This is a genomic window from Burkholderia sp. Ac-20344, from assembly GCF_017104975.1.
Taxonomy (GTDB): Bacteria; Pseudomonadota; Gammaproteobacteria; order Burkholderiales; family Burkholderiaceae; genus Burkholderia.
This window is the reverse complement of sequence record NZ_JAAGPP010000017.1, coordinates 1-56022: the sequence shown is the minus strand read 5'-3', so window position 1 is coordinate 56022 and position 56022 is coordinate 1. Positions and strand designations below refer to the sequence as shown.

58 protein-coding genes and 7 pseudogenes (1 of these 65 only partly in view) are annotated in these 56022 nt (G+C 66.0%); 37 read left to right on the top strand and 28 right to left on the bottom strand.

All coding sequences use genetic code 11. The features are described from left to right. Positions 1-556: the 5' portion of a helix-turn-helix transcriptional regulator gene (locus G3N64_RS08560; protein WP_205783437.1), read on the bottom strand. The gene continues 359 nt to the left of window position 1, outside the view; the window shows 556 of its 915 coding nt (coding positions 1-556); the start codon lies at positions 554-556; its stop codon lies beyond the left edge, outside the window. Positions 557-914: 358 nt separating this feature from the next. Between G3N64_RS08560 and G3N64_RS08555 the strand changes: the two genes are divergently transcribed. The 6 genes from G3N64_RS08555 (at position 915) to G3N64_RS08530 (ending at position 7086) form a co-directional block, all read left to right on the top strand. Further along, the gene (locus G3N64_RS08555; protein WP_205783468.1) at positions 915-1970 is read left to right on the top strand and encodes a porin; all 1056 of its coding nucleotides are present in this window, start codon (positions 915-917) and stop codon (positions 1968-1970) included. A 91-nt stretch (positions 1971-2061) separates the two neighbouring features. Next, complete coding sequence (locus tag G3N64_RS08550) at positions 2062-2385, top strand: hypothetical protein (RefSeq protein WP_205783436.1); 324 nt, start codon at positions 2062-2064, stop codon at positions 2383-2385. Between the two features lie 168 nt (positions 2386-2553). Continuing rightward, the gene (locus G3N64_RS08545) at positions 2554-3801 is read left to right on the top strand and encodes an MFS transporter (RefSeq protein ID WP_205783435.1); all 1248 of its coding nucleotides are present in this window, start codon (positions 2554-2556) and stop codon (positions 3799-3801) included. Positions 3802-3870: 69 nt separating this feature from the next. Continuing rightward, positions 3871-4725 carry a dihydroorotate dehydrogenase electron transfer subunit gene (locus tag G3N64_RS08540; protein ID WP_205783434.1) on the top strand — a complete coding sequence of 285 codons (855 nt, stop codon included), beginning with the start codon at positions 3871-3873 and terminating at the stop codon, positions 4723-4725. Further along, positions 4718-5752: a dihydroorotate dehydrogenase gene (locus tag G3N64_RS08535; RefSeq protein WP_205783433.1), complete on the top strand. Its 1035-nt coding sequence runs from the start codon at positions 4718-4720 to the stop codon at positions 5750-5752. Before G3N64_RS08540 ends, G3N64_RS08535 begins: the two co-directional genes overlap by 8 nt. After that, a complete protein-coding gene (locus G3N64_RS08530; protein WP_205783432.1) occupies positions 5749-7086 on the top strand; it encodes a hydantoinase/carbamoylase family amidase in 1338 nt (445 codons plus the stop codon). The genes G3N64_RS08535 and G3N64_RS08530 overlap by 4 nt, the downstream gene beginning before the upstream one ends. A gap of 7 nt (positions 7087-7093) precedes the next feature. On the opposite strand, the gene G3N64_RS08525 is transcribed toward G3N64_RS08530, so the two are convergent. Further along, positions 7094-7624 (bottom strand): DNA-binding protein, encoded by a 531-nt coding sequence (locus G3N64_RS08525; protein ID WP_205783431.1) that lies wholly within the window; start codon positions 7622-7624, stop codon positions 7094-7096. 311 nt (positions 7625-7935) lie between these two features. On the opposite strand from G3N64_RS08525, the gene G3N64_RS08520 reads away from it, so the two are divergent. The 3 genes from G3N64_RS08520 to G3N64_RS08510 are packed head-to-tail and all read left to right on the top strand — an operon-like array spanning position 7936 to position 11591. Further along, on the top strand, positions 7936-9162 hold the full coding sequence (locus G3N64_RS08520; protein ID WP_205783430.1) for an aromatic ring-hydroxylating dioxygenase subunit alpha: 1227 nt from the start codon (positions 7936-7938) through the stop codon (positions 9160-9162). Between the two features lie 59 nt (positions 9163-9221). Continuing rightward, positions 9222-10577: an SLC13 family permease gene (locus G3N64_RS08515; RefSeq protein ID WP_205783429.1), complete on the top strand. Its 1356-nt coding sequence runs from the start codon at positions 9222-9224 to the stop codon at positions 10575-10577. Positions 10578-10619: 42 nt separating this feature from the next. After that, a complete protein-coding gene (locus G3N64_RS08510; protein WP_241020845.1) occupies positions 10620-11591 on the top strand; it encodes a PDR/VanB family oxidoreductase in 972 nt (323 codons plus the stop codon). A 291-nt stretch (positions 11592-11882) separates the two neighbouring features. Here G3N64_RS08510 and G3N64_RS08505 read toward each other — a convergent pair whose 3' ends face one another. After that, on the bottom strand, positions 11883-12341 hold the full coding sequence (locus G3N64_RS08505; protein ID WP_205783466.1) for an Lrp/AsnC family transcriptional regulator: 459 nt from the start codon (positions 12339-12341) through the stop codon (positions 11883-11885). 249 nt (positions 12342-12590) lie between these two features. Between G3N64_RS08505 and G3N64_RS08500 the strand changes: the two are divergent. Beyond that, positions 12591-12761 (top strand): annotated as a pseudogene (locus G3N64_RS08500) (transposase); the annotation flags it as partial. Between the two features lie 45 nt (positions 12762-12806). Here G3N64_RS08500 and G3N64_RS08495 read toward each other — a convergent pair. From G3N64_RS08495 to G3N64_RS08470, 6 genes are all read right to left on the bottom strand, one after another. Further along, positions 12807-13463 carry a hypothetical protein gene (locus tag G3N64_RS08495; RefSeq protein ID WP_205783428.1) on the bottom strand — a complete coding sequence of 219 codons (657 nt, stop codon included), beginning with the start codon at positions 13461-13463 and terminating at the stop codon, positions 12807-12809. A gap of 63 nt (positions 13464-13526) precedes the next feature. Beyond that, positions 13527-14357 (bottom strand): lysozyme inhibitor LprI family protein, encoded by an 831-nt coding sequence (locus G3N64_RS08490; RefSeq protein WP_205783427.1) that lies wholly within the window; start codon positions 14355-14357, stop codon positions 13527-13529. A gap of 115 nt (positions 14358-14472) precedes the next feature. Continuing rightward, positions 14473-15309, bottom strand: a complete 837-nt coding sequence (locus tag G3N64_RS08485; protein ID WP_205783426.1) for a hypothetical protein — start codon at positions 15307-15309, stop codon at positions 14473-14475. 33 nt (positions 15310-15342) lie between these two features. After that, on the bottom strand, positions 15343-17262 hold the full coding sequence (locus G3N64_RS08480; protein ID WP_205783425.1) for a hypothetical protein: 1920 nt from the start codon (positions 17260-17262) through the stop codon (positions 15343-15345). Between the two features lie 125 nt (positions 17263-17387). Next, positions 17388-18095, bottom strand: coding sequence for a hypothetical protein (locus G3N64_RS08475; RefSeq protein ID WP_205783424.1), 708 nt, complete (start codon positions 18093-18095; stop codon positions 17388-17390). A gap of 94 nt (positions 18096-18189) precedes the next feature. Further along, positions 18190-19089, bottom strand: a complete 900-nt coding sequence (locus G3N64_RS08470; RefSeq protein ID WP_205783423.1) for a hypothetical protein — start codon at positions 19087-19089, stop codon at positions 18190-18192. Between the two features lie 298 nt (positions 19090-19387). Here G3N64_RS08470 and G3N64_RS08465 point away from each other — a divergent pair, with 298 nt between their 5' ends. The 3 genes from G3N64_RS08465 (at position 19388) to G3N64_RS08455 (ending at position 21419) form a co-directional block, all read left to right on the top strand. Beyond that, positions 19388-19759: a hypothetical protein gene (locus tag G3N64_RS08465; protein ID WP_205783422.1), complete on the top strand. Its 372-nt coding sequence runs from the start codon at positions 19388-19390 to the stop codon at positions 19757-19759. Between the two features lie 92 nt (positions 19760-19851). Beyond that, positions 19852-20712, top strand: a complete 861-nt coding sequence (locus G3N64_RS08460) for a hypothetical protein (protein ID WP_205783421.1) — start codon at positions 19852-19854, stop codon at positions 20710-20712. A gap of 104 nt (positions 20713-20816) precedes the next feature. Further along, positions 20817-21419, top strand: a complete 603-nt coding sequence (locus tag G3N64_RS08455) for a TetR/AcrR family transcriptional regulator (RefSeq protein WP_205783420.1) — start codon at positions 20817-20819, stop codon at positions 21417-21419. A 180-nt stretch (positions 21420-21599) separates the two neighbouring features. Here the strand turns inward: G3N64_RS08455 and G3N64_RS08450 are convergent. Next, positions 21600-21965, bottom strand: a pseudogene (locus G3N64_RS08450) (response regulator); the annotation flags it as partial. Positions 21966-22389: 424 nt separating this feature from the next. Here G3N64_RS08450 and G3N64_RS08445 point away from each other — a divergent pair. The 10 genes and pseudogenes from G3N64_RS08445 to G3N64_RS08400 all read left to right on the top strand — a co-directional run bounded on the left by G3N64_RS08445 (position 22390) and on the right by G3N64_RS08400 (position 28415). Continuing rightward, positions 22390-22758 carry a chemotaxis protein gene (locus G3N64_RS08445; RefSeq protein WP_205783419.1) on the top strand — a complete coding sequence of 123 codons (369 nt, stop codon included), beginning with the start codon at positions 22390-22392 and terminating at the stop codon, positions 22756-22758. Positions 22759-22944: 186 nt separating this feature from the next. Continuing rightward, positions 22945-23820, top strand: a complete 876-nt coding sequence (locus G3N64_RS08440; protein ID WP_205783418.1) for a BON domain-containing protein — start codon at positions 22945-22947, stop codon at positions 23818-23820. Positions 23821-23944: 124 nt separating this feature from the next. After that, complete coding sequence (locus G3N64_RS08435; protein WP_205783470.1) at positions 23945-24100, top strand: hypothetical protein; 156 nt, start codon at positions 23945-23947, stop codon at positions 24098-24100. A gap of 260 nt (positions 24101-24360) precedes the next feature. Beyond that, positions 24361-24765: a BON domain-containing protein gene (locus G3N64_RS08430; RefSeq protein ID WP_205783417.1), complete on the top strand. Its 405-nt coding sequence runs from the start codon at positions 24361-24363 to the stop codon at positions 24763-24765. Positions 24766-24795: 30 nt separating this feature from the next. Next, entirely contained in the window at positions 24796-25824 is a 1029-nt protein-coding gene (locus tag G3N64_RS08425) for an SDR family oxidoreductase (protein WP_205783416.1), read from the top strand. A 27-nt stretch (positions 25825-25851) separates the two neighbouring features. Further along, entirely contained in the window at positions 25852-26151 is a 300-nt protein-coding gene (locus G3N64_RS08420; protein WP_205783415.1) for a DUF2795 domain-containing protein, read from the top strand. A 66-nt stretch (positions 26152-26217) separates the two neighbouring features. Beyond that, positions 26218-26787, top strand: a complete 570-nt coding sequence (locus G3N64_RS08415) for a hypothetical protein (RefSeq protein WP_205783414.1) — start codon at positions 26218-26220, stop codon at positions 26785-26787. A 106-nt stretch (positions 26788-26893) separates the two neighbouring features. Continuing rightward, a pseudogene (locus G3N64_RS08410) lies at positions 26894-27088 on the top strand (NAD(P)-dependent oxidoreductase); the annotation flags it as partial. Positions 27089-27143: 55 nt separating this feature from the next. Beyond that, on the top strand, positions 27144-27749 hold the full coding sequence (locus G3N64_RS08405) for a DUF4142 domain-containing protein (protein WP_205783413.1): 606 nt from the start codon (positions 27144-27146) through the stop codon (positions 27747-27749). A gap of 57 nt (positions 27750-27806) precedes the next feature. Then, positions 27807-28415, top strand: coding sequence for a DUF892 family protein (locus G3N64_RS08400; RefSeq protein WP_205783412.1), 609 nt, complete (start codon positions 27807-27809; stop codon positions 28413-28415). Positions 28416-28485: 70 nt separating this feature from the next. On the opposite strand, the pseudogene G3N64_RS39670 reads toward G3N64_RS08400, so the two are convergent. From G3N64_RS39670 to G3N64_RS08380, 4 genes and pseudogenes are all read right to left on the bottom strand, one after another. Continuing rightward, positions 28486-28729: pseudogene (locus tag G3N64_RS39670) on the bottom strand (divalent metal cation transporter); the annotation flags it as partial. Between the two features lie 86 nt (positions 28730-28815). After that, positions 28816-29298, bottom strand: coding sequence for a PRC-barrel domain-containing protein (locus tag G3N64_RS08390; protein WP_205783410.1), 483 nt, complete (start codon positions 29296-29298; stop codon positions 28816-28818). A 91-nt stretch (positions 29299-29389) separates the two neighbouring features. Beyond that, positions 29390-29821 carry a CBS domain-containing protein gene (locus G3N64_RS08385; RefSeq protein WP_205783409.1) on the bottom strand — a complete coding sequence of 144 codons (432 nt, stop codon included), beginning with the start codon at positions 29819-29821 and terminating at the stop codon, positions 29390-29392. A gap of 79 nt (positions 29822-29900) precedes the next feature. Then, the gene (locus G3N64_RS08380; protein WP_205783408.1) at positions 29901-30155 is read right to left on the bottom strand and encodes a hypothetical protein; all 255 of its coding nucleotides are present in this window, start codon (positions 30153-30155) and stop codon (positions 29901-29903) included. A 191-nt stretch (positions 30156-30346) separates the two neighbouring features. Between G3N64_RS08380 and G3N64_RS08375 the strand changes: the two genes are divergently transcribed. The 13 genes and pseudogenes from G3N64_RS08375 (at position 30347) to G3N64_RS08315 (ending at position 38826) form a co-directional block, all read left to right on the top strand. Then, the gene (locus tag G3N64_RS08375; protein WP_205783407.1) at positions 30347-30652 is read left to right on the top strand and encodes a hypothetical protein; all 306 of its coding nucleotides are present in this window, start codon (positions 30347-30349) and stop codon (positions 30650-30652) included. Between the two features lie 189 nt (positions 30653-30841). Continuing rightward, a complete protein-coding gene (locus G3N64_RS08370; protein WP_205783406.1) occupies positions 30842-31084 on the top strand; it encodes a hypothetical protein in 243 nt (80 codons plus the stop codon). Continuing rightward, positions 31081-31392 (top strand): hypothetical protein, encoded by a 312-nt coding sequence (locus G3N64_RS08365; RefSeq protein ID WP_205783405.1) that lies wholly within the window; start codon positions 31081-31083, stop codon positions 31390-31392. Before G3N64_RS08370 ends, G3N64_RS08365 begins: the two co-directional genes overlap by 4 nt. A gap of 25 nt (positions 31393-31417) precedes the next feature. Next, positions 31418-31732, top strand: a complete 315-nt coding sequence (locus G3N64_RS08360; RefSeq protein ID WP_205783404.1) for a hypothetical protein — start codon at positions 31418-31420, stop codon at positions 31730-31732. Positions 31733-31873: 141 nt separating this feature from the next. Continuing rightward, positions 31874-32293, top strand: a pseudogene (locus tag G3N64_RS08355) (DUF892 family protein); the annotation flags it as partial. Positions 32294-32566: 273 nt separating this feature from the next. Beyond that, positions 32567-32759, top strand: a pseudogene (locus G3N64_RS40390) (RNA polymerase factor sigma-54); the annotation flags it as partial. A 68-nt stretch (positions 32760-32827) separates the two neighbouring features. Further along, the gene (locus G3N64_RS08350) at positions 32828-33016 is read left to right on the top strand and encodes a DUF3008 family protein (protein WP_205783403.1); all 189 of its coding nucleotides are present in this window, start codon (positions 32828-32830) and stop codon (positions 33014-33016) included. 47 nt (positions 33017-33063) lie between these two features. Then, on the top strand, positions 33064-33225 hold the full coding sequence (locus G3N64_RS08345) for a DUF1328 family protein (RefSeq protein WP_006767422.1): 162 nt from the start codon (positions 33064-33066) through the stop codon (positions 33223-33225). Positions 33226-33494: 269 nt separating this feature from the next. After that, the gene (locus G3N64_RS08335) at positions 33495-34139 is read left to right on the top strand and encodes a catalase (protein ID WP_277399098.1); all 645 of its coding nucleotides are present in this window, start codon (positions 33495-33497) and stop codon (positions 34137-34139) included. 12 nt (positions 34140-34151) lie between these two features. Beyond that, a complete protein-coding gene (locus G3N64_RS08330; protein WP_205783402.1) occupies positions 34152-34655 on the top strand; it encodes a YetF domain-containing protein in 504 nt (167 codons plus the stop codon). Between the two features lie 39 nt (positions 34656-34694). Continuing rightward, positions 34695-35717: a Ku protein gene (locus tag G3N64_RS08325; protein ID WP_241020843.1), complete on the top strand. Its 1023-nt coding sequence runs from the start codon at positions 34695-34697 to the stop codon at positions 35715-35717. 4 nt (positions 35718-35721) lie between these two features. Then, positions 35722-38517, top strand: a complete 2796-nt coding sequence (gene ligD, locus G3N64_RS08320) for a DNA ligase D (protein ID WP_205783401.1) — start codon at positions 35722-35724, stop codon at positions 38515-38517. A 114-nt stretch (positions 38518-38631) separates the two neighbouring features. Continuing rightward, positions 38632-38826 (top strand): hypothetical protein, encoded by a 195-nt coding sequence (locus tag G3N64_RS08315; RefSeq protein ID WP_205783400.1) that lies wholly within the window; start codon positions 38632-38634, stop codon positions 38824-38826. 289 nt (positions 38827-39115) lie between these two features. On the opposite strand, the gene G3N64_RS08310 is transcribed toward G3N64_RS08315, so the two are convergent. The 4 genes and pseudogenes from G3N64_RS08310 to G3N64_RS08295 all read right to left on the bottom strand — a co-directional run bounded on the left by G3N64_RS08310 (position 39116) and on the right by G3N64_RS08295 (position 44355). Continuing rightward, positions 39116-39811, bottom strand: coding sequence for an MgtC/SapB family protein (locus G3N64_RS08310; RefSeq protein ID WP_205783399.1), 696 nt, complete (start codon positions 39809-39811; stop codon positions 39116-39118). Between the two features lie 362 nt (positions 39812-40173). Next, positions 40174-40490: pseudogene (locus G3N64_RS08305) on the bottom strand (hypothetical protein); the annotation flags it as partial. Positions 40491-40507: 17 nt separating this feature from the next. Beyond that, positions 40508-42565, bottom strand: coding sequence for a D-(-)-3-hydroxybutyrate oligomer hydrolase (locus tag G3N64_RS08300; protein ID WP_241020848.1), 2058 nt, complete (start codon positions 42563-42565; stop codon positions 40508-40510). A gap of 338 nt (positions 42566-42903) precedes the next feature. Beyond that, a complete protein-coding gene (locus G3N64_RS08295; protein ID WP_205783397.1) occupies positions 42904-44355 on the bottom strand; it encodes a sigma 54-interacting transcriptional regulator in 1452 nt (483 codons plus the stop codon). A 492-nt stretch (positions 44356-44847) separates the two neighbouring features. Here G3N64_RS08295 and G3N64_RS08290 point away from each other — a divergent pair, with 492 nt between their 5' ends. After that, positions 44848-46314, top strand: a complete 1467-nt coding sequence (locus G3N64_RS08290) for a PHB depolymerase family esterase (protein ID WP_205783396.1) — start codon at positions 44848-44850, stop codon at positions 46312-46314. Positions 46315-46490: 176 nt separating this feature from the next. Here the strand turns inward: G3N64_RS08290 and G3N64_RS08285 are convergent, their stop codons facing one another. From G3N64_RS08285 to G3N64_RS08240, 10 genes are all read right to left on the bottom strand, one after another. Continuing rightward, positions 46491-47387, bottom strand: a complete 897-nt coding sequence (locus tag G3N64_RS08285; RefSeq protein WP_205783395.1) for a LysR substrate-binding domain-containing protein — start codon at positions 47385-47387, stop codon at positions 46491-46493. 49 nt (positions 47388-47436) lie between these two features. Then, entirely contained in the window at positions 47437-48162 is a 726-nt protein-coding gene (locus G3N64_RS08280) for an amino acid ABC transporter ATP-binding protein (protein WP_205783394.1), read from the bottom strand. A 40-nt stretch (positions 48163-48202) separates the two neighbouring features. Beyond that, entirely contained in the window at positions 48203-48859 is a 657-nt protein-coding gene (locus tag G3N64_RS08275) for an amino acid ABC transporter permease (RefSeq protein ID WP_205783393.1), read from the bottom strand. Further along, positions 48856-49620 (bottom strand): amino acid ABC transporter permease, encoded by a 765-nt coding sequence (locus tag G3N64_RS08270; RefSeq protein WP_205783392.1) that lies wholly within the window; start codon positions 49618-49620, stop codon positions 48856-48858. The genes G3N64_RS08275 and G3N64_RS08270 overlap by 4 nt, the downstream gene beginning before the upstream one ends. A 43-nt stretch (positions 49621-49663) precedes the next feature. Continuing rightward, entirely contained in the window at positions 49664-50488 is an 825-nt protein-coding gene (locus tag G3N64_RS08265; protein WP_205783391.1) for a transporter substrate-binding domain-containing protein, read from the bottom strand. Positions 50489-50528: 40 nt separating this feature from the next. Further along, the gene (locus G3N64_RS08260) at positions 50529-51599 is read right to left on the bottom strand and encodes an ABC transporter ATP-binding protein (protein ID WP_205783390.1); all 1071 of its coding nucleotides are present in this window, start codon (positions 51597-51599) and stop codon (positions 50529-50531) included. Positions 51600-51640: 41 nt separating this feature from the next. Further along, complete coding sequence (locus G3N64_RS08255; protein WP_205783389.1) at positions 51641-52483, bottom strand: ABC transporter permease; 843 nt, start codon at positions 52481-52483, stop codon at positions 51641-51643. Further along, on the bottom strand, positions 52480-53403 hold the full coding sequence (locus tag G3N64_RS08250; protein ID WP_205783388.1) for an ABC transporter permease: 924 nt from the start codon (positions 53401-53403) through the stop codon (positions 52480-52482). Before G3N64_RS08250 ends, G3N64_RS08255 begins: the two co-directional genes overlap by 4 nt. A gap of 4 nt (positions 53404-53407) precedes the next feature. Further along, positions 53408-54505 carry an extracellular solute-binding protein gene (locus G3N64_RS08245; RefSeq protein ID WP_205783387.1) on the bottom strand — a complete coding sequence of 366 codons (1098 nt, stop codon included), beginning with the start codon at positions 54503-54505 and terminating at the stop codon, positions 53408-53410. A gap of 148 nt (positions 54506-54653) precedes the next feature. Then, the coding region (locus G3N64_RS08240; protein ID WP_205783386.1) for an aldehyde dehydrogenase family protein at positions 54654-56022 on the bottom strand (1369 nt) is incomplete at its 5' end.

Sequence of the window (56022 nt, the reverse complement as noted above, 5' to 3'; positions counted from 1 at the left end):
CCAGCCCGTGATGCAGGAACTGTTCGATCTGACGCAAGCCGATCAGACTCGTCACATTGGGACGTACCTGGTTGAACGCTGCCTTGCGTTCGGCGAGGATGGCTGTGACGCGAGTCAGCAACTGTTGCCACGCCCCGTCGTTCAGCGACGACGGGATGCTTTCATGGAGCATCTGCCTGAGCCAGCCGTCGTATTCGTCGGAAGTCAGCAGGAAAGAGAAAGGGTCGAAATGGGCGACGATGCGCGCTGAGCGGCTTTCCAGCTGACGCATGCGCTCGAAGTAGCTGACCGCCGAGTCGTGATATTCCACTTCCACGCCCAGCAGATTGGCAAGCGATACGCCGAACAACGCCGCGAGGCGCTCGAGTGTGTCAACCTTGACGATCTCGCCGCGTTCGAGCTTGTACACGGCGGCGCGCGAGATGTTCAGCCGGTCGGCGACATCTTCGCTGCGTAGCTCGGCCGCCATCCGGTAAGCGCGCAGACGTTCGCCGATGCTTTGATAATCGAAGCGTGCCCCGTGCGGGCGTTTTTTCCGTGTGCTGGAAGATGTCACTCTGAAGGCCTCTGACATTTGCGCAAGTCAACGCGGGTGGCCACGCGGCCCCGGCGTCCCGTCTATAGACAATTAATTATTTTGTCTATTTTTTTGGATTGTGTATTTTAGCTCAAACGGCATCGCGTAAGGAAGCGCGTCGCGGCGTTCGCGGCATCACGGCGTGCACTGCGTCCTTGGGATCGGGAATTGCGCACAGCCGGACGTCTAAATAAATAGACGGACGGCTGTACAGCGCTGCGCCTCGATGTCGTCGAACACGCCGGTCGCGCAGACGACGTATTGCCGTCGACTGCGCGACCGATCCATCGACACGGGGTATGACACCAGCCATCAACGGCCGGAAAAGAGCAAAGTGATGAATATCAAATGCAAGCATTGGGCGGCGCTGGCCGCTGCCGGTCTCACGGCCAATATGCCGGTGGCCCATGCGCAATCGAACGTGACGCTGTACGGTATGGCGGACGTGTTCGTGGGCTCCGTGAAAAACCCCGGTGGCCGGGCCGCCGTGGTCAATCAGGGCGGCGGAATGTCGACCTCGTTCTGGGGCCTGAGCGGCAAGGAAGATCTGGGCGGCGGCAATTCGGCATTCTTCGTGCTGGAGAGCTATTTTCAGCCTCAAAACGGCACTTACGGCCGCTATAGGGGCGACAGTTTCTTTTCCCGTAACGCATTCGTCGGCTTGTCGACGAAGTACGGCCAGTTGCGCGCCGGCCGCATTACGACGCCGTTGTATCTCGCCACGATCCAGTTCAACCCGTTGTTCAACTCATACACGTTCTCGCCGATGATTTTCCAGACTTTCAAAGGTCTGGGCACCGAAGGCGTGGTCGGAGACTCTGCATGGAACAACGCGGTGAGCTACACGAGCCCGACGTTAGGCGGCTTCAATGCGGGTCTGCTCTACGCGTTCGGCAATACGGCGGGCGAGAACGGCGCGAAGAAATGGAGCGTCAACGCCAACTTCGTGCGTGGCGCGTTCGCCGCCGCGGTGGTTTACCAGTACGTGAATTTCAGCGCGGCGCCCGGAGATCTCGGCACGACGCTCACCGGTGTGCCGGGACTCTACAGCCAGAGTACGGCTCAACTGAACGTTTCGTACGACTTCAGGTTCGTCAAGCTATACGCGCAGTACATGAATGTCGAAGACCGCTCGCGAACTGGCAATTTCCACGGCAACACCGGGCAGGCCGGCATGAGCGTACCGATCGGCGTCGGTGTGTTACTGGCCAGCTACGCCTATACCCGATCGAGCGGCGCCACCACCGACGGCCAGCATCGCAGCACCGGCGCACTCGGTTACGACTATTCGCTTTCGAAGCGCACCGACCTGTACGCCGCGATCAAGCTCGATCATTTCAGCAACGAGTCGACCGGCGTGACTTACGGCGCCGGCATGCGCACCCGTTTCTGATGCAACCGCGGATTCGTACCCATCGTTCAATCAATGCTTGCATTCTCTTATTTGCACTAGTAGTCTAAATATTTAGACGAGTAGCAATAAAATGAATCTTTCGATCGCCAACGCATGGCTCGCTCAGGATATGGTCGGTTTTTCGGACATCCACCGCTTTGCGGAACGTTGCAGGGACGCTTCGTCGTCCGGCGGGCATGAAGCGGCTGCCCTGGTTCTGCTCGCGCAGGCCGCGGCGACGTTCGCAGAGCGTCAGGAGGGTATCGCCGTCGAACAGGCGACGGTGCGGACGTTTCTGGTGAATCTACGCGCCGATGTGCAGCGTTTGAGCGACGCGAGCGGAGAATCCGACGCGGCGCTTCTGGCCGCGCTGAACCACTTCGCTGCAGGCATTTCGCAAGCACTCGTCGTGTGACGGTGCGGAGCTCACCGGATGGAACCGCCGCTGCAAGCGGCCTATCGGCGGTGGCCGATAAGGCTGCGCACGTCCTCGCTGTCCATAAAAAACGACAATGGACGGCACGCGGAGACCGAATCGCCAGTCGCGGCGTAGAAAGCTAACCAATCACGCATACGGATAATCATGGAAGCAAATCTTCAATCGTCGTCGGCGATCCCGGCGCCGCAGCCGCCGGAACGGGTGTCGCGTTACGCGTGGAAAGTGCTGGCCGGCTCGGCAATCGGCTACGCGATGGACGGCTTCGACCTGCTGATTCTCGGCTTCATGCTGCCGGCCATTTCGGCGGGGCTGCATCTCGGCGCCCAGCAGGCCGGCGCATTGGTGACGTGGACGCTGGTCGGCGCGGTGGCGGGCGGTGTGATCTTCGGTGCGTTGAGCGACCGCTTCGGCCGCGTTCGCGTGCTGACCTGGACGATTCTGCTGTTCGCGATCTTCACGGGCTTATGCGCGTTCGCCCAGGGTTTCTGGGACCTGCTGGCGTACCGCACGATTGCGGGCATTGGGCTGGGCGGCGAGTTCGGCATCGGCATGGCGCTCGCGGCTGAAGCCTGGCCCGCGAGCAAGCGGGCGCGCGTGTCGTCCTACGTGGCGCTGGGCTGGCAAAGCGGCGTGCTGCTCGCGGCGCTGCTGACGCCGCTTCTGCTTCAGCACGTCGGCTGGCGCGGCATGTTCGCGGTCGGCGTGCTGCCGGCGCTGGTAGCCTGGATTTTGCGCAACAAGCTGCATGAACCCGAAGTGTTCATGAACAGCAGCAAGCCGGCGCGCACGACCCAGCGCTTTCGTCTGCTGGTGGCCGACAGCCGCACCGCGCGCACGAGTCTCGGCATCGTCATCCTGTGTTCGGTGCAGAACTTCGGCTACTACGGAATCATGATCTGGATGCCGACCTTCCTGTCGAAGCAGATGGGCTTCTCGCTGACGAAGTCGGGTCTGTGGACGGCGGTGACGGTGATCGGAATGATGAGCGGCGTGTGGCTGTTCGGGCAATTGGCCGACCGGATCGGCCGCAAGCCGACCTTCCTGTTGTATCAGTTCGGCGCCGTGGTCATGGTGATCGCGTATTCGCGCCTGACCGATCCGGTCACGATGTTGTGGGCCGGCGCGCTGATGGGCATGTTCGTCAACGGCATGGTGGGGGGCTACGGCACGCTGATGTCCGAAGCCTATCCGACCAGCGTACGGGCCACCGCGCAAAACGTCCTGTGGAACGTGGGCCGCGCAATCGGTGGACTCGGGCCTTTGGTGGTCGGCGCGCTTGCGGCGCAGTACTCGTTTCAGATCGCAATTGCCCTGCTTGCCGCGCTATACGTGCTCGACATGGTGGCGACGCTCGTGCTGATTCCCGAATTGAAAGGCGCGCCGCTCGACTAAATCGTCCGGCGCAGTGAAATGGGCGACCGTTTTCGCGGCCGTTGTGCCAACAGCAAAAAGGAGGACGTCATGCGTGACGATCCGTGTTCCTGCGGCGATTCATGGGCCGCGAGCGTGAGCTCGCACGACTGTGAAATCGTCGAACATCGCGCAGTCAACAGCCGCTACCGCTATCTGCGGGTACGGGCGCAAGCACCGCTCGCCCACACGACGCAAGCCGGCCAGTTCTATCAGTTGACGTGTCCGGTGACCGCGCAGCATCAGCCGTTCCTGTTGCGGCCCATGAGCGTCTACGGCATGGGACCTGGCGCGGGAGACATCGAATTTCTCTACAACGTAACGGGCGTCGGCACGCGCGCGCTTGCGCAGTCCGCGAACGGCACGCGCATCTCGATCGTCGGTCCGCTTGGACAGCCGTTCCATCTTCCGCCCAAGGCGCGCCGGCTGTTGCTGGTGGCGCGTGGCGTGGGTCTCGCGACAATGGCGCCACTGGTGCAACGCGCGGCACGCGCCGGCATCGCCCTGACCGTTGTGATGTCGGCGCGCACACCCGGCGACTTGATGCGCGAGGCGTTTCTCCGCGGTGCAGCCGCCGAGGTCCACTGCGTATTCGACAGCGACGGCTCGTCGGACCCGCAACGATTGGAGCCTCTGCTGCGCGCGTTGCTTGCGCGTGAACGGCTGGATGCGGTCTACACCTGCGGCTCGCAGCGTGTGCTGGCGTTGCTGCAGCGCCTGCTTGTCGAGCATCCGCGGATTCACGGCGAAGTGGCCCTGGAGCAGCGCATGGCGTGCGGCATGGGCGTGTGCCTGTCCTGCGTGCGGATGTTCGATGACGGCGAAACGCGCGGCTTTCGGCGCGTCTGTCGCGAAGGTCCGGTATTTGCCATTCCCGACGTCGTAGCGGAGGCAGATTTTGCCTGATCTCTCAGTCAATCTCGGCGCGCTGCGTCTGCGCAATCCCGTGATGCCCGCGTCGGGCTGCTTCGCGATCGAGTACAACGAGGCGCTCGATCTCGCGCAGCTCGGCGCGCTGGTCGTGAAAAGCGTGTCGCCGGTGAGCCGTCCCGGCAACCCGACGCCGCGTGTGGCAGAAACCGTCCACGGCATGCTCAACTCGATCGGTATCCCGAGCCGCGGAATCGACTACTACCGCGATCACGTGCTGCCCGCATACACTCGCTACGGCACGCCCGTGGTGGTGTCGGTGTCGGCGGATACGGCCGACAGTTTCGCGCAAGCCTGTGAAGCACTCTCGCTGCCCGAGGTGGCCGCGATCGAGGCCAACATCTCGTGTCCCAATCTCGAGGCGGACGGCATGGCCTTCGGCATGGACGCGCAGACCACATGGCAGGTCGTCGACGCGGTCAGGCGGCGCACACGTCATCCGCTGTGGGTCAAGCTCACGCCGAATGCGGGCAACATCGCGAGGATCGCGCGCGCGGCCGAAGAGGCCGGCGCCGACGCAGTCGTCATGGGCAATACCGTACTGGGCATGTCGATCGACGTGCGCACGCGCAAGCCCTCGCTCGGCAACGTGATGGGCGGACTGTCGGGACCGTCGATCAAGCCAGTCGCGCTGCGGCTGGTGCACCAGTGCTATCGCGCGATTTCGATTCCCGTGATCGGCTGCGGCGGCATCCAGAACGCTGACGATGCCGTCGAGTTCATGCTCGCCGGCGCGAGCGCGGTGCAGGTCGGTACGGCGTCGTTCCGCGATCCTGGTGTGATGCAGAAAATCATCGACGGACTCGCGGCGTATTGCGTCGAGCAGCGTGTTGACGCCGTCGCGGAGTTGACCGGCGGCGTCGAACTCGACGTGCAGTCGAGCGAACGCTGGGCGCGATTCTGCGCGACGGCCCATGCACGGTGTCCTGCAGACGGAGCCGAGCCAGAGCTCGCAAGCGAGCACGACCATCGTCACGGCCGCAATTGGGTCGGCATGCCATGAATGCAAAAATTGAAGTCTTGAACCGCCTGCGCGAACCGGCGTATTCGCCCGAAGTGGAGCCTGCGCCGCCGACCCCACCGATCCTGCTTGAAGAACTGACGTCGCTCGCGACGCAGTGGTTCGACGAAACCCGTGCGCTGTCGTTCGACGGTGTCGGCATCACGCGTGAGAGCTACGGCGAGAGCGAGTCGGCCGCCGCGCGTCTGCTCACGCGGTACGCGGAGCAGGAGGGTTTGCGCGTCGTCGCCGACCGTGCGGCCAATGTGATCTTCAGCCTGCCGGACAGCGATGACCGCACACCTGCAATCTGGGTCGGCTCGCATCTCGACTCCGTGCCGCACGGCGGCAATTACGACGGCCTGGCCGGCATCGTCGCCGGTCTGCTCTGTCTGGTCGAGCAGCGGCGCAGCGGGCGTCCCTCGCGACATCCGTTGAAAGTGATCGCCTTGCGGGGCGAGGAAAGCGCCTGGTTCGGCAAAGCGTATATGGGCTCCAGCGCACTATTCGGCAAACTGAAGCCCGACGATCTGCTGATGAAGCATCGCAGCACGGGGCGCACGCTGGCCGACTGCATGGCGTCGGCGGGCGTCGATGTGGACGCCGTGAGGGCCCAGAAGCCCTGCTTCGACCTGCGCGGCGCGTATGCGTATCTGGAGTTGCATATCGAGCAGGGGCCGGTCATGGTTGCGCGCGATCTGCCGGTGGCGGTGGTGTCGGGGATTCGCGGCAATATCCGCCATAACTCGATCAGCTGCATCGGCGAGGCGGGTCATTCCGGTGCCGTGCCGCGCGGTTTGCGACACGACGCGATATTCGCGGTGGCCGAGCTTATTACGCGGCTCGACGGTCACTGGCGCTCGCTGCTGGAGAGCGATATCGATCTGGTGGTGACAACCGGAATTGTGTCGACCGATCACGAGGAGCATTCGATCTCGCGGATTCCCGGCCAGGTGCACTTCAGCTTCGAGGCGCGCAGCGAAAGCACCGACACGCTCAATGTCTTTCACGAATTGCTGATGGCCGAGTGCAATTCGATTGCGCGCGAGCGGGGCGTCCGATTCGAATTCGACCGCCGCTTGACGAGCGCGCCCGCGCGCATGGACCTAGGCTTGCGCGAGGCGCTGACGCAAGCGTGCAGCCGCCTCGCTATTCCCGTCGTGACCCTGGCGAGCGGCGCGGGCCACGACGCCGCGTTGTTCGCGAACGCCGGTGTGCCGAGCGGCATGCTGTTCGTGCGCAACGAGCACGGCTCGCACAATCCCCATGAAGCGATGGAGATCGCCGACTTCATGAAGGGCGTGGGCGTGCTGGCAGAAACGATCCGAAGCCTTTGAATGCGTGCTATTGCGCCGCTGCGGTACGGCAGCGGATAAACGCGAACACCTCGTCCAGTTCGGAGACGATACGCGTGCCGTCTGGCACGCCTTCAAACGCGCCCGTGGGGCCGATGCACATCAGCGGCTTGGCGAAGCGCGTGGCGAGGCGTATCTCGTCGAGCGTGCCCTTGCTGCCCGGCAACGCGATCACCACGTCGCTGGTCAGCACGTTCACGTCATTGCGGCTGAGCGCGGAATCCGGCGCGCCGGATTCCTTGCGCGGCAGCGGTGTGAGGATCGGCAGATCGACGAACGGGTTCGGATAACCGGCTATCGGAGTGAACCCGAATAGCGGATGCATCTCACTCGGCACGATGCCGATCGAGCGCCCTGCGCGTTCTCGCACGGTGGCGAATGCCCGCGCAGTGGAGAGCATCACGCCCCGCCCCGCGCCGGTCAGCAGGTCGAAGCCATGACAGGCGATCCACACACCGAGCGGTTCCGCCAGTTCCGGCCATTCGCTGCTGCCAGAGCCCATCACGCCAATAATTGCCATCTTCCCTTCCTGTTCCCTAGGCAAATCCGCAAGTCGTTAGCATACCTGTCCATCTTTTTAATTATACACAAGATGTCATGTCGATCGAATTGGCCGCCTAAACATTGCAAAAATTGCGAATGTTTGTGCTTGCCTTTCTTGGTGAGTTTGTTTAGTCTAAAAAAATAGATTTCAGTCGACCGAAGGCGGTGGCCGTCGCCTTCGGCATAAAGGCGGTGGCCGTCGCCTTCGGCATAAAGGCGGTGGCCGTCGCCTTCGGCATAGAGACGTTCCGGGTTTAAACGCCCGCTTTTATCTCAGAGAGGAGAACCATGCTTGACCACGCAACCAACGAATTGCTCACGCGCGTCGGACCCAATACACCGTGCGGCGATCTGCTGCGGCGCTACTGGCATCCGGTGGGATATTCGTCGGAACTGGTCGAGCCCGGCCAGACGAAGCAGGTGCGGGTTCTCGGCGAGAATCTCGTGCTGGCGCGCACCGAGGGCGGCGACGTGCTGCTGGTGCAGGAACGTTGTCCGCATCGCGGTGCCTCGTTGCTGTACGGCTTCGTGGAAGGTGAAAAGATTCGTTGCGCCTATCACGGCTGGCTCTACAACGCGGCCGGAGAATGCGTCGAGCGTCCGTTCGAATCGGCAAAAGCCAGCCGCGTCTGCAAGAAGATGATCGACAGCTACGCGACTCACGAATGCGGCGGCCTGATCTTCGCATACATGGGACCGGCCGAGCACCAGCCCGCGTTTCCGAACTGGGACATCCTGGTGAGAAATGACGGCATCCGTCATTTCGAAGTGCAGGACGACTTGGCCTGCAACTGGTTCCAGGTGCAGGAAAATGCCGTCGACGTCACGCATACGTTCTACACGCACTCGAAGTATTTCGAACATCTCGGTATGACCGACCGTTCCGGCTTCGGCAAGCCGTTCAAGCGCTTCGGCTTCCAGCGTTTCGACTGGGGCATCGTGAAGAGTTGGGAGTACGCGTCGGCGGGACGTGGCTGGGGCAATTTGATGGTGTTCCCGAACATGCTGCGCATCATGACCGAAATGCATTGGCGCGTGCCGGTCGACGACACGACCACGCGCATCGTCTGGGTCTCGTTTACGCCTTCTGCCGACGGCACCGCCGTGACCTCCGGCGAAGCGCCGAAAATCGTACAACAACCGAAGCGCACCGACGTCGCCGGCCGTTATCTGATGAACACGTTCATGAGCCAGGATGCCATGGCGGTCGAAACACAGGGCCCGATTCTGGACCGATCGCGCGAGAATCTCGGTGCCTCCGATCGCGGCATTGTGATGTTCCGGCAGATGCTGCAGGAGCAGATCGAAGCCGTGGCGCGCGGCGAGCGGCCGGTGGCGAACGTCTACGGCACTACGCCTGAAATGACCGATCTGCGTCAGTGGATGGGCGGCTATCTGCCGATGAGTTGCGAGCCCGATCCCACCTTCCGGCAAAGCCGCGAATTCTCCGACATTTTCGACGACTCGCACCTTGAGTATGAAATTCCGGCGACCTCACCCGTGATGAGCCGTTGAGCGAGTCCGCTCCCGGTCATTCATCACGCGAATCACGCGAATCACGCGAGGCAAAACGCTTGAACACGAGAAACAGGATTGCGCCGGCGCTGCTGGCGTTGGGGCTGGCGGCCATCGTGCTGCTGGGTTGGCGGGGGCTGCTGTCAGCGCAGGATACCCGGATCGTCGCCATCGTCTTCACGTGTATCGTGTTGTGGGCGACGTCGATGATCGGCGGTCTGCTGGTGTCGCTGCTGTTCTTCTTTCTTGCCGCGACGCTGACCTCGGTACCGACTCAGGAGATCTTCTCCGGCTTTGCGTCGAGTGCATTCTGGCTGGTGTTCAGCGGTTCCGCGATCGGCTTCGCGCTGAAGGAAAGCGGTTTGAGCGAGCGCATCGGCATGGCGCTCGCGCGCCGCATCGGCGGCTCGTATCTGAAAGCCCTGTTCGCCTTCGCAGTGCTGAGCTTTCTGCTGTCGCTGGTGATGCCGTCCACGTTCGGCCGCGTCGCGATCCTGATTCCGATCGCCATGGGCTATTGCGACGTGGTGCGCCTGGGCGAATCTTCCAAAGGACGGTGCGGCATTCTGCTGCTCGTGATCGTCGGCTCGTATGAACTGGCTGCGGCAGTGCTGCCGGCAAATCTGCCGAATGTGATCATGGCGGGGATTCTCGAACAGACGCACGGCATGCATCTGCGTTTCTCGGAGTATCTGCTGTACTTCTTTCCGGCCGGCGTGCTTGTGCGCGGCGCGATTCTCGTGTACGCGTCGCACTGGCTGTTCGCGGACAAAGTCGACGAAGTGGCGGTGCCGGCGGCGAGCGTGCGGATGAGCGTGCGCGAACTGCATGCGATCGTGCTGCTTACGATCACGCTGCTATTTTGGTTCACCGATTCGATTCACCACATTGCGCCGGGCTGGGTCGGACTCGGCTTCACGCTCGCGTACTTCCTGACCTCGCCTGCGGAGCAGCTCACGCGCTTCACCGCCACGGTCAAGATGGATCTGTTGTGGTTTATCGCCGCGATCATCGGCTTGACCGCGCTCGTCAATCATCTCGGCGTGCGCATTCCGGACGATCTCGCGCTGGCCTCGTTGCGCGAGAGCCCGTTCGGCGCGTATCTGGTGCTGAGCGCGATGTCGATCGTGCTGTGCTTCGCGGTGACCTCCAACGCCGAGCCCGCGCTGTTCGTGCCGGTCGTCTCGCGGATGCTCGCGCAGGCAGCGTATCTGAAGGCGGGACTGCTGTCGCAGGTGATGGGCTATGGCACCACGTTCCTGCCGTATCAGTCGCCGCCGATCGTCTTCGGCAACGAACTGGCGAGGCTCGACCGGCGCGCGGCCACCAAGTATTGCCTGGTGACGGCCGTGCTCGGCCTGCTGCTGGTGATCCCGGTCAATGCGTTGTGGTGGCGCCTCATCGGGCTGCTGTAACCGCAGTAATGCAATAACTGCAAACTCATTCGATACTCAATCATGGAACACGATCTGATCGCTGTGCGCGTGGCCGCGCGCGAGCGCGCCGCTTCCGATGTGATCTCGCTTCGGCTGGTGAGCGACGACGCCGACGTGCCGCTGCCTTCGTTCGCGGCGGGCGCCCATATCGACCTGCATCTGCGCGATGGGTTGACCCGCAAGTATTCGCTGTGCAATGCGCCCACCGAGCGCGGCTTCTATGAAATCGCCGTGAAACGTGAAGCCGCCTCGCGAGGCGGCTCGGCGCATGTGCATGACGTGCTCCGGGTCGGCGACGTGCTGCGCGTCGGCGTGCCGCTCAACTATTTTCCGTTGGCCGCCGACGACGGTCCGAGCGTGCTGCTGGCCGCCGGCATCGGCATTACGCCATTGCTGGCGATGATGCACGAGCTGACGCGCGCGAAGCGGCCGTTTGCGTTGCATTACTTTATTCGCTCGGCCGACAGCGCAGCTTACGTGGAGACCGTGGAACGGCAATTCGCCAGTGTGTCGAATCTCCACATCGGACTGACGCCTTCGGCGACGACCGCGCAAATCAGCGAGATCGTCGACGAGATAGACGTGCGGGCGCATCTCTACTTTTGCGGGCCTGCGCCGTTCATGGACGCGGTGAACGCAATCGCAGCTTCACGCCTGCCTGCCGCTAACGTCCACTACGAACATTTCTCCGCGCCGGTTTGCACGGATGCGGCCGAAGGGGGAGAGCGGGAATTCGCCATCGAGCTGGTGCGCTCGAAGCGCGTGCTTTCCATCCCAGCCGACAAATCTATCACTGATGTGCTCTATGAACACGGGATCGAGGTCGAGACTTCGTGCGAGGCAGGTATTTGCGGCGCGTGCCGTACCGCGGTTCTCGGCGGTACGCCCGATCATAGGGACGCGTTTTTGAGTCCAGCGGACAAGGCGCGCAACGATTGCATGATGCCGTGCGTGTCGCGCTGCCGAGGTGAGCATCTTGTGCTCGATATCTGAACTTACCTCCAATGAGGTTGCATTCTTGCAAAAACTTAAATCGTTCTGACCCTGGCCCAAGAAATAGCCCGGTTCAGGTCAGGAGAAGTTGCATCGGCCGAGCGGCTCAACGAACGCCCGCGAAAGACACCAGACTTCGATACACCGGCTGAGCGCTTTCATCAATTCGTTGCCTCGACGGATTGAATTCCCACCATATTGCTTGTTTTCTTGATTCGAATCGCCGGGCACCGGAGCAACGCTGCCGGTCGCCGACGTTTCGTATGGGGTGCTCAGCAGCGGAGTGTGCGATCAAAGCGGAAGCACCGAAGTCTGCTTGATCTTCTGCATTGGAATATCGGTCTTGACGCTCTGCACGCCGTCGATCCGAGTCAGGTGGTCGATCTGGAATTTCCGGTACGCGTCGATGTTGGCCGTCACGACGCGCAGCAGGCAATCGCAATCGCCCGCCATCAAGTGGCACTCGACAACCTGTGGAAGACTTTGAACCGCCTCCGCAAAACGGTCGACGGTTTTCGCGTCTTGGCTGGTCAGCCAGATGCGGACGAAGACAGTCAGCCCGGCGCCGATCTTCGATGCGTCGAGCAGCGCCGCATAGCGCTCGATGACACCAGCCCCTTCCAACATCCTGACTCGACGCAGGCACGGCGACGCGGACAGACCCACTTTCTGTGCTAATTCCACATTTTGGATTCGCCCATCTTCTTGGAGCAATCTGAGAATGCGACGATCCATTTCGTCCAGTTCGATGCGAGTCGATGCTGCCGCGAGCGGCGGGCCCGGAGCGATTGCGACATCCATCGATCATTGGTTACCGGAGCATCGGGAACTGGCTGGCCTGGACGCGAAGCTGGCTGAACTCAACCGGGTATTTGAACAGCAGGGGCTATTTGGAAAAATACGGAGGGAAGATGGCAGCGCTGTAATCGCGGCACGTTGACGGGTAACTTCGAGAGGCGAAAGGAACGACGGCGTTCCAGAAAGGCGAATTGATTGCGACTGTCGAAGAGGGACGCGAAGTTCTCGGCGATGTACGAAGTCGATGTGAAGGAGGCCGGCCGAGTATCGCGCCTGAGAAGCTGATGCGGGCGATGCTGTTGCAGGGTGCGGTACAGCATCCGCAGTGAGCAGCAACTGGTCGAGCAGATCTCGTACAACCTGCTGTTCCGGCGTGTACTCATAAGTTCACTGCCGGCGCGAAGCAGGCGGTTTGCCCTATTGCACCAATACCGCCTTTACGCAGACCGGACCCAGTGGCTCGCCGTTATCGGAGAACGCCCTGTGAGGGAATACCTCGACATGCATGCGTTGCCGCTCGAAAGAATCGAAGATCCACCGATCGTGTTCACCATAATGGGTGTGGCGACTGAACCCGATCGATTCCAGTGCCTCCGTGAATTGAGCGAAAGTGGGTTCACACGTCGTCAACGGGGACGCTTGCGCACCGGGAATCGGATCAAACATCAGATCCACACGCGGGCCGATATCACCGATCGTCAGCCTCTGGAGACTGAATGCCCAGTTGCCCGGCAAGCGTTGACCATAGCCGAACTGATCTTTTCCAATCACTTTGGTCTGCACGCCAAAGATGCGGTGTACCGTTTCGGGCGTGATGTCGGTCACCTGGCTGCTTGCCTGAATCAGCGCCAGCATGCGTTGTAGCGCTTGCGTCGTGCTCAGGTTCGCCGGCGCTTGGGATTCGATAGGCGATTTGCCTGCGCGGCCTGCCGTGGCCGCGTTCGCAGGTTGTCCGTGCACGCTGCCAAACGGCATGCATAAACTCAATGCCGCGACGACAATCCCCGGCGTGAGGAATAGGCTGCCAGTGCGCCTGACTGCAAATGCGAGATTTCCGCTTCGTGTCTGCATCATGCCGAATCCTTGCCATGGTTTTCGTTTCCCAATGCCGACGGACGCGCTCGATGCGCGCGATGCTCAGCGTGCCGCGCGAGGGTAGCGGCTGTCGGTCAGGCAGGCGCGTAGCCAGCCCGTGTCTTCCGTGCCAAGTTCGGCTTCGGCATCCAGCTTGGGCAGCGCCGTTGGCGCCAGGGCCGGGCGGCCGGGATGGAGATTCCAGCCGGCGGCCGACTTGCGCGGCTCATCCGCATCCGGACACGGGCTGCCGCCTTCGGAGCCGTCGCCGCATGTTGCAACGGTTTCCAGCCTGCCCCGGACGACGTTGCCGACCAGGCGCGTCTCGTAATAGCCGCCGCTCGCCCAATCGTCTTGCAGGGTGCAGATCCGGTCCTGGTTCTGATAGCGGCGTTCGCTGAAGCATCCGTAGCTCAGTTGACCATCGTGGGGCAGGAAGTCGCATCGGGTCTCGAACCCGGCGAACGGGCCGCCCGTGAATTGCGTCAGAAATTTGCGCTGCGCAAGGGCCGTTTCAAGCAGGCGCGGGGCGGCCTTGCCGCGTTCACCCAATGTCTCGGTGCGCTGGCGGATCGCCTGGAGCAGGCTCGCACGCAGGGCCTTGGTATTCGGTGCGCCGGGAAAATCGACTGGATCGGCGAAACGCTTGTCACGCGCCGCGAGCCAGCGTTTCTGACTGCGCACCAGCATCGCGCGCAATTCGCTATCGTTGCCCGCTTGCTGCATGATGGCCGTATAGGTTTTGCCCATTTCCGCATCGGCGGCCTTGAGTTTTTCATCGGCACAGATCGTGTGCTCGACGCGGCTACTGGCCTTCTTGCAGTCGATTGCATGTGCAGAGGCTGCGGTGAAGAGCAGGGCGACACAGGCGATGTGCTGGATGGTGGGTTTCATGCGGGTTTCCGTGCTGATTCGGTTGTTCAAGGCCTCGGTGACGCAGCGTCGGACGGCCAGCATCATCGTGCCAATCAAACGGCCGGAGCGACGACGGCGAGCTTGCCAGGCCGGGTCATTCCAGCGGCCTGAGGAGTGCCTTGGGTACGTCGTATCGCGTGCCGTCATAGACCAGCCGATGCGTGGACGTTTCCGACTTGGTCGGGCGCAGTGCGCACATGCCGTCCTTGCCCTTCGTCATGCGACGCGACAGCCGCTTCTCCGTGACGACGATGTCCGCGAAACCGCTGCGCGGCGACGGAACCACGGCCAGCGTGCGTTTCCCCCCGACAGAGGTATCCGAGCACTGCTCACCCATGACGGTGGTGTCCGCCTGGACGACCAGGCCGTCGACGACGGGGCTGACTTGATTGCCATCGAACGCATAGAGCCACAACGCGTCTTCCGAGAAGTTCTTCGGGTCGACGTGGCGCCCGCGCATCACCAGCAGGCCCACGGCGTTTTGCCGTGGCGCGAGCGGGTAGCGGGCACTGTCGAACCGGACTGAACGGAGTCCGGGCTCGCCGCCTGCCGTCCTGGTGTTCAGGCGCAACCGCTGCCGGATGGTCAGTCCTGGCTTGTCGAGCACGAGCAGATCGAGACGGCCTTCCGATTCGCCGAGCGTCGGATCCTTGACGAAGGGCACTGCGGCGAGCATCAACTCGGGGTGGTCGGGCCAGATGCGGCACACGATGTGTGCCGTTTCGCCGTCGGGGTCGCCTGCGGGCGTCACGATGGTCAGGCCGTCGAGCGTAAAGTTGCCGTTGCTGGGCCTGGCGTTGGGATACGCGTTGCGCACGATGGCAGCGGCGCGATTGCCGCACGTATCGCTGTCGGCACGCGCAGCCTGTGCATTGAGCAGCAGCGCGGCCATCAGGAGCAGGCTGCGTGCAATGGACGGTTTGGCGGTCATGGCAATTTCCGGAGCGATGGTCGGGGCATGCGCTCAACGCACGCCGAGCGAATAGTCCTGACCGTACACCGAGCGAAGTTCGCCCGGCTTGCCCAGGAGCTTGAGCGGGCGATACTTCGCGTTGGACAGAATGCGCGTGGCGCGCGGGTAGAACCCCGGGTCGGATGCCAGCCCCTGTACGTGCGCCATGTCGGCCGGGATGCGAGTGAGGGTATAGCGTGTCAGGTCGCACTGGATCTGGCCGCTGACGATCTCGCAGGCTTGCTTGTCGTAGTCCGCATTGGGCGGCGTAGGGTACAGCCCGTCGATCACGATGGCTTCGCCCGGCCCGACGCTGAACGAAGCAAACTCGCGCTTGAGCCTGGTCGAGACCGCCAGCCCGTCGACGGACTTCTCCCGGGTGACGGTCTTCCATCCCGCAGGCTCGGTCATCTCCGATACCGTTCTCTTCTCCGTCGCCCAGAATGCGCAGCCGCCGCCCTGGACGAAGATCGACGAGCAGTACGTATCCGTGACTTCGCGGTCACGATACTGCGCGTTGAACCATTCCTGCGACTCGATGAAGTCGGTGTTCTTCTTGGGCAGCAACGAGATCTGCCCCAGCGGTGAACGCCCCGGCTTCTGCTGGGTGCCGAGCTGCGACATCGCGTCGGAGGTCGTCTCGTAGGTGTTGCCGGCGACGGTGTAGGTACCCGGGTTGACGATGTAGACGAAGTACTGGGCGTTGCCTGCCACGAAGGTCGATACATAGCCGTGCAGCCCCACTTCGTTGAAGGGTTCGTCCGGCCCCACGCGTATCACGTCATGGGCGTTGGCCTTGCTTTGCCAGATGGTGGTGGCGGTCACGTCGGTGCGGAACGCCCATTTCTTCTGGCTGATGGCTTCGTCGCCGGTGTACTTTCTGTCGAGGTTGATGGCGGGCACGATCACGAGGGACTTGCCGGCCACCACGGCGCGGTTGATCAGCCAGTCGATGCCGGCGTGCCAGCTTGCCAGCTTGCGCTCGCGGGGCAGCGCCGGAGGCTCTTTCGATTCGCCCGGTGGTGCCGCGGTGGCGGCTGCGACGAGCGAGCAGATTTCCTTGCGCAGCGTTTCGTCGTCCATCTCCTGCTTCGGGTTGAGTCGGGCGACCACGGAGATGACGCCCAGCGACTCCTCCAGCATGAAGCGGATCGGGAACGAGCGCTTTTCCCCCTGTTCCGGGAGCGGCTGGACGATCGTGACTTCGGTCAGCGTGCCGTGTCGTTCGTTCGACGTCACGCTCAGCTTTGCCGTCGTGGCAGCCTGTGTCAGCCGCGAGGCCGCGTCGGCCGGATTCAGTGCCTTGATCGGCAACCAGGTGGTGTAGTGGCGGCCGGTGACGCCATCCAGCGCAGGGCGGAAATTGTAGGTGCAGGTGGTAAAGGCGGGCGCCCCCGGAAAGGCGTCGTTGGGCGACGCGGGCGTCGTGGCAGCCACGCCGGTGCTCACAGCGGTGCGGCTCATGTCGACGCGGCCGAGCATGCCGCACATGCCGCCCCGGATGGCTTCGGGGGCTGCCTGCATGCCCGGGGGCAACGTCGTCGCCACGGAAATGGTCTTCGTGTCCTGATTGGCCGTCAGCGTAATGGCGAATCCGCGGGCGCGGTCACTTTGCTTTTGCTGGATCGTCAGCTGGCCGGCCGAACCGGCGTAGTTTTCGTCACCGATCAGGAAGCCGTCGCCCGTGGCAATCTGCTTGAGTTGCGCGATGGCGTTGCGTGCATCCAGGCCCGGCACCGTGGCGAACGTCGAGAAGCGGGTGCCGGCACCGGTGTCGGCTTCACGCTTGAAATTGGCCTCGCAGCCGGCCGCTGACGCGGCGTGGTGCCAGCCGAGGCCCAGCATAAGCGCAAGAAAGGTCAGGCGCAGGCGTGTGGAATTCATGATGCTGCTTCCCCCGTGTAGTGATGGCGTCAAGTCGATGTCTTCCATTCGATCAGCAGTCCAGATGGGCGGTGGAGCGCCCGAAACTTCGCTGCTTCGGCCGCCTTTGCGGCGGCAAGCAGGCCCCGGTATGCACGGCTCGTGCGGGCGTCCTGATGCCGAAGCGCACCTGCTCAGGCGCCGGCGCCCTTGCACTGCATGCTCGCGATACGTTGGTCCGGCCTGGTGCGGTAGAACACGAAGTTCGTCGCCCCCGGCCCCTGATTGCCGCCATCTTCATCGACGTAGGTTTCCGCGAACACCGGCACGGCAGCGTTGGCGATGCTGACCCGGTAGAACACATTCCTTTGTGTGTTCGGTGCAGTGGTGCCGTAGTCGAGCGCGCATCTGCCGGCGATGCGCTTGACCGCGGCATGGCTGCCGAACTGGCGCAGCAGAATGTCCTGCGTATCGTCGCTCGGGTAGAACTTCCGCAATGCAATCGACAGGACGGCGGCCGCATTGCCGTTGAGTACGACGCCGACGTGGCCTTCGTTGTCCTTCTTGACGCCGGCTTCCGCACCGACCTTGCCGTCCGGCACATCCACGTCGCCGAAGCCGGAGAGCAGCATGCTGCCGCCACGGTAGCGCGTGGCCTCGGGGGAAGGGCTGTCGGGATTGCCCAGCGGCTTCGCGTCGCTCCAGTGCACGCCGGGCACGTTGTCGAACGCTGGCCAGGTTGCCGGCTTCGCACCTCCGAATACGCCCAACAGCGTTTGCAGCGGCGATGCCGCCGCCGTTTCCGGCACATGGGAGGCCGGCAAAGACGCAGCGGACGCAGGTGCCGCCGTCGGGCTGGCGGGCGGTGTGGGACGCTTGCACGCGTTCAGGCCGATCAGCACGACGCCGGCGGATAGCGCACGCAAGACGTGGGTCGCGGTTCGCATGGGCAGACGTTGCATGAGGCGCTCCTGGTATTCGCGGCGGCCTGGGCGATCAGCGGCACTTGACGTCGTAATCCGTGACGGACGGGAGGTCGCCGTCGCCTGCGGTGGTCAACGTCAGCTTGCCGGCAGGGCCTGCGTACCCGAAGTCGCAAAAGCCGAGGCCGGTGCCCGCGCAGGATCCGGTCTCGACAATGCCGCGCTTGACCAGAGCGGAATGCCGCGGCTCGCCGCTGGCGCTGCTTCGCACCGGATTCCATCCGTTGGCGACCAGCACCTTGCGGGCCTTGTCGATCGGCATGTTGTAGACGTTGGGCACCTTGGCGCGGCCTTTGCATACGGAGTCTTCGTCGGCCACCCTGGACAGGCGCAGCGTGCCGTCGGCGTCAATGCGCAGGTCGCCGGCGGGCGAGGGGGCGATGTCGCCATCCCAAATGCGTACGGCGCCGCCTTCGAGCGGGGCCAGTCTGCCGATGGCGGCATCTTCCGCCGATTTGCCATAGACCAATGCGATCAGCTTGCCGTTCTCGAACACGGCCACGTTGCCTTGCGTGATGCTGCAGGTGCCGCTGGTTGCGGGCTCCATCTGGCCTGCGAAGCTGACCGCGCGGTAGGGCCCCAGCGGCACATCCGACATGACGGCCCAACCTTGCGCTACGACCAGTTTGGCTGCCGCCGACTTCGGCTGGATGACTCGTTGCGAGCAGCTTTCGCGATCGACGGGGCTCGCTGCCCTGGGCAGATTCGCGAGCGCCTTCATGCGGATGTCCTTCAACTCGGACACCACGCGTGGCGCGGGTGCATTCGTTTGTGCGGCGGCGGTGAGCGCAACGCCAAGCACCAGGCAGGCGCCGTACAGGCCCTTCGATGCGAAAGATGCGGCGAGAAGCGACAGAAAAGCGGCGCGCGGCATAGCGGAAGATCCGGAGAGGTCGGTGGAAGCGGGCTTCAAGGTACGGCGCACATGTGTTTGCCTGTCGCTGGCATCGCGAGTATGTATTAACCGCCGAGCAGCACTTTTGTGAAACGTTTTCATTTCCCAAATATTAGGAACGGAAAATATGTCGCAAAGTAAAAACACGGCGATCGTCGTGCCTGCGCCGATTGCTCCAATCTCACTGATCGCAATTCTATTCAAACTAGATCGACTAGTATACATTCATCATATCGTTCTTCTCGCTTCGCAAAGATGTGGATCTGATGCCACGCGGCGCCGGGGCGTCGGGTGTGGTTTGGGCAGGAATTTCACAATGACACTGGCAGCCAGTATCGATGAGATCGCCCGTAGCCTGGACGGATTGGATCCGCCCTGGTTGCCCGCTTACGACATGCGGGCCTATGCGGCAAAGGTGGATTCGGAATGCGGATATGGTTCCGACATGATGGTTTCCATCGAGATCAATACGAGAATGTTCGAGGAAGTCGTTGCGTTCGTACATTTGTGCGGCGCGTTCGCATCGCTGCATCCATCCACTGCGCGGCAGTACGCGTGCGTGCGCAACGACAGGGCAGAAATCGACGATGTGCTTGCACACAATGCGACCGCGGCATGTCCGACTTACACGGGGTTGCTGACGTCATTCGTCGATCGGGGCATCCTCGCGCGATGTGCGCCGGATTGACGTTCAGCCTCTTTGAGGGCTTTGTGCCGATTTCCTTTCTCTTTCTACTGCGACGCATCGCATTCACAATCGCGATCAGGACCTAGCTAAAAATGACCAAGCCTTCCAGGCGCTGTGCCACGCAGACAAGCGCAATCAAGAAACCCCCTGTTTTGTTCGCCTTGGTCAACCAGGCGATCGCCGATATGTCGCGTCACTGCCCGTCGGCTGTGCGCGCGACAGCCGGGCTATTGCTTGTCGCCAGCGTGCTTTCGGGGTGTGCGCCCTTGTCGGCGTCTGCGCCGACGGATCCTCAACAACAGTTTGCCGCAGAGCAGCGGAATGCGAATGCGTTGTATAGCCGGAAGGTGTTGGCATATAAGCCGATGTTCGAGAATCCTGGCGGCTATGGTCGAACGCAGATACTGGAAGCGTACGAGGCGGTGCTGCAGCAGTACTCCGTCGCGGCCATCGCTTATGCCCGCACCATCTACCCCGACGCTCGACAGGCGCTTCCTCCTTCCCTGCAGCCATTGCCGGCGCCGTCGGGGCCGGTCACGCTGGCGGTCGTCAATCGCGACTACGAACATGTGCTCGGAATGGACGCTGCCTTGTGGGAGATGGATATGGCGGCGAACTTTGGCCGGCCATCCAGGTTGCCGATACCGAAATACACCGGCCCTGTGCTCATCATGCCGCCTGCGCCACCGTTTCCGCCCCTGCAGGATGTTCGCGATCCAAAGTTCGCACGGCTTGTGGCCATGACGAAGAAACTGGACGATGCGCAGAAGGCAGATCTGGCTCGAGAGCACGCCGCGATCGAGCAACAGTATGCCGAGCAGGCCGCGTGGAGGGCTCGACACCCCACGGGCCAGTATGATCACCTCGATCCGAGGACCGGACTGCCGTATGCGCCCCCGCAACAGGAGACGCAGCGATGGTGCATGATGGGCGGCGGCCGGGTGCCTTGCTGAAACCGCTGCGCGCAGCGGCGATTGGCGACACTTGCCCTACAGGCTGAAAGGAGCCGTGCGGGCGGCGGTGCTAAGATGCCGCCCAGTCGTCAGGAGATGCATGAATGCGCGCGAGCAAACGCCAGCAGGTGGTCGACAAGGCAGGTGAGTTGTTTTCCCGCCATGGGTTTCATCCGGTCGGCATCGACTGGATCATCGCCGAAGCGGACGTTGCCCGCATGACGCTCTACCATCACTTCGCGGGCAAGGACGATCTCATCAAGGCCGTGCTGGAACAGCGCTACACCTTCATCATGGAGAGCATCGCTGCCAAGCTCGGCCCCATGCCGCACGCCGCTGCGCGCCTGAAGGGGATTTTCGACTGGTACGGCACCTGGTTCAGTAGCCCGGAGTTCGCGGGCTGCCTGTTCGAGCGTGCGCTGGCCGAGTTTGGTGCGACCTGCCCCAAGGTGACCGACGTGGCGGTGCGCTATCGGGATGACTTGCTGGCCCTCATGGAGCACCTGCTATCCGAGATCGTTCCGCGTCGCCGGGCACGTCAGCTTGCAGGCGTGTACGTGATGTTACTGAGCGGGGCGACCGCGGATGCGCGGGCGATCGGCGATCCGCGTGCTGCCGCACGGGCATGGCAGGCGGCGCAGATGCTGCTGAACGAGTCCAAGGTCGCAGCTGAAAGCATGCGTAAAGCCCGTAGCCGTCGCGCTTGATCGTTTGTGGACCCTGGCTTTGGCCCTGGTGCAGCGTCGGCCGTAGCGGGTACGAACACTGGCTATAGATGTCTTTCGGTACCGGCGATGGTACGGCGTCGCGTGACCCATTGCCGCCACTGTGCGCTCGCGTGCGAAGCGTGCGCGGCGATGTGTCGCGCAGTGGCCTGAGCACAGAGGCTACGGTGTGTCGCGAACCCGGCGCGCAACGCGCTGCAGCAGCGCGTCGAGCACGGCCATTTCGACAGGCTTCACGAGGTGCTCGTCGAAGCCTGCGCGTTCGGTGCGTGCGAGGTCGGCCGCGCTGGCATGACCGGACAGCGCAACGCAGCTCGCGTCGCGTAGCGCGTCGATCGCGCGCAGTTCCTGCAGCAACGCGAAGCCGTCGACGTCGGGCATCGTCAGGTCGAGGATCATCAACTGCGGTGCGTAGTCGCGGGCGAGCGCCAGCGCGTCTTGTGCGTTGTATGCGACGCGCGGCGCGTGTCCTTTCAACTTCAGCAGCACGGCGAGCGTGTCGGCAGAGTCGCGATTGTCGTCGACGATGCGGATCGAGCATGAACACCGCGTAGTCGGTGATCGACTCGACCACCGTCTGGAACCGGAACTCGGCGAAGCGGTGCAACAGGTCGCGCGCGTCGGATGGTCCGAGCAGCGGTGGATGCGAGCGAGGATCGGTGTCGTCTTTCTTCATCGGAACGGCGGGTCGAAGACGGGCGGGCAAGCGCCGCCCGGCCGTCGTCGGGCGTGCCGGCGGCGGCAGTACGAATCGGATTGGCACCCCGAAAGCATAAGGGAACTCAATTCGGCTGATCAATGGGCGCGCATCGGTTGTGCCGACCGTCGTGCCGGCACCGAGCAGTCGGTTCCGGCGCGCGATGCGGCATGCCGATTGCACGCGCTTCCGGTCCGCAAGCCGTGCCGCGGCTGCCTGGCCGCACACGGCCGCAAGCGTCGCAAGGAGAACGACATGAACAGCACGCTGAACCCCGACAACGAACCGGCCGGCCCGGACGACGACAACGCCAGTCGCGGCCGCGACGGTCGCGCACTGGGGCCGAGCGACTCGTCCGACAGCGGCAGCGACACGGCCGGCGCGCGGCGTCATCCGTTCGACGTCGATTCGCCGCTCGACGATCACGCGCTCGAACGCGGCGATGCATCGCTCGACAGCGATACGGACCGTGCGGGCACCGGCGAGCGCGCGTCGGCGGACGGCGATTCGACGCTCGACGAAGGCGCGGACATCAAGCCGGATCGCACCGAGCGACTGAGCGAGCCCGGTCGCACGACGGAATCGAATGATCGGGACGAACCGGGCGATGACGGCACGACGTGACGCCCGGCACGCAAAAACTGCAATCGCATTGCAGATTCGCGCGTCGGCTGCAGATCGACGACGCGATATGCGTCTGTCGTGCATCGACAACGACATCGGCATGCGACTTGCGCTCGACCCGACCGACGCGCGTCGTGACGCGGCATGGGGCCGTGTGCGGCGCAGGCGCGATCGAGGAGGGACACGATGCAACGACGATATCCCGGACGGTACGGCGAACGCGGTGGCCCGTCCGACTGGCAGGCGCGCAACGAACGCGCGTACCGCGGCGCAGGCGAGCGCGGCATCCCGGACGACCCGGCGCGATGGCCGGAAGAGGGGGATGAGTCGACATACCGCCGCTTCGCGAGCGAGGACGTCGGTCCGGAAGACTGGGGCAGTGAATGGAGCGAACGCGCGGCGCGGCCGGTCGGTCAGCGGCGCGGCGCGGCCGATGCGGGCTGGCAGCGCGACTTCGCACGCCAGCCGGCGCGCGAACCCGAACCCGGCTACGGCGAACGCGACCGTCGCGCGCAGGGCCGCGACTGGCGGGAAAGCCAGTACCGCGATGTTCCCCCGGAGTTTCGCGGGCATCACCGGATGGGCTGGTACGACAGCGACCGCGCCTATGGTGATCCGCGTGACGATCCGCGCTACGGCGGTCACGCCCCCGACCTGTCGCGTTTCGGTAGTGAGGCCGAACGCGACGCGCTACGCCAGCGTCGCGGGCCGAAAGGTTATACGCGCTCGGACGAGCGGATCCGCGAAGACGTTTGCGAGCGGCTTGCGCATGCACTCGACATCGACGTGAGCGATGTCACGGTGCAGGTACAAGACGGTCGCGTCGAACTGGACGGCACGGTGCCGGCGCGGTGGATGAAGCATGACATCGAGGATCTGGCCGACGGCTGCTTGTGTGTGCGCGACGTCGAGAATCGCGTGCGCGTTCGTCGCGACGGCGAGCACGAGTCGGGCAGGGTGCTGCATCCCGACCAGCGGACCGTGACGCCGACGCAGCCTGCCGTACGCGATCCCGAGCCGGGCACCGTCGGTCGCGACCGCGAGCGCAAACCTCACCACTGAGCGGTCGTGCACGTCTCGCGATGCCCGACAGTGACGGCTTTGGGCTGCTCGACGCGCGCTGGCGCGGTGGTGGAGCGCTGCTGGCGACGGCAACGGTGGTGACGGTGGCACTCGAAACGTATGCGTGCTCGCCGTCACCGCACACGCGGGCCTGGCGGACGGGCGCCGCGCACTCGAGGCCGCGCTCGGCCAGCTGTCTCGCGACCCTCGCGACATGGATGTTCTGCTCGCGTGCATCGACGCCGCCAATCCCCCCCAAGCGGTGACGCGTGCTCACTGACCAACGCGATTCGTTGCATGGTGTTGTTCCCGGTATCGGAGCCGCGCGGATGGGCCGCCGTTGTCTGCCGCTCGGCAAGCGGCATACCTCGCACGTTGCCCGGGAAGTCGCCCGCCGGTAGGCCGAAAAATTACAACGGGCTCGATGAAGGGACGTCCGATCGGGATGACGTGCGACCGCACGGCACCGGCGCCGCGGCATGCGATTTGCGCTGTGCTGGTTACCCGCCGGCCATGCCGGCTCGACGAAAGGAGGTCACGATGAAGGCATTTCCGCTGCAAGACCGTTCCCTGAGGGGCCGTCGTCGCAACGCGATGCGCGCCGGCATGGCGATCGCGATCGCCGCTACCACGGCGTGCGCGGTGATCGCGCCGAACGCAGTCGCCGCCGGCGACGACAGTGCTACATCGACGTCAGCGTCGTCGTCGCGTTCGACGACCGGCACGAAGATCCGCGACGCCACGATCACGACCAAGGCGAAGGCCGAGCTCGTCGGTACGAACGGCCTGTCGTCCGGCGACATCCACGTGAAGACGCAGCGCGGCGTCGTGACGCTCACCGGCAGCGTGCCGGAGGAGCAGCAGCGTACGCAGGCCGTCAGCGTCGTAAAGCAGGTCGACGGCGTGCAGGACGTGCGCGACCAGTTGACGATCCGGGCCAAGTGACCGCGGCGGCGCCGCACAAGGAGTCCAGTCATGAACTGCATGCTCAAACCGGTCGGCGAGCAGACGATCGTGATCACCGGCGCGACGAGCGGGATCGGCCTCGTCACCGCGCGCAAGGCCGCGCGCCGCGGCGCGAAGCTGGTGCTGTTCGCGCGTAACGAGGCAGCGCTCAATACGTTGTGCGAAGAGATTCGCCAGCATGGCGACCTCGCCGTGGCGGTCGCGGGCGACGTGGGCATTCTCGAGGACCTGCAGCGCGCGGCCGCGCAGGCGGTCGAGACCTACGGCGGCTTCGATACATGGATCAACAACGCAGGCGTGTCGATCTTCGGCCCGGCATCCGCGGTGCCGCTCGACGACCAGCGCAAGCTGTTCGACACCAACTACTGGGGTGTCGTGCACGGGTCGCTCGTCGCGGCCGACCACTTTCGGCGCAAGAACGACTTTCACGGCGGCGCGATCATCAACATGGGCAGCGAGGCGTCCGACGCGCCGGTGCCGTTGCAGAGCGCGTATGCGGCATCCAAGCATGCAGTGAAGGGCTTTACCGATTCGCTGCGGCTCGAAATGGAGGGCGACCATCTGCCGGTGTCCGTCACGTTGATCAAGCCGGCTGCGATCGACACGATGTTCGTGATGCACGCAAAAAACTACATGAACGTCGAGGCGAAGCTGCCGCCGCCGATCTACGACCCGGAGCTGGTGGCCGACGCGATCATGTTCGCGGCCGCGCACCCGCGCCGCACGCTGTTCGTGGGCGGCGCGGCCAAATTCACGTCGGCAAGCGCGTACCACGTGCCGCGGCTGTTCGATCGCGTCGCGGCCCGGCTCTTCTGGCGCAGCCAGCGTACGGATCGCCCCGCCCGCCCGCGCGACGACAACGCACTCTACGAGCCGCGCCATGCGTTACACGAGCGCGAAGGCATGGACGGGCCCGTGTTGCGCGGTTGCGCATACAACACGGTGGTTCAGCGGCCGAAGGTGGCGGGTGCGGTCGCACTCGGCGCGGCGGCGCTGGTCGCCGCCGCGCTGGCGCGTTCGCGCCGTGCGTCGTCGTGATTTCGTTCATCTTCCAAGGAGATTTCCATGTCGTCCCGACAACATACGGGCCACGAATACAGCCACGCACGCGCGCACGAAGGCGAGCGCGTGCAGCAGGACCATGACAAGGGCGGCCATCAGGGCGGGCATGGCAAGGCGCCAAGCCCGATCGACGTGCAGAAGGCCCTGAAGGGCATGGACTACCCGGCCAGCAAGTCGGCGGTCGTCGAGTGTGCGGAGCGCTCGCATGCAGCCCCCGACATGATCGACATGCTCCGTCGCATTCCCGATCGCGAGTACGGCACGCCGGCGTCGGTGTCGAAGGAACTCGGGCGGTTGATGTAAGCGCCGCCCTCGTCCGCGCCGCGGGCGGTCGCGCGCGGCGCAACTACCGTCACGAGGAGCACGACCATGGCGATGATCGTCGCAGGCCGCTTCACGACGTTCGGCGAAGCGGAAGGTGGGGCGCGTCACCTTTACGAGCGCGCGTTCGGCTCGGACGACGTATCGATCTTCTTCCTGAATCCGGGCGGGCAGCATGCGCGCTTTCCGATCGGCGGCGACGTCTATGCCGATACGGCGGCGAAGCCGGGCGGCCGTGGCGCAATGATCGGTGCGATCCGCGGGTTGCTGATCGGCATCGTCGTGGGGCTGCTCGTCTACGCGATCGGTGCGCGCTACTGGGTCGTGCCGGCCGCCGGCGCGCTGGCCGGCGCGTATCTCGGCGCATTCGGCGGTGCGCTCGGCCGGATGCGCGGCGAGCCGGCCGAAGGCAAGGGCGCACTTGCGCAAAGCGAAACCGGTGTGATCCTCGCCGTGCGCGTCGCGCCCGGTACCGCGACTACCGCCGAGGACGTGCTGCGCGCGACCGGCGCGACGTCGATCGAGCGCGTCGAGGGCGACTGGCAGGACGGTGAGTGGAGCGACTTCGATCCGGTGCGCCGGCCCGACGAGGCTGCGTCGGGCGGCAATCGACGCTGAATTTTTCACGCCCGGTTGCAGCGTTGCACGCGCAACGAGGCAACTGCCGTGCGCGGCACGCCGCTTGCGTCGTATCGACGACACCCCTCAGGGAGGAATCGAATCCATGACTACCGCACCGACCCCGCCGCGTCGGAAGCGGGACCACCCGCCGGGCACCGAGCGCGACATGTATCCGCAGCCACGCGACGATGCGGCCGGTGACGTCGGCAGCGGCAAGCTCGCCGGCAAGGTCGCGCTCGTGACGGGCGGCGACAGCGGGATCGGCCGTGCGGTCGCAATCGGATTCGCGAAGGGGGGCGGGCGGCTCGTCGGCGGTTGACGGCCGTCTCGCGCCCCATGCAAGGAGGAAGCAGATGAAACGACCCAACTGGACGATCGCGGCGCTCGCCGCGGGCGTGCTCGCCGCTGCGGGGCTTGCACACGCGCAGATGCCGAGCGAGCCGCCCGCATCGAATGGCCATGTGCCGGGCGGCGTGATCAATCCGTCGTCGGGCGCGGGCGACGCAATGATTGCGAAAGCGCCGCAAGGCGGCGACGCGGAATTCGTCGACAAGGCCGCGATGGCCGGCAAGGCCGAGATGCAGGCAAGCCAGCTCGCGCTGAGGCAGGCGCAGTCGCCGGATGTGCGCGCGTTCGCGCAGCGGATGGTGGCCGATCACGGCAAGGCGAACGCGCGATTGAACGAGATCGCCGCGCGCCAGGGCATGAAGCCGCAGGTCGAACAGATCCAGGATCCCGATGTCGAGGCGCTGCGCGGCAAGCACGGACGCGACTTCGACGTCGCGTACGTCGCGGCGGTCGGCCCGGATGCGCACCGCAAGGCCGTCGCGCTGTTCGAAGGCGAGGCGCGCAACGGAAGGGATCCGCAATTGCGCGCGTTCGCGAGCGCCATGCTGCCGACGTTGCGGCATCACCTGAGCCTGGCGCAGGCGCTCGAACGCAAGGTGGGCGCGCGCTGATGCGTGCCCGTTCAACCCCGGGCCGCGCGTGCGGCCCGTCTTTATGGAGAGTCTGTCATGGCCCATCGGCAACCGAAGCACGAAGGCATTCGCGAATTGCTCTGCCAGGCGTACGAAACCGAGCTTGGCGGCGCGAAGATCTACGAAGCCGCGCTGCAATGCGCGACCGACGAGGATCTGCACAAGGAATGGGAGAAGTACCATCGCGAGACGCTGCATCACCAGGAGGTGCTGCGCAAGGTGTTCGAGACGTTCGGCATGGACGCCGACGCGCAGACGCCCGGCCGCAGCGCGGTGGCGGCCATCGGGAAGGCGCTTGTGCACACGATCGAGCAGGCGCAGAAGCAGACCGACCCGGCCGCCGCACAGATCGTCGCGGCCGAGTGCGTGGTGCTCGCCGAGACCAAGGATCACCTGAACTGGGAACTGATCGGCTATGCGGCCGACCAGTTGTCGGGCGACGCCGCGAAGACGCTGAAGGACGCGCACGACGAAGTCGAGGCCGACGAAGATCATCACCTGTATCACACACGCGGCTGGGCGCGCGAGATGTGGATCGGGTCGATGGGCTTCAAGGCGGTGCTGCCGCCGCCGGAAGAAGTGAAGAAGGTCGAATCGGCGGCCGACGCAGCACGCGCCGAACGTTCGCGCGGCAAGATGATGTGAGGCCGGTGGGCCGGGCGCAGCCGCGACGCGGTCGGCCCGGCCCGACGGAAGTCGTGTGCGCCACGAGCGTTCAGGTCAGCAGGCCGACGGCCATCGTCACGACCGATGCCGCCATCAGCGCGACCGCAAGCCAGCCGAATGCTTTCGACACGGTGCCGCTGCCGGGTTGCCCGGCCGCCTCGCGCCGTTGCGGGAATCGCGAGCAGCCCGCAGCCGACGATGCCGAACGCGAACACGAGAAGCGCGGCTTCGCCGGCGATCGGCCGCAGTGCGTCGACGGCTTGTGCGGTGGTACCGACGTCGTGGCGGCCGTGTCGACGTGGCCGGCAGAAAAACGCCCCGCGCGGGCGGGGCGTTCGAAGCGGCTGCGCCGGGGAACCGGCGCGGCGACATCGGGCGCTCAGTGACGGTCGCGCGCACGCGGATCGTTCAGTTCCTCGGTCGGGTCGGTCAGCCCGACCTCGTCGCCTGCGCTCCAGTACGGCGCGCTGCCGTAGAACTCGTGCAGCGGCTCGGCCCATTGTGGGTCAGCCATCGCCGGCCAGTGGTCCTTGTCGAACCCCGGTGCGTTGCGGATCCGCTCGGACGATACCGACAGCAGGAAGCATTTGCGCTCGGTGTCGAGCGTGAGCGCGCTCCACGGAATCGCGTGGAGCTTGTCGCCGATGCCGAGGATGCCGCCGCTCGACAGTACCGCGTAGGCGACGCGGCCGGAGCGCACGTCGAGCATGATGTCCGTGATCTTGCCGACATCGTCGCCGTCGGTCGTATAGACCTTGTCGCCTTCCAGCGTATCGGCCGCCATCACGTCGGGGCCGGGGCCGGCCGCCGTTGCGGCGCCCTTGCCGATGATGCGGGTCTGACCTTGATCGGAAGTCTGCATGGTTTCCTCCAGGCTGCATGGGGCGCGACGGTGCCCGGGGCGGGCCCTGCGGGTCGCGCGGGGTGGTCGGGACGGCGCGAGGATCGCGCCTTCACGTCTGCTTCGGTTGCGACACGCCTTCGAGCGTGTTCGCGACGTCGTCCCGCTCGGGGCCGGCCATGCGTGTCGCGATGTCCGCGAGCGACAGCATGCCGACCAGCCGCTTGTCGTGATCGACGACGGGCAGGCGGCGCAACTGCGCGTCAGCCATGTAATGCTGGATCTCGTCCAGCGAATCGTCGTCGAAACACCATTCGATCGGGCCCGACGCAACTTCGTGGATTCGCGTCTCCGGCGGCTTGCCGGCCGAGATCGCGCGCACCGCGAGGTCACGATCCGTCACCATCCCGACCAGCCGGTTGTTGTCGCACACGGGCAGCGCGCCGATGTCGTAGCGCTCCATCAGTTGCGCGGCATGACGGATCGAGTCGGTTGGCGCAATGCGCACGACGTCCTGCGACATGATTTCGTTGACGCGATGCATGAAATTCTCCTTGCGGGTTGAGTAGGGCAATGGATCGGCACGTGCGGGACGGATTCAGCAAGCCGCGTGCCGTGGGCCGTCACGTATCGTCACGTTCGCGCTTGTCCTGCCACGGCCCTTCGTCGTGCGTGCCGGGCGGCGTGTCCGGCTCGATGCGCGTGACGCCGCCGGTCGCGGGCGGGTCGCTCGCGGGAAACGTGTCCTCGAGCTGCTTGTCGATATGACGTTCCGAATGGCGCGTATGCGTGCGGTCGCGGTGCTTGAGCGGCGGCGACGGATCGGGTTGCCGTTCGTGTGCCGGCGCGTCGTGGCCGGACCGGGTCGAATCCTTCATCGCGAGCCTCCGTGTCGATGGCGATGGCGTGTCCCATCCGCAACGGTCGTGCCCGGGGCGCGACGGGTTCGCCCGGAACCAAGCGGCACGCGTCTTGCCGCGATGACGATGACGATGACGATGACGATGACGATGACGGCGGCGCGTGGCGCGACAGGGGCCAGCCCCGCCCACTGCGAGCGGGAGACACGATGACGATTCCGAAACGACGACCGGGCGTGCGCTACGAGGTCAATGTATGTGGCGGCGGATTCGATTCGCTGAAGAGCCATTTCAACGAATGGAAGCATGAACCGCTGATCTACCGGCCCGAGCGCCGGATGTTCGAAGGCAAGGCCGACGTGCGGCCGCTCGGCGACGAGACGTTCGGCTCGACCGAGCCCGCGCGGTTCGCACTGCAGCGTGCGTGCGAGCCAGCGGACCCGTACGCGCTCGCCGCGCATGTGCACGATGACGGCCGCGAACTGTGGCTCGTGATGGCTGCTTACGACGCGTAGCCACGCGCTTGCAAGATTTGCAGCGGACGGTGTAGCGAAGACACGGCACGTCGCGTTGCGCCGTCCGCATGGGCATGACGGCGGACATGCGGGCGACGTGCGCGGACGGCATGCGGCTTGCGGGCTGCTACTGGTATGCGGCCGGCGCGCGTGCTATCGCTGCGCAGGCCGTGCAACGATGGAGTACCGATGACACACGACACTGCGCAGGCGGGGCAGCGCCCCGAACCGCCGTTACCCGACGTCGAGCCGGATCCCGAGCCGCCTGTTCCCGACGACGTGCCGCCCGGCACGCCCGAGCCGTATCGGCAACCCGAGGGTGATCCGCCGGGGCATGCACCGCCCGAGCGCGAACCGCCCGGTCGCGAGCCGCCCGTGCATGCGCCGCCGGTGGGCACGGTAGCGCCAATGTGCAAGGAGGCGCTGCCATGAGCATCCGGTTGAAACCCGGCCTGTTGCGCGACATCGCCGAGACCGTCGGCCGCCATTTCGAGGCGCGCGCGATACCGTTTCATGTCGAGGAAGAGCCGGCCGGTGCGTTGCATATCGGCTTTCGCGTCGACGGTCATCCGGCCTCGCTGACCGTGACGTTCGACGCCGGCGCGTTTGCCGCGCTCGAGCAGGCCGGTATCGAAGCGCAGCGCCGCACGCTCACGCGCGTCGCCGTGGAATTCGGCGAGATGATGGCGCGCCGCGCACCGACCGCATATGCGGGCGATTTCCATTTCAACCGGCTATGAGCCGTCGATTGGAGGGAGGATTTCGATGAAACCGATTCGGACGATACGCGTGGGCATCTATGCGTTCGCCGCTGCGTGCGCGCTGGGTGCGTGCACGCAACCGACGAATGGTCCCTATGGCACCCGCGCGGCGGCGCCCGCGCCACCCGACGGCCGCGGGGCACAGTCGATCACGACGATGCCCGACGCGAATACGCGCTACGACACGCGTCCATCGCCAGGCACCGTGATGCCGCAGGGCGCGGCCGGCGGCGAACCGACCGACGGATCGCCACCGGTTTCGAACGATGCGCAGGGCGACCGGCCGTTGCCGGGCACGCCGCCGCCCATGCAGTACTGACCTGACGCCGGGCTCGTCACCCACGGCCTGCGCGCGGAATCGCGTGCGCCGTGCAGCGCGCCGTCCATTGCGGCGCACGGCGTGCCGCGCCGCGATGCGTATGCGATGGAGCGGCAGGCCGAGACGCTGTTCGCCACGTAACTGAAACGGCTCGATCACTATCCGCAACTGCAGGACCGGCTGCGCCTGCATCTCGACGACACGCTCGGCCAGCAGGCGCTCGTCGAAGCATGCCTGATGCGGCTGGGCACGACGCCGTCCGCGATCAAGGACCTGGCTGCGCGGGTCGCCGCGTATGGCCAGATCGCGAGCGGCATGCTGGCTGCCGACGAAGCGGTGAAGGGCGCGCTGGCCGGCTATGCATTCGCGCAGGTCGAGATCGCCGCGTCTACCGCGCTCGTCGCGGCCGCGCAGGCGACCGGCGAAGCGGAGATCCGCGCGTGCTGCGAACGGATCCTGCAGCAGGAGCGCAGCATGGCCGCGTGGCTGCAGCGTCACCTGCCGACGCTGACGACTGCCTTTTTCGACCGTTCGGCCGTCGATCGCATCGATGCGAAGCGATGGCGGCTGACGTCCGGGGCCCGCTTCGCGGCACACGGATGCGTGCCCCAAACTTGCCGCCGGCTTGTAAATAAGCGGCCCCGTCCTGGCGTGATACGAGGCGAAAATCCGCAACAGCCGCAACGGGCGCGCTTCGTCGAGTTGGCACGATAGCTGCATGACTTCTGCCGACGGCCTTGCCGTGAACCGAACGGACGGGAAGCTTTCGATGCCGCTTTGGCTTTCGCTGCAGATCCAGCGGCATTCGGCATGTGCGCAGAGATTTCGGCGGTCGCTGCGGCCGCGTAGGTGCTGGCCCGCGACATGCACGTGGCCGAGCCGCATGCGGATCCGTTGTCCGACGCCGCGCTGGCGGAGCGCCTCCGGGGGTTGGGGCATTCTTCTTGCGCGTTGCATGGCGACGAAGTATCGCCACGCGATGACGGTTGCGGCGGCAGACGTGTGCCGAACGACGCCGCGTGACGCGCCGATTGATTCAACTGCGCGCGTGCCGCCGCTCGCGTCGATGCGCGCGCCAACGAGAGGAGTACGACCATGCCAGCAAAATCCCAGGCCCAGCAACGCGCCGCGGGGGCCGCCCTGTCGGCCAAGCGCGGTGAGATGAAAATGAAGGACCTCAAACCACCCGCGAAGTCGATGGCCAAATCGATGAGCGAGAAGGAGCTCGAGAAAATGGCCTCCACGCCGACTCACGGCAAACCGAAACACAAGCACGACGCCTGATCGACGCCGACGTGTGCTCGGCGACCGCCGTCACCCAGGAGGGTTCCATGCTTCGATACGCCATCATCTTCTTCATCATCGCGATCATCGCGGCCGTATTCGGCTTCGGCGGCATCGCGGCCGGCGCGGCGGAGATCGCGAAGATCCTGTTCTACATCTTCGTCGTGATCTTCCTCGTCACGCTGCTGCTGGGCGTCGTGCGACGATGAGCGTCGCGCCCGATCGGCTGCGCGTGCGCATGCGTCCGTGCGGCAGCGCGCGGCGCGCGGCGCGCGGTAGTCCATCACCAGCCGCGCGTCGAGGATGCGGCGGTCGAATGCAACGTGGCGCTCGACGCGACACGCGCGCCGAGGCCGCGGCCGTCCGGCGGGCGCCGTCACGCCGGACGCGCCGGCTTCGCCTGCTGTCCGCACGCGCGCGCCGCAGCGACGCGACACGCGTGGCGGCTGCCCACCCGAACGCCACGAGGACCTGATCGATGACCCATTCCCCATCATCCGGCAAGACGTCGCCCGCGCAACCGCACGACAGCACGAAGTCGCGCCAGCTCGACGAGAACCGTTCGCGTCCCGACCGCGAGGCATTGCGCACCAACCAGGGCGTGCGGATGGCCGACAACCAGAACACGTTGCGTGGCGGCATGCGCGGCCCGTCGCTGCTCGAAGACTTCATCATGCGCGAGAAGATCACGCATTTCGATCACGAGCGCATTCCGGAGCGCGTGGTGCACGCGCGCGGCTCGGCCGCGCACGCGGTGCCGACGATCGTCGCGCCGACGCTGGCGCCGATCGGCAGCATCGTGCCGCAGGCGACGCTGGCCGGCATGCCGTCGGTGATGTTCGATGCGGTGTTCGTGTGCGGCGGCGACGGCGATGGCCGCGACCTCGCGCATGGCGCCGACGCGCGGCATTTCGTGCGTGAAGCGTTCAAGCACCTGAAGCCGGTCGCGGCCGTCGGGGCGGGGCGGCAATTGCTGAGTGCCGCCCACCTGCCGGATCCGGCCGAAGGTGTGTGCGTCGGGCAGGCCGTCGATTTCGACGCAGTCCTGAATGAACTGTCCGACCACGTCGGCCGGCATCGCGTTTGGGCGCGCGAGCAGCAGGCCGCCGAGTGGCCGGCGTAGCGCAGCGCGATCATGGACGTCGTCGTCGCGCTGTTCGGACAGGGCCGGATGCTCGGCCCCGGGCAGATGGCGCTGCGGGCGATCGTCGTGTCCGTGGTCGCGCTGGTGCTGATCCGCATCGCCGGGCGGCGCGCGTTCGGCCAGCGTTCGCCGTTCGACTACGTGGTCGGCATCCTGCTCGGCGCGATCCTGAGCCGCGCGGTGGTCGGTGCGTCGCCGTTCGTGGCGACGGTGGCCGCGTCGTTCGCGATCGCGCTGCTGCATCGCGTGATCGGCTGGGCCTGCGTGCGTTCGAGCCGGCTCGAGCGGCTGCTGGTCGGCGCGGAGCGCGAGGTGTATCGCAACGGCCGATTCGACGACGCGCAGATGCGCGCGGCCCTGATCACGCCGACGGACATACGCGAAAGCGTGCGTCAGGCACTCGGCGCGGACGACCTGTCGGACGTCGACGCGGCGATCCTGGAGCGCAACGGTCACGTCAGCATCGTGCGGCGCAGCCGTTGCCGGAGGCCCTGACGGTCGCATACGGCGACGGGTGCCGCAAGGAGGACATCGATGGCACGAATGATCTGGAAAGGCGCGATCAGCTTCGGGCTCGTTCACGTGCCCGTGCAGCTGTTCCCGGCCACGCGTACCGTGAAGCCGTCGTTCCGGCTGCTCGACAAGCGCTCGATGGACCCGGTCGGCTACCGGCAGATCAACAAGCGTACCGGCAAGGAAGTCACGCGCGAGGACATCGTGCGCGGCTACGAGTACGAGAAGGAGCGCTATGTCGTGCTGACCGACGACGAGATCCGCGCGGCGAACCCCGAATCGACGCAGACCGTCGACATCGTCACGTTCGTCGACGAGGACGCCGTGTCGTTCCTGTATCTCGACACGCCGTACTACCTCGTGCCGGACCGCAAGGGCGAGAAGGTCTATGCGCTGCTGCGCGACGCGCTGAAAGACAGCGGCAAGATCGGCATCGCGCACGTCGTGTTGCGCGACCGCCAGCATCTCGGTGCGCTGATTCCGGTCGGGCCGCTGCTCGCGCTCGACACGCTGCGCTGGCAGGAGGAACTGCGACCGCTCGACGCGCTGTCGGTGCCGGCCGACGACGCGAAGCGCGCGGGCGTCAGTGCGCGCGAACTTGCGATGGCGAAGAAGCTGATCGACGACATGTCGGGCTCGTGGACGCCCGACGAGTATCACGACACGTTCCGCGACGACATCCTCGAGCTGGTCGAGCGCAAGGTGCGCGCGGGCCGGATCGAGGAGATCGAGGATCGGCCCGCGCAGACGGCGCGCACGGCGACCAACGTGGTCGATCTGACCGAGCTGCTCAAGCGCAGCCTGAAGGGCGGCGGTGCGCGTGCTGCACGCACGGACGACGACGAGGATGCCCGCGCGTCTTCGCATGCAACGGGCGCACGGCGCAAGCCGGCGGTCAAGACATCCGCGAAAGGCGCGACGAAGACACCGGCGAATGCACCGGCGAAGCGCGGCCGCGAAGCGCGGCGCTGCCGGCACGCACGCGGCGAAGAAGGCCGCCGTGCGCCGCAAGCATGCCGCGTGACGGCGCGCGATGGAGGGTGATGCGATGACTGGCAAGCTCGAACCCTATCGCAGCAAGCGCCGCTTCGATGCGACACCGGAACCCGCGGGGTCGCACGGACGGCCGCGTGCGCATGCCGATGCGAACGAGCCGAAGGCGCAGAAGGCGCAGAAGACGCAGAAGGCGCAGAAGACGCAGAAGACGCAGAAGACGCAGAAGGCGCGACCGTCGGCGCGCACGGCCCGGCCGCTGCGCTTCGTGATCCAGGAGCATCACGCACGGCGGCTGCACTACGACTTCCGCCTCGAGCTCGACGGCACGCTGAAGTCATGGGCCGTGCCGAAGGGGCCGAGCGTCGACCCGTCGGTGAAGCGGCTGGCCGTGCATGTCGAGGATCATCCGCTCGAATATGCGTCGTTCGAAGGCGAGATCCCGCCCGGACATTACGGTGCCGGCTCGGTCGCCGTGTGGGACGAGGGCACGTGGACGCCCGACGGTGGCATTGCCCGGGCACGCGACGGCTATCGCGCGGGCAAGCTGACGTTCCGGCTCGACGGCACGAAGCTGCACGGCGGCTGGGCGCTGGTGCGCAGCGGGCGGCAGCCGGGGCGCCAGGAGCAATGGCTGCTGATCAAGGAACGCGACGACGATGCGCGCGATGCGGCAAGCTTCGATGTCGTCGCACAGCGGCCGGGCAGCGTGCATCGCGATGGAGCGCGGTCCATGCGCGCGGAGCCTGCGCACGGGCCGCGGGACGAACCGGCCGCAGCGGTGCGGGCCGACCCGTCGCATGCGGAAGGCGCGGTGCGCGCTGCGTTGCCCGACCGCGTGACGCCGCAACTCGCGACACTCGTCGATGCACCGCCTGCTCACGACGACTGGCGCTACGAAGTGAAATTCGACGGTTACCGGATCCTTGCCCGGATCGCGGGCCGCGGTGCGCGGCGGCACGTCACGCTGATGACGCGCGAAGGCCGCGACTGGACCGCGAAGCTGCGCGTGCAGCGCGACGCGCTTGCGGCGCTCGATCTCGACAGCGCGTGGCTCGATGGCGAAGCCGTCGTCCTGGGCGAGCACGGCCTGCCCGATTTCCAGGCGCTTCAGAACGCGCTCGGCGCGGGCCGTTCGGACGCGGTGACGCTGTTCGTGTTCGATCTGCCGTTTCTCGACGGATACGACCTGCGCGATGCGCCGCTCACCGCGCGTCGCGCGCTGCTCGAACCGTTGCTCGTCGGCAGCGATCCCGCACGGCTGCGCTACTCGCCCGATCTCGGCGACGACGTCGCGTCATTGATCGCGAGCGCGTGCGACACGGGGCTCGAAGGGTTGATCGGCAAGCGCGCGGATTCACGCTATCGCGGCGGCCGCTCGTCCGCATGGATCAAGCTGAAATGCCGGCGGCGGCAGGAGTTCGTGATCGGCGGCTATACCGAGCCGTCGGGCAGCCGGCACGGCTTCGGCGCACTGCTGCTCGGTGTGGTCGAGCCGGCCGCGGGCGGCAAGCGGCCCAAGCGGCCGCGCGGCGCGCCGCCGTTGCGCTATGTCGGCCGCGTCGGCACCGGGTTCGATACGCGTCTGCTCGACCGGCTCGCGGCGACGCTGCGCACGCACGAACGCAGCACGACGCCGTTCGATCCACCGCCGCGCGAACGGTCCCGCACGCGTGTGCACTGGGTCGAGCCGACGCTCGTCGCCGAATGCGAATTCGCGGAATGGACGGGCGACGGAATCGTGCGGCAGGCGGCGTTCGTCGCGCTGCGCGAAGACAAGCCGGCGCGGCAGATCGTCCGCGAGCTGCCGCGGCAAACCGACACGGAGGCGACGATGAACGAATCCCGCGCAACGCACGACCATTCCTCGCAGGCACCGCATACGGACAGGGCACACGGCCACAAGCGCGGCGCGCGATCGTCCGCGTCTTCCGGCAACACGCGTGACGCGTCCGGCGCCGGTCATGTCGGTCGCGTGCGCATCACGCATCCCGATCGTGTGCTCGATCCGCAAAGCGGCACGCGCAAGATCGACCTCGCGCGTTACTGGCAATGGGTCGCACCGTGGCTGCTGCCGGACCTGAAGGGGCGACCCGTATCGCTCGTCCGCGCACCGGGCGACATCGCCGGCGAACTGTTCTTCCAGAAGCACGCGGAGCGCCGCGAGATCCCGTTCGTCACGCAGCACGAAGGGCTCGACCCCGGCCACGGGCCGCTGCTGTCGATCGACAGCGTCGATGCGCTGCTCGGTGCCGCGCAGATGGGCACGATCGAGCTGCACACGTGGAACGCGCACGCGTCGAACATCGAGCGGCCGGACCGCATCGTGTTCGACCTCGATCCCGATCCGTCGCTGCCGTGGCGAGCGATGATCGACGCCGCGCAGCTCGTGCGCGGGCTGCTCGACGAGCTGGGGCTCGTCTCGTTCTGCAAGACGAGCGGCGGCAAGGGGCTGCACGTGGTCGTGCCGCTCACGCGGCATGCGGGCTGGGACGACGTGAAGGATTTCTCGCGCGCGATTGCGCAGCATGTCGCGGGGGCACTGCCAGACCGCTTCACGGCGACGATGGGGCCGCGCCACCGGCGCGGCAAGATCTTCGTCGACTACCTGCGCAACGGCCGCGGCGCGAGCACGATCGCCGCGTATTCGGTGCGCGCGCGGCCCGGCATGGGCGTATCGGTGCCGCTCGACTGGGACGAGGTGCCCGACACGACGGGCGGCGCGCAATGGACGATCGACACGCTGCCCGAACGCCTCGATGCGTTGAAACGCGATCCGTGGGATGGCTATGCGCACGCGCGTCAGCGCATCACCGCGTCGATGCGCGCGCGGCTGGGCGCCAAAACGTGAATGCGTCGTCGCCGATGGTGCAGCCGGTGATACCCGTTCACCCGCGGCGTCGTGGAGATCCCATGTGCGATCACCGATACCGGCACGACGGCCCGCGCGCAGGCCGACGACGGCATGGGCCTTGCTGAAAGCAAGGGGCAGGACTTGCCGTCACGTGATCGCTATCAGGGAGAAAGCTTCATGAAATCTGCATCCGCATGGAAGGTTGCCGCGCCGCGCGTGCTGGCATGCACGGTTGTCGCGATCGTCGCGGTCGTCGCGGATCTTGCGGATCGGCCGTTGTTTCATTCATACCGGAGAAGACCATGAGCGTGGTTTCGACTGGACGGCCGACGAAGGAGGCCGAATCGATCGGCGACGGGCGCGCTGGCGCGCAGCACACCGTGGCACCTGCGCGGACATGCAAGGCAAGGGTGACGTCGCGCAGCGCAGGTTGTGCCGCCGGGCGGCAAGCGCGTGCAGGAACGCCGCGAGCGTGTCGTCGGCGCCGCTCGGCGCGAGCCGCATCCGGCTGTCGACGTCCCAGCCGACGATGAACCGAACCGCATGCGCGCGGCACGCCGGTTCGCCGCGAGACAGCTGAGCAGGCCGGTCCGGGTCACGCGAAGCTCCTTGACGAAGGGTCGGGGTGACAGGTTCGTACGCAGGCGATGTTTTTCAGTGTCTCGCAGATGGCGGAAAACTCCGGGCCGCTCGTTCGCGAGAAGGATACCGAAATATCGTCGGTGTCGGGATCGTCGTCCGATTGCTGGACGATGAACCGCTTCACGCGCACGCGGCCAGGGCCGAGCGCATCGTGCAGCGTGCCGAGCGTGAGGCCGCCGCGCTCGACCACGAGCATCAGCGTGCGCTGTTGGCGCTGCGCGATGAAGCGGCGTTCGAGCGGCTTCACGCCCGCGAGGATCGCGAGCACGATCGCCGTCGAGCCGATCGACGCGACATACATGCCGCCGCCCGCGGCGAGCCCGACGCCGGCCACGGCCCACAGGCTTGCGGCCGTCGTCAGCCCGCGCACGACTTCGCCGCGTAGCAGGATCGAGCCGGCGCCGAGAAAGCCGATGCCCGACACGACCTGCGCGGCGACTCGCGACGGGTCGAGCACGACGCCGTTCTGCCCGCGTACGTCCTCGAAGCCGAATGTCGACACCAGCATCACGAGCGCCGAGCCGACGCACACGAGCATGTGCGTACGCAGCCCGGCAGCCCAGTTCAGGCGCTCGCGTTCGAGCCCGATCACGCTGCCAAGCAACGCCGCCAGCAGCAGGCGCCCGAGAAGTTCGAGATGGCCGATCATGACGTACGCTCCGTATGTTCTGTTGTATTGCCGTATTGCCCCGCGTGGGAAGGGCTGGTTTGCAGACGGGCGCAAGTTGCGTGCCGCGGCGGGCGAGGCGCCGCGTATGGGCGCAGCGTGCTTTTTTTCCTCGACATTGCAGAGGTGCGCGGAACGCGGGTGCACACGTGTCGACGGCGCCCCGCACCGGAGCAATTCCCGTGCGTTGCATGCGCAACGTCGTGCGCGTTACGGCCCCGTTGTAATTCGGCTGACCATAGGCGGGCCGTCGATCGGCCGGGACGGGGCGCGGCACGTCGCTTGCTGCCCCGGGGACATCGGCCATCGGGACGCTCGCGCAGGTCGGGCTCGTGAATGCGGCGCTAGCGCTGCAGGGCGACGGGTGGGACGACGGCGACGTCGGTTAGCCCGCGCGCCCGTCGCCCTGCCAGGCATTCTTGCGATTCGCCTTTGCCGTGCTTGCCGCCGGGTCCGCCGTTGCCCGGCAGCACGGCCGACAGCACCTGCCGCGCGGTCCCGACGATCACGCTGCGCTCGCGCGGATCGCCTTTCACGAGCGCCTGGCGAAATGCTTCGCCTGCTGCCGCGTCACGTGCGGCCGTAGCGGCGGCACCTCGGGGTCGCTCTTCATGTCCAGCACGACCGGGCGATCGGATGCCAGCGCTTCGTCCCAGGCGGCCGGCCCTGGGCCGCACGTCAGTGCGGGATATCGACGACGCCGTTCGCCACCTGGATCGCATTCGCGGCGGGTGCGCTCGCGATCGGCGGCAGGTTCGCCACGGCGAGCTGCGGCGCCTGTCCGGGCACGCCGCCGCGCGGTGTCGTGCGGACCACCTGCGACGGCGGCAACGGCGCCCCGCGCGTCAGGTGATCCCACATCAGGTCCAGCGCCTGGAGATAGTAGTAGTGAACCGGGATGAAGCGCGTATCGAAGCCGGCCACGGACAGGAATGCATCGAAGTGCTGACCATTCGTGATTTCATAGAACGACAGCTGGCTATGCGCGCCGTCGGCGATGCTGTTCTGCGCAAGATACGCGCGCGACGAATGGTTGACCGGAACGAGCGCATCGCTGCGGCCCTGCACGATGAGGGTCGGCTTGTTCTGCAATTTCGCCGATACGCGCACGGCCGAGACGCTCGCCGCCATCGCCGGATTGCCTTGCGTCCACAGTGCATGCAGGCACGCGGCACCCGCATAGCTCGCATCACCGGTGGCGAGCCGATGGTCGGCCGCCCCGTTCGTGCCGGCGTTGTAAACGAGATTGATGCCGTTGGTCGGCGGCACGCCGTTGCCCGTGCCGAACACGTTGAGCATCGGTGAACTGCCGGCGGGTGCCGCCGCTGCGCCGGAGGCGTTCGTCGTGCCGAAGCTGAAACCGCACAGGTTCTCGGTCACGCTCGAACGCGTATAGGCGTTCGCATAGGTGACCGCGACGGCCGGCACGGCTTGCGAATCCCACATCGGGGCCTGCAGGAAATCCGAATCGGTTTCGTAGCCCGCCGCATGCAATTGCGCGAGTGCGCTCGACGCCTGGCTTTGCAGGTCGCTGCCGGAAATCACGCCGGCCGCGGCGAGGGACGCGCAGCGTGCCGCACGGATCGCATTCGTGGTGGCGCGCGGCAGCGCGCTCAGATACGGTGCCGTCGCGAGTTCGCTGGCGGCCGCGGCACACGGCTGAAGCAGGTTCGCGAGCGTCATGTAATCCGCCAGCGGTTTGCCTGCCGAACTGATCGCCGAACCGCTTTCGCGGACCTGTGCGCCCGCGCCCATGTTCACGTTGACCTGCGGTTCGCCGACGACCACGGCCGTGATCCAGCCTTGCGTGTCCTGCTCGGCGGCCGCGAGCGAGGCACCGCCGCCGTTGCTGACCGATGCGGCGATCGTCGTAATGCTGCCCGGGAGATAGCGGACGCCGCGACGTGACCCGTCCACGAGCGGCCCGAACTGCTGGTTGAGCGCCCAATAGGCGAACTGCACGGCCTCGAGCGTGTCCTTCCCCCAGTTCTGTTCGGGATTCTGCTGCGAATGCGCATGCTTGAACGCGTAGCGGTTCGGGAAGTCGCGGTTGTATGCCGCGAGGGCCGCTGAACCCACGTTGGCGGTGAAGAGGCTGCGATGCCCGGCCGATCCGGCGCCGGCGAGTGTCCCGTCGATCAGCGTGACGGTATCGGTCGCGAGTTCGTGCGCGCCGTTCCCGGTGCCTTTGTCGGTATAAGCGACCGCGCACGCGCGTTTGAGGCCCCATTCGCCGGCTGCGGAAATCGCACCGTATACGCCGCGCGAGCCCGACGAGGTCGCGGTGACGATGCACGGATGGGCGGGATCGAATCCGGCCGGAACCTGTACCAGCAGGCTGACGTTTTGCGTGCCGCTGCCGTCGTCGGCGAACGCGAGATATTCGGTGCCGGGGATCTTGCCTTCCCCGCGCGTGTCGTTGCCGGCGAGGTCGACGTTGGGCCCCCAGAAGCGTCCATACCCGCCGTTGGCCGACATGTCGACCAGCGCACGATAGTTGGACCAGATGGCCAGCCGGCGCAATTCGGCCGCAGTGGGGCTGGCGGCATTCGCGAAGGCGGGCGGCGTGGCCGACGCGAGGCCGGTCTTGCCCAGGCCGCCCGTCAGCAGGTCGTCCGTATTACCGTCGTAGGCCGTCGTTCGAACGTCGCCGGCGACGAATGCCGGCAATTGATTGGCCTGCGGCTTGACGGTGTCATCGCCGTTACAGCCGGCCAGCATCGTCGTCGCCAGCATGGCAGCGCAGGCCGTGGCGAATGCCGAGGGGGAAGGGCGTTGCCGGGCGGTCGCCGTATCGTGTGTCATGCATGTCTCCGTTCGTCGCATTGTTCGTATCGGATTGCGTCGACGTGCGGAGGAGCAATATCCGGACCATGATGCGGCGGCGATCGAGGCTTGCGGCGGGTGGCCGGCCGGCAAGCGGCAACGCGATGAAGCGGGACAGGGGTGTCTCCGCCGGGAGACGCCCTGTCCACGAACGGAGACGAATGGCGCACGCCCATGCCGTCACGCGGCATCCCGCGTGTGTCGGATGCTTCGCTCCGGACGGGAGGAACGGCTGACATCGACCGACGTCAAATCCCGAGCACACTCATTTTCTTGTAGAGGGTCGCGCGTCCGATGCCGATTCGTGCGGCCGCCTTCGATACGCATCCGTCTTCGGACCGTAGCGCGGCGCTGAGAAAGCGCTTCTCGAACGATCGCATCGCGTCCTCGTAGCTTGTGCCGTCGATGTCGAAGTCCGGCGCCGCGGCCGGTTTCCGGACGAATTCGGGATCGGAAAGCGTTGCGTCGACGTCGTCTCCGACGAACGGCGCCAGCACGTTCGCGGTGATGCACGGGCGATCGGAAAACATCACCGCGCGTTCGAGCGTGTTGCGCAATTCGCGCACATTCCCCGGCCACGTGTGCGCGTGCAGCAGTTGCAGCGCGTCCTCGCTGAGCGCCGGGCGATCGATACGGTGGTGTGCCGCCAGTTCGTCGAGGATCATGTCGGACAGCGCGGCGATATCGAGCGTGCGCTTTCTCAGCGGTGGCGTTTGAATGGTGAGCACGTTGAGCCGGTAGTAGAGGTCGGCGCGGAAGCGGCGTGCGGCGACGAGCTCGGGAAGGGCGACCGAGGTTGCCGCAATGATCCTTGCATTGCTCACGACCACGCGGTTCGAGCCCAGCGGTTCGAATTCCTTTTCCTGAAGCACGCGCAGGAGCTTGCTCTGCAGCGACAGCGGCATGTCGCCGATCTCGTCGAGGAACAGCGTGCCGCCGTGAGCCAGTTCGAACTTGCCCACGCGGCCTTTTCGGTCGGCGCCGGTATAGGCGCCCGCAGCTGCGCCGAACAGTTCGACCTCGAGCAGCGAATCGGGAATCGCCGCCACATTGACGGCGACGAACGGCTTGTCGGCGCGCGCCGACAAGCCGTGTATCGCATGGGCGATCAGCTCCTTGCCGGTACCGGTTTCACCGAGCAGCAGCACGGGGGAATCGACCTGGGCCGCGCGGCGCGCGAGACGTTTCACTTCCATGCTGGCGGGGCTCGTGCCGACGAAATTCGACAGCCCGTAGCGGGCTCGCCTTGTCTGGGCCAGTGCGTGGCGCGCCGCGATGAGTTCCGCTTGCAGGCGCGAATACTGGCTGAACAGCGGTGTGAGCGCCTTCAGCTCCCCGAACAGCGCAAAACCGATGGCGCCGATAATCGCGCCGTTGTCGTCCTTCAGCGGCAAGCGCGTCACGACGAAGGGCTCGTGCTCGGTTTCCATGATGTCCAGCAGGATGGGTTTGCCGGTTTCGACGACCTCCCGCATGAGGCTGTTGGGGATGACCGCCTCGCAATCGAGACCGATCGCGATCTTCGGATCGGCAAAGCCGAAGTGGGCGGCATACTTTTCGTTGATCCAGACGACCTTGGCCTGCCGGTCGACGATCAGCGTGCCCTCGCTGGAATGGTTGAAGGTTTCGAAGAGCGAGCGCATTGCGCGCCCCCATACATAGCTGTAGTCGCTCAGGATGGTGCCGACCTCGGTTGCCATTCGGATTTTCTCCTTGTTGTGTGACAGTGCCGCCCGGTCCTGCTTGTCGCGAACCGTCTCGGGTTGGAGACGAAGGCGAGCAGTGTCTCAACTTGTGGATTCGCAGGGGAGTGGGAATTCCCCTTATCAATCGCGTTTCGTTGCGCGAGCCGGCATATTCGCGGAAATGAAGTGCGGATTCCTCACTTTTCGTGGTGGGTCGGAATGGCGGCGGGAAGGCGGCGCGAAGCCGTGTTGGCTTGTGAAGCGGCGCGCCGCAGCAACGATGGCGGCTGCACTGGTCGCGCAATGCCGGTCGATGGCGGGCATGGATGCTGCTTGTGATCCAGTCGGCGTCGGGGCGTGACCGCGGTTCGTTCGATCGCTCCCTGACGCGGTTGGTGCCGTGTCGAACCGCTCGACCCGGACCGTCCGGTCATTCAAGACGGGACGGACCATCACGCCCGTCGAACCAGCCTCGTACGCAGTATCCAGACAAGTAAAGGAGACGTCATGCAATTGCTTTCACGCCGCCAGTGGCGATGGCTTGTGTGTTTCTTCGCTGCGCTCGCAACGACTTCTGCATTGGCCGCTGTCACGCCCGGCCCCGGAAACTGGAGTGCGCAGCAGACCTGGGCCGCGGATTCCGTCAATGGCGGCAACCTGACCGGCTATTTCTACTGGCCGGCGAGCCAGCCGACGACACCCAACGGTCAGCGGGCGCTGATACTGGTGCTGCACGGATGCCAGCAGACCGCTGCCGGAGACGTGATCAACGGCAGCAAGGGCGCCGGTTTCAACTGGAAGGCGATTGCCGACCAGTACGGCGCGATCGTCCTGGCGCCGAACGCGACCGGCAACGTCTACAGCAATCACTGCTGGGATTATGCGAACACCTCCCCGAGCCGCAGTGCCGGGCATGTCGGCGTGCTGCTGGATCTGGTGAACCGCTTCGTATCGAATGCGCAATACGCGATCGATCCCAACCAGGTATACGTCACCGGCCTGTCTTCGGGCGGCGGCATGACGATGGTGCTGGGTTGCATCGCACCCGATATCTTCGCCGGGATCGGGATCAATGCCGGACCGCCGCCGGGAACGACCACGGCACAGATCGGCTACGTGCCGAGCGGCTATACGGCGACGACGGCGGCGAACCAGTGCAAGGCGTGGGCGGGAGCCAACGTGAGCAAGTTTTCGACGCAGATTGCCGGGGCAGTCTGGGGGACATCGGATTACACGGTGGCCCAGGCCTACGGTCCGCTCGACACGGCGGCGTTCCGGAGCATTTACGGCGGCACCTTCACTCAAGGCGCGAAAGTGACGATTCCGGGTGGCGGAACGAACACGCCGTATTCCGACAGCAGCGGCAAGGTCCGGACGCACGAGATCTCGGTTTCCGGGATGTCGCATGCATGGCCGGCCGGATCCGGCGGCAACAACACGAACTACGTGGATGCCACTCACATCGACTATCCGGTGTTCCTGATGGATTACTGGGTCAAGAACAACCTTCGCGCGGTGTCGGGCCCGGCGCCGTCGGGCTCCGCACCGACGGGCCTGGCAGTGGCCGGCACCACGCAGACGACCGTTTCGCTTTCGTGGAATGCCGTTGCCAACGCAACCAGTTACAACGTCTATCGCAATGGGAGCAAGGCCGGTTCTTCCGCATCCGCGAGCTACACCGATTCGGGGCTGATCGCCGGCACGACCTATTCGTATACCGTGTCGGAAATCGATCCGAATGCTGGGGAGAGTGCGCAATCATCCGCGGTTTCGGCGACGACGCAATCGAGTTTCACGTGTACCGAGACGACGGCAACGAACTATGCGCACGTGCAGGCTGGCCGTGCGCATGATTCAGGCGGCATGGCCTATGCGAACGGATCGAACCAGAGCATGGGGCTGGACAATGTCTTTTACTCGAACACGCTGGCGCAGACATCGGCCGGATACTACGTCATCGGCAATTGTCCGTAACGCGGGGTGCGTGTGCGGCAGGTGACTGAACGGCCGATTGGGCCGTTCGATCGCCGCGGTTGCCGGGGCGGCCGGTGCGCCCCCGGCAACGCCATTGCGCATCGAACCGGATCGGTATGCCGGCGCGAACCGTAGCGCGCGGTTGCGTTGAATCCGTCCACCATGACGGCATCCGCTCAGCCCGGCGCGACCCCCGTGGCATCCTTGCGCTCGCTCGCGATCCAGTCGCCGAACAACTGAATCTTCTGCTGCTGTTCGGCACCGTCCGGATACACGAAGTAATAGCCCATCCCCGTCGGCAACGAGATGTCGAACGGCATCACCAGCCGGTGCGCCGCCACGCTTTCGTCCGCGAGCGTCCGGTCGCCGATCGCGACGCCGTAGCCGTCGATCGCCGCGTGCGTCGCGAGATCCAGCGTTTCGAAGCTCAAGCCGCGCGTCGAGTCGACGTGCGGCGCGCCCGCATGGTCGAGCCACCGCTTCCAGTCCCGATGATCGCGCGTCGGATGCAGCAACGTGTGACCGGCCAGGTCGTCGAGACTCGCGAGCGGTTGCCGCGCCGGCAGGCTCGGCGCGCAGACCGGCGTGAGCCGTTCTTCGAACAACGGGATCGCATGCATGTCGGGGCCGCCGCCGGCAGCGTAGATCACGGCGGCGTCGAACGGCTCCATGCGGAAATCGACGTGATGATCCCAGGTCGTCGTGATCTGCACCTGGAGTTCGGGGTGCTCGGCCTGGAACCGCATGATGCGCGGCAGCATCCACTGCATCATGCAGGTCGGCACCTTCAGCGCGAGTTCGGTGCGCCTGCGCGAGAGACGCATCGATACCTCCTCGATGCGCGCAAAGCTTTCGCGTACCGTCGGCAACAGGAGTTCACCTTCGGCCGTCAGCGTCAGCCCCTTGGGCGTGCGCTTGAACAACGCAAACTGATAGAAGCTCTCGAGCGCGAGGATTTGCCGGCTCACGGCGCCCTGGGTCAGGCACAGATGCTCGGCGGCGCGCGTGAAGCTGCCGTGACGGGCAACGATGTCGAAGATCTGCAGCGCGTTGAGGGAAGGAAGTCGTTTCATCGGGAGCGTCGGGGTGGAATGGGCGCGTGACGGCGCGCCGCGGCATCGCTCAGTGCAGGATCTTCGCGAGGAAGTCCTTCGCGCGTTCCGATTTCGGATTCGAGAAGAAATTGTCCTTGCGGTCGTCCTCGACGATCGCGCCCTTGTCCATGAAGATCACGCGATGGGCCACCTTCTTCGCGAAGCCCATCTCGTGCGTGACGACCATCATCGTCATCCCTTCCTGCGCGAGTTCGACCATCACGTCGAGCACTTCGTTGATCATCTCCGGATCGAGCGCGGACGTCGGTTCGTCGAACAGCATCGCGACCGGATCCATCGACAGCGCGCGCGCGATCGCGACCCGCTGCTGCTGGCCGCCCGACAGCTGGCCCGGGAACTTGTGCGCATGCGCCTTCAGGCCGACGCGGTCGAGCAGCTTCATGCCCTTCTCGTTCGCCTCGTCCTTGCCGCGCCCGAGCACCTTGACCTGCGCGAGCGTCAGGTTTTCGGTGATCGACAGGTGCGGGAACAGCTCGAAATGCTGGAACACCATCCCGACCTTCGAGCGCAGCTTCGACAGGTTCGTCTTCTTGTCGCCGACCGACTGGCCGTTCACGAGGATCTCGCCCTGCTGGAACGGCTCGAGGCCGTTCACGGTCTTGATCAGCGTCGACTTGCCCGAGCCCGACGGGCCGCACACGACGACCACTTCGCCTTTCCTGACCTCGGTCGTGCAGTCGGCGAGGACCTGAAACTGGCCGTACCACTTCGAAACGTTGCTGATGGAAATCATGGAGGGTCCTGGATCGTAATGAGGCGCGCGTGGCGCCGGTTCAGCGTGCCTTCGCGACGCGATAGCGGCGTTCGAGCGCGCGGGCGTACCACGTCAGCGGGAAGCACATCGCGAAGTAGAGCAGCGCGACCATCGCGTAGATCGGAAACGGCTTGAATACCGCGTTGGTGATCATGTTGCCCGTCTTGGTCAGTTCGGTCAGCCCGATGATCGACGTCAGCGCGGTGCTCTTTACCGCCTGCACGAGGAAGCCGACGGTCGGCGGCAGCGCGATCTTCCACGCCTGCGGCCACACCACGTCGCGCAATTGCTGGGTCCACGTCATGCCGAGGCTGGCCGCCGCGTTCCACTGGCCGCGCGGTACCGCGTCGACGCAGCCGCGCCAGATGTCGGCGAGATAGGCGCTTGCGTTCAGCGTCAGCACGACCGACGCGGCGACCCATGGCGTGACGTCGATGCCGACGAGCGGCAGGCCGAAGAAGCCGAGAAACAGCTGCATCAGCAACGGCGTGCCCTGGAACACTTCGACGTACAGGATCACGAAGCGGCGCAGCGCGGCCGATGCCGAGATGCGCATCGCCAGCAGCGCGAACCCGGCGACGCTGCCGCCGACGAACGTGATCAGCGACAGCAGCACGGTCCAGCGCGCGGCGAGCAGCAGGTTCCATGCAATATCCTGGAAGGTGAATTCGATCATCGTGCACGCTCCGTCGATAGGTGGGATTCAGGGGAACGGGCGCGCCACGTGAAGCGCGCAAACCGGGCGCGCCGCGGTGTGGCTGCCGCGCCGCGCTGGGTGCGGCCCGAGAACAGCCGCCGGCCGACGCGATTGAGCAGCATGCGCAGCGCGATCGACAGCAGCAGGTAGATCGCGGTCACGACGATGTAGATCTCGAACGCACGGAAATTGCGCGACTGGATGAAGTTCGCCGCGTAGGTCAGGTCGGGCACCGAGATCTGCGACACGACGGCCGAGCCGAGCATCACGATCAGCACCTGCCCGAGCAGCGCGGGGTACACGTTCGCGAGCGCCTGCGGCAGCACGACGTGACCGAACACCTGCCGGCCGTGCAGCCCGAGCGCCCGCGCGGCCTGCACCTGCCCGTGCGGCACCGATTCGATGCCGGCGCGCAGGATCTCGACCGCGTACGCGCCGAGGTTGACCGTCATGGCCAGCACGGCCGCCTGCGCTTCGTCGATGTGCACGCCGATCCCGGGCAGCCCGAAGAAGATGAAGAACAGCTGGACCAGGAACGGCGTATTGCGGATCAGCTCGACGTAGGCCGCGACGAGCGCGCGCGCCCACCGCGGCCCGGCGAGCGCGAGCCACGCACCGGCGGTGCCGATCAGGCCGCCCAGCACGGTGGCGGCCGCGGTGAGGCCGAGCGTTACGCCGACGCCGCGCGCGAGCATGCCGGCGTAGAGGCCGAAGTCGCTGAAGTCGAACACGTAGGTCATCGCGATGCCTTTCGTCGTGAATGCGGGGCGGGGGCGGTGCGCATCACAGGTCGGCCGGCAGTGCCGCGTGCAGCCACTTCTGCGACAACGTATTCAGCGTGCCGCTCTTCTTTGCACCGGCGATCGCGTCGTTGACCTTCTGCATCAGGCGCGGCTCGTTCTTGTTCAGGCCGACGTGATCGGGCGAGCTGAACAGCGAGAACTTCTGCTCCGGATCGATCGACGGATGCCGCGCGATGATCGTCGCGCCGACGTCGTTGCCGACCACGAGCAGTTGCGCCTGTCCCGACAGGAACGCGGCGATCGCGCCGTTCGGATCGTCGAAGCGCTTGATCGTCGCGCTCGGCGGCGCGATCTTGCTGACGCTCAGGTCCTCGAGCGTGCCGCGCGCGACCGCGACCGATTTGCCGGCGAGATCGGCGTTGCCCTTCACGGCCAGCGACTTCGGGCCGAACACCGCGAGATAGTACGGGGCATACGCGTTCGAGAAGTCGATCACCTTCGCGCGTTCCGGCGTCTGTCCGACCGACAGCAGCATGTCGGCCTTGCGGTCGGCGAGATAGGCCATCCGGTTGTCGCCGGTGACCTGCACGAGTTCGACTTTCGCGTTGAGCGCCTTGCCGATCAGGTTCGCCATGTCGATGTCATAGCCTTGCGGCTTCATGTCGGGGCCGATCGAGCCGAACGGCGGGTAGTCCTCGAACACGCCGATGCGCACGACGCCCGATTTCGCGATCGTGTCGAGTGCGTCGGCGTGCGCGAGCGGCGCGAACGCGGCAAGGGCCGCGGTGCCGGCACAGGCGCAGAGGAAGGCGGTACGGGCGAGCAGGTGCTGCACGTGGCGGGTGGCTTGGGTCGTTGCGTTCATGGTGAGATCCTCGTTGCTGCGCTGGAGAAAGGAACAGACATCAGGCGCCGCGGGCGGCGATGAGCTTGCAGGCGTGGGCGGGCAGTTCCGCGAGTACCGGCATGCCGACGTGGAGGTCGGGCGTCTCGCGCGGCGTCGTCGCGGCCGTCAGCGTGAAGCCCCGGCAGTCGATCGTCGCTTCGATCGACGCGCCGACGTCGCGCACGAACGTGATCGTGCCGGCCAGCGTATTCGGCGCCGCAGCCGGCTGGCCCGGGCGCACGCAGATGTCCTCGGGACGAATCAGCAGGCGCACGGCGTCGGTCGCGCGCGGCGTGTCCGGCGCGCGCCGGATCGCGAGACGCTGCCCGCCTGGCAGGACGATGGCGTCGTCGCCGTCGCACGCGACCGGCAGGATGTTGCCGAGGCCGATGAAGTCGGCGACGAATTCGTTGACCGGATCGCGATAGATGTCGAGCGGCCGGCCGACCTGCTGGATCCGGCCTTTCTCCATCACGACGATCTCGTCGGCCATCGTCATCGCTTCGCGCTGGTCGTGCGTGACCATGATCGTCGTGATGCCGAGCCGTTGCTGGAGCAGCCGGATCTCGACCTGCATCGCCTCGCGCAGCTTCGCGTCGAGTGCCGACAACGGTTCGTCGAGCAGCAGCAGGCGCGGCGACGACGCGATCGCGCGCGCAATCGCGACGCGCTGGCGCTGCCCGCCCGACAGTTGCGTGACGAGCCGGTCGGCCATGTGCGGCAGCTGGATCAGCTCCAGCAGCTCGGCCACGCGCCGGGCCTGCGCGGCCTTGTCCGTCTTGCGCAGCCGCAGCGGATACGCGATGTTCTGCGCGACCGTCATGTGCGGAAACAGCGCGAGCGACTGGAACACCATGCCGAAGTCGCGCCGGTTGGCGGGCACGTGCGTGAGGTCGCGGCCGGCGAACGTCAGCGTGCCGGCGCTCGGCGTTTCGAGGCCGGCGATGATCCGCATCAGCGTGGTCTTGCCGCAGCCGGACGGGCCGAGAAAGCAGACGAGCTTGCCATCCGGTACCGACAGATCGACGTGATCGACCGCGTACGCCTGATGGAAGCGCTTCGTCACGTTCTGGAGGATGAGCTGGGTCATGAGGGTTCCTTGCACGGGCGAGGGCGAACGCGGTGCGCGCGTCAGAGCGCGACGCCCTTGTCGCCGACGAGTTTTTCGAGCATCCAGATCAGCGCGAAGTCGATCGCGACCGTGAACACGGCGAAGCAGAACACGGTCGGGTCGAGCGACGACACGGTGCGGCTGTAGAGCCAGACCGGCAGGGTCATCGTGTCGATGCTGTACAGGAAGAACGTCACCGTGAATTCGTTGAACGACACGATGAACGCGAACAGCATCCCGGCGAGGATGCCGGGCCGCATCAGCGGCAGCACGACGTCGACGAGCGCGCGGCGCGGGCTGGCGCCCATCAGGCACGCGGCTTCCTCGAAGTCGGGGCCGATCGACGCGACCGACGCCGCGCAGTTCTTCACCGTGAACGGCAGCGTCAGGATCACGTGCGCGACGACGAGCCGCACGATGCCGAGTTCGACCGGCAGCGCGTTGAACACGATCAGCAGCGCGAGGCCGAGCATCACGAGCGGATAGACGATCGGCAACGCGACGAGCTGCTCGACGAGCGACTTGCCGCGAAAGCGATAGCGGGACAGCGCGTAAGCCGCGGGTACCGACACGGCGGTCGCGATCAGCATCGTCGCGACCGCGACGACGAGGCTCGTCGTCAGCGCGGCGCCCATCGATTGCGCGCTGCCCGCATCGGACGACACGAACGTCTGCCATGCAGTGCGATACCAGTGCAGGCTGAATTCGCGCGGCGGGAATTCGAGCGTGCCCGATGCGCCGAACGACATCGTGATCATCGTCAGGATCGGCAGCGCGGCGGCGAACAGCACGAGCGTCGCGAGCACGCCGGTCACGCGTCCGAGGCGGCCGGGCATGGGCGCGCGCAGGAGCAGGGCATTCATCGGTTCACCTCGCCGGCGCGTTGCAGGGTGCGCACGAGGCGCTGAGAAACCGCCATCACGACGAGCGTCGCGCCCATCAGCACGATGCCGGATGCCGAGGCGGCGGGCCAGTTGAGCAGCGGTGCGACCTGGTCGTGCACGAGCACCGCGAGCATCGGCACGCGCCGGCCGCCGAGCAGCAGCGGTACCGCGAACGCGCTGGCGTTGTACGCGAACACGAGCAGCGCGCCGGAGACGAGGCCGGGCATCGCGAGCGGCAACGTTACGTGCCGCAGCGTCTGCCATCGGCTCGCGCCGAGCGTCGCGGCGGCTTCGTCGTACGCGCGGGACACCGCGCGCAGCGCGCTCGACAGCGGCAGCACGGCGAGCGGGAACGCGGTCTGGATCAGTCCGAGCAGCACGCCGTGCTCGCGGTACAGCAACTGCAGCGGCCGCCCGATCACGCCGGTGGCCAGCAGCGCGCGGTTGAGCAACCCGGCCGGGCCGAGCATCACGAGCCAGCCATAGCCTTGCAGCAGCAGGTTCACGAGCAGCGGCAACAGCACGCCGGCGAGCAGCAACCGGCGTGCGAGCCGCGATTCGGTCCGCGCCATCGCGAGCGCCACCGGGATCGCGAGCAGCACCGCACACACCATGCTCTGGAACGCGAGGCGCAGCGTGAGCCACAGCGACTTCGTGAAGTACGGGTCCGCGAGATCGACGTAGTTCTGCAGCGTGAAGGTCCGCCATTCGTCGCCGGACACGCCGACGCTCATGCGCAGCACCGTGAGCGTCGCGGCGGCGAGCACCGCGAGAAACGCGAGGATCGGCGCGAGCAGCAGCCAGGGCGGCACGCCCGGCAGCGCGGGCGCATCGGTGCCCGCGCCGGCCGCGCCGGCGACGGCCGGCCCTGCGTCGCGGGAGGAGGACAGGGAGGCCATGTCGTTACGCCGAGAAGAGGCCGGTGTAGCGCTTGATCCAGGCCGGCTGCACGGCCGCGAGCGCCTTGTCGTCATGCAGCACGGCTTTCTCCGCGATCTGCTGCGGCGATGGCACGAACGCGCGGCTTGCCGCGGGAATCACGGCCTTGCCGTTCACGGGGCCGTTCAGGACGTCGGCCGCCATCCGGCCCTGTACGCCCGCGTCGAGCGAATGATTGATGAACGCGTGGATCAGGTCGAGGTCGCCCGGGTGCGCTTTCGGAATCACGGTGAACATCAGCTGCGTCGCGAAGCCTTCCTTCATCCCGTACGTCACGCCCATCTTGTAGTCGGGCTTGCGGATCTGGTCGGGGAAGAACGCGGGCGAATAGAGGCCGCCGATGTCGAGCGAGCCCGTGCGGAACAGGTCGGCGATCTGGTTCGGGTTTTCGCCGAGGGTCATCACGCGGTCCTTCAGTTGCGCGAGCTTCCTGAATCCCGGATCGATGTTCTGCTGCGAACCGCCGGCCAGCTTCGCCGCGATGATCGCGAGGTCGACCGCTTCGGCCCACTCGGGCGGCGGCAGGAACAGGCGGCCCGCATACTTCGGATCCCACAGCGCCTCGTAGCTCGACGGGGCGCTTTTGACGGTCGCCGTGTTGTAGATCAGCCCGTCCGACCACAGCAGGTAGCCGATGCCGAAGCCGTTCGCACCCGTGCGGTATTGCGGCGCGACGTCCTTCAGGTTCGGCAGCCGGTTCAGGTCCGGCTTCGCGAGCAGGCCGGCGTCCGCGAGGCCTGCCGCGCCGACGCCGGCGAGCGTGATGACGTCGTAGGTCGGCCGCTCGCCCGCGGCCTTGACCTTCGCGACCATCCCCGACGTGCCGTCCGCGCGATCGGCGATCACGCGTGCACCGGTCTGCTTGCTGAAGCTTTCCGCGATGTTGCGCAGCGCGGCCGCGCCGGTATCGTCGGACCACGTGAGCAGGCGCAGCGTCTTGCCCGCGAAGCTGCTCGACTGTGCCTTCGCAGTACTGATGAACGGCATCGGAAGGGCGGATGCAGCGAGCGCCGTGCCGAGGGTTTTGATCACCTGCCTTCTTCCCGCCTTGAAGTGTTGCATGGCCGTCTCCTGATGAACGATGCCGTGTGGTCCGATGCCGGTCGCCGAACTGCGGCGCGGGGTGTGATGAACTGTAGGGAGGTCAAATTTCCGCGCCAAACGAAATATCCGCATGCGCGGCATGACGTAAACGCATGGGCCGGCGGCCTCAGCCGGCCGGCATCATGACCTGCTTGATCTCCTGGAAGGCGGCGAGCCCGAACGGGCCGAGCTCGCGTCCGATGCTGCTGCGCTTGTAGCCGCCCCATGAGGTTTGCGGATAGATCAGCTGCGGCGTGTTGATCCACACGACGCCCGCCTCGAGCGCGTCGGCGACCCGCCTGGCGCGCGCCGCGTCGCGCGTGACGACGGTTGCGACGAGCCCGTACTCGGTAGCGTTGGCGGCCGCGATCGCATCGTCCTCGGTGTCGAATGCGCGGACGCACAGCACCGGCCCGAATATTTCTTCACACCATAGCGCGCTGCCGGCCGGCACGTCGGCGAACAGCGCGGGCCGGATGAAGTAGCCGGGGCCGTCGAGCGCATGGCCGCCCGTCACGAGCCGCGCGCCGTCGGCGCGGCCTTGCGCGATGTGGCGCTTCACGCGTTCGTATTGCGCGCGATTCGTCAGCGGGCCCATCTGCACGCCGGGGGCGAACGGCGGGCCGACGACGGTCGCGTCGATTCGCCGCGCGAGGCGTGCGATCAGGGCGTCGGCAAGCGGCGCGGCGACGAGCACGCGCGAGGTTGCCGAACACATCTGCCCGGCGTTGAACAGGCCGCCGCCCGCGACGAGTTCGACGGCCCGATCGAGGTCGGCGTCGTCGAACACGACGATCGACGACTTGCCGCCGAGTTCGAGGCCGACGCCCTTGATCGTGTCCGCGGCCGTCTTCATGACCTGTGCGCCGACCGCCGTGCTGCCGGTAAACGACACCTTCGCGACGAGCGGATGCGCGCACATGCGGGCGCCGACGTCGTGGCCGGTGCCGGTCACGACGTTCAGCACGCCGGGCGGCAGCCCCGCTTCGGCGGCGATCGCGGCGAGTTCGAGCTCGGGCAGCGGCGTGATTTCGGACGGCTTCAGCACGACGGTGCAGCCGGCCGCGAGCGCGGGCGCGAGCTTCCATGCCGTCGTCACCATCGGGAAATTCCACGGCACGATCAGCGCGGCGACGCCGGCCGGTTCGCGCCGGATCCACGCGCGATGGTCGCCGCCGGGCAGCGCGATCTCGGTTTCGGCGTCCGTGTCGAGACGATCCGCGAGGCTCGCGTAGTAGTCGAAGGTGGCGATCACGTCTGCGACGTCGATTTCGGCTTCGGCGAACGGCTTGCCGTTGTTGAGCGACTGCAGGGTGGCGAGCCGCGTGCGACGCGCGTCGACGCCGCGCGCAATCGCGCGGAGCAGGGCCGCGCGCGTGGCGCCCGTCGTGCGTTTCCAGCCGGGAAACGCGCGCGCGGCGGCCTGCACGGCGTGCTCGACGTCTGCGTCGCCGCCTGCGCTGACGTCGGCGAGGACGGCTTCCGTCGACGGATCA

Coding starts and splice junctions, on each gene's coding strand:
- G3N64_RS08555 (WP_205783468.1), top strand. CDS start 915: ATGAATATCAAATGCAAGCATTGGGCGGCGCTGGCCGCTGCCGGTCTC.
- G3N64_RS08550 (WP_205783436.1), top strand. CDS start 2,062: ATGAATCTTTCGATCGCCAACGCATGGCTCGCTCAGGATATGGTCGGT.
- G3N64_RS08545 (WP_205783435.1), top strand. CDS start 2,554: ATGGAAGCAAATCTTCAATCGTCGTCGGCGATCCCGGCGCCGCAGCCG.
- G3N64_RS08540 (WP_205783434.1), top strand. CDS start 3,871: ATGCGTGACGATCCGTGTTCCTGCGGCGATTCATGGGCCGCGAGCGTG.
- G3N64_RS08530 (WP_205783432.1), top strand. CDS start 5,749: ATGAATGCAAAAATTGAAGTCTTGAACCGCCTGCGCGAACCGGCGTAT.
- G3N64_RS08525 (WP_205783431.1), bottom strand. CDS start 7,624: ATGGCAATTATTGGCGTGATGGGCTCTGGCAGCAGCGAATGGCCGGAA.
- G3N64_RS08520 (WP_205783430.1), top strand. CDS start 7,936: ATGCTTGACCACGCAACCAACGAATTGCTCACGCGCGTCGGACCCAAT.
- G3N64_RS08510 (WP_241020845.1), top strand. CDS start 10,620: ATGGAACACGATCTGATCGCTGTGCGCGTGGCCGCGCGCGAGCGCGCC.
- G3N64_RS08495 (WP_205783428.1), bottom strand. CDS start 13,463: ATGATGCAGACACGAAGCGGAAATCTCGCATTTGCAGTCAGGCGCACT.
- G3N64_RS08490 (WP_205783427.1), bottom strand. CDS start 14,357: ATGAAACCCACCATCCAGCACATCGCCTGTGTCGCCCTGCTCTTCACC.
- G3N64_RS08485 (WP_205783426.1), bottom strand. CDS start 15,309: ATGACCGCCAAACCGTCCATTGCACGCAGCCTGCTCCTGATGGCCGCG.
- G3N64_RS08480 (WP_205783425.1), bottom strand. CDS start 17,262: ATGGAAGACATCGACTTGACGCCATCACTACACGGGGGAAGCAGCATC.
- G3N64_RS08465 (WP_205783422.1), top strand. CDS start 19,388: ATGACACTGGCAGCCAGTATCGATGAGATCGCCCGTAGCCTGGACGGA.
- G3N64_RS08460 (WP_205783421.1), top strand. CDS start 19,852: ATGACCAAGCCTTCCAGGCGCTGTGCCACGCAGACAAGCGCAATCAAG.
- G3N64_RS08455 (WP_205783420.1), top strand. CDS start 20,817: ATGCGCGCGAGCAAACGCCAGCAGGTGGTCGACAAGGCAGGTGAGTTG.
- G3N64_RS08445 (WP_205783419.1), top strand. CDS start 22,390: ATGAACAGCACGCTGAACCCCGACAACGAACCGGCCGGCCCGGACGAC.
- G3N64_RS08440 (WP_205783418.1), top strand. CDS start 22,945: ATGCAACGACGATATCCCGGACGGTACGGCGAACGCGGTGGCCCGTCC.
- G3N64_RS08430 (WP_205783417.1), top strand. CDS start 24,361: ATGAAGGCATTTCCGCTGCAAGACCGTTCCCTGAGGGGCCGTCGTCGC.
- G3N64_RS08425 (WP_205783416.1), top strand. CDS start 24,796: ATGAACTGCATGCTCAAACCGGTCGGCGAGCAGACGATCGTGATCACC.
- G3N64_RS08420 (WP_205783415.1), top strand. CDS start 25,852: ATGTCGTCCCGACAACATACGGGCCACGAATACAGCCACGCACGCGCG.
- G3N64_RS08415 (WP_205783414.1), top strand. CDS start 26,218: ATGGCGATGATCGTCGCAGGCCGCTTCACGACGTTCGGCGAAGCGGAA.
- G3N64_RS08405 (WP_205783413.1), top strand. CDS start 27,144: ATGAAACGACCCAACTGGACGATCGCGGCGCTCGCCGCGGGCGTGCTC.
- G3N64_RS08400 (WP_205783412.1), top strand. CDS start 27,807: ATGGCCCATCGGCAACCGAAGCACGAAGGCATTCGCGAATTGCTCTGC.
- G3N64_RS08390 (WP_205783410.1), bottom strand. CDS start 29,298: ATGCAGACTTCCGATCAAGGTCAGACCCGCATCATCGGCAAGGGCGCC.
- G3N64_RS08385 (WP_205783409.1), bottom strand. CDS start 29,821: ATGCATCGCGTCAACGAAATCATGTCGCAGGACGTCGTGCGCATTGCG.
- G3N64_RS08380 (WP_205783408.1), bottom strand. CDS start 30,155: ATGAAGGATTCGACCCGGTCCGGCCACGACGCGCCGGCACACGAACGG.
- G3N64_RS08375 (WP_205783407.1), top strand. CDS start 30,347: ATGACGATTCCGAAACGACGACCGGGCGTGCGCTACGAGGTCAATGTA.
- G3N64_RS08370 (WP_205783406.1), top strand. CDS start 30,842: ATGACACACGACACTGCGCAGGCGGGGCAGCGCCCCGAACCGCCGTTA.
- G3N64_RS08365 (WP_205783405.1), top strand. CDS start 31,081: ATGAGCATCCGGTTGAAACCCGGCCTGTTGCGCGACATCGCCGAGACC.
- G3N64_RS08360 (WP_205783404.1), top strand. CDS start 31,418: ATGAAACCGATTCGGACGATACGCGTGGGCATCTATGCGTTCGCCGCT.
- G3N64_RS08350 (WP_205783403.1), top strand. CDS start 32,828: ATGCCAGCAAAATCCCAGGCCCAGCAACGCGCCGCGGGGGCCGCCCTG.
- G3N64_RS08345 (WP_006767422.1), top strand. CDS start 33,064: ATGCTTCGATACGCCATCATCTTCTTCATCATCGCGATCATCGCGGCC.
- G3N64_RS08335 (WP_277399098.1), top strand. CDS start 33,495: ATGACCCATTCCCCATCATCCGGCAAGACGTCGCCCGCGCAACCGCAC.
- G3N64_RS08330 (WP_205783402.1), top strand. CDS start 34,152: ATGGACGTCGTCGTCGCGCTGTTCGGACAGGGCCGGATGCTCGGCCCC.
- G3N64_RS08325 (WP_241020843.1), top strand. CDS start 34,695: ATGGCACGAATGATCTGGAAAGGCGCGATCAGCTTCGGGCTCGTTCAC.
- ligD (WP_205783401.1), top strand. CDS start 35,722: ATGACTGGCAAGCTCGAACCCTATCGCAGCAAGCGCCGCTTCGATGCG.
- G3N64_RS08315 (WP_205783400.1), top strand. CDS start 38,632: ATGGGCCTTGCTGAAAGCAAGGGGCAGGACTTGCCGTCACGTGATCGC.
- G3N64_RS08310 (WP_205783399.1), bottom strand. CDS start 39,811: ATGATCGGCCATCTCGAACTTCTCGGGCGCCTGCTGCTGGCGGCGTTG.
- G3N64_RS08300 (WP_241020848.1), bottom strand. CDS start 42,565: ATGCTGGCGACGACGATGCTGGCCGGCTGTAACGGCGATGACACCGTC.
- G3N64_RS08295 (WP_205783397.1), bottom strand. CDS start 44,355: ATGGCAACCGAGGTCGGCACCATCCTGAGCGACTACAGCTATGTATGG.
- G3N64_RS08290 (WP_205783396.1), top strand. CDS start 44,848: ATGCAATTGCTTTCACGCCGCCAGTGGCGATGGCTTGTGTGTTTCTTC.
- G3N64_RS08285 (WP_205783395.1), bottom strand. CDS start 47,387: ATGAAACGACTTCCTTCCCTCAACGCGCTGCAGATCTTCGACATCGTT.
- G3N64_RS08280 (WP_205783394.1), bottom strand. CDS start 48,162: ATGATTTCCATCAGCAACGTTTCGAAGTGGTACGGCCAGTTTCAGGTC.
- G3N64_RS08275 (WP_205783393.1), bottom strand. CDS start 48,859: ATGATCGAATTCACCTTCCAGGATATTGCATGGAACCTGCTGCTCGCC.
- G3N64_RS08270 (WP_205783392.1), bottom strand. CDS start 49,620: ATGACCTACGTGTTCGACTTCAGCGACTTCGGCCTCTACGCCGGCATG.
- G3N64_RS08265 (WP_205783391.1), bottom strand. CDS start 50,488: ATGAACGCAACGACCCAAGCCACCCGCCACGTGCAGCACCTGCTCGCC.
- G3N64_RS08260 (WP_205783390.1), bottom strand. CDS start 51,599: ATGACCCAGCTCATCCTCCAGAACGTGACGAAGCGCTTCCATCAGGCG.
- G3N64_RS08255 (WP_205783389.1), bottom strand. CDS start 52,483: ATGAATGCCCTGCTCCTGCGCGCGCCCATGCCCGGCCGCCTCGGACGC.
- G3N64_RS08250 (WP_205783388.1), bottom strand. CDS start 53,403: ATGGCCTCCCTGTCCTCCTCCCGCGACGCAGGGCCGGCCGTCGCCGGC.
- G3N64_RS08245 (WP_205783387.1), bottom strand. CDS start 54,505: ATGCAACACTTCAAGGCGGGAAGAAGGCAGGTGATCAAAACCCTCGGC.